65 protein-coding genes (1 of these 65 only partly in view) are annotated in these 53,970 nt (G+C 58.3%); 13 read left to right on the top strand and 52 right to left on the bottom strand.

Going from position 1 to position 53,970, the window contains the following annotated elements:
- The 3 genes from ACSQ25_RS24440 to ACSQ25_RS24430 all read left to right on the top strand — a co-directional run.
- A protein-coding gene (locus ACSQ25_RS24440; protein WP_436106041.1) for a hypothetical protein crosses the window boundary here: on the top strand, positions 1 to 992 show its 3' portion. It extends 982 nt beyond the left edge of the window; 992 of the gene's 1,974 nt are visible here — the last part of the coding sequence; its start codon lies off the left edge, out of view; it ends in the stop codon at positions 990 to 992.
- Between the two features lie 2 nt (positions 993 to 994).
- Positions 995 to 1,996 carry an ATP-binding protein gene (locus tag ACSQ25_RS24435; RefSeq protein WP_436106040.1) on the top strand — a complete coding sequence of 334 codons (1,002 nt, stop codon included), beginning with the start codon at positions 995 to 997 and terminating at the stop codon, positions 1,994 to 1,996.
- Between the two features lie 106 nt (positions 1,997 to 2,102).
- Positions 2,103 to 3,470 (top strand): hypothetical protein, encoded by a 1,368-nt coding sequence (locus tag ACSQ25_RS24430; RefSeq protein WP_436106039.1) that lies wholly within the window; start codon positions 2,103 to 2,105, stop codon positions 3,468 to 3,470.
- 20 nt (positions 3,471 to 3,490) lie between these two features.
- On the opposite strand, the gene ACSQ25_RS24425 is transcribed toward ACSQ25_RS24430, so the two are convergent.
- Entirely contained in the window at positions 3,491 to 4,411 is a 921-nt protein-coding gene (locus ACSQ25_RS24425) for a site-specific integrase (protein WP_436106038.1), read from the bottom strand.
- 9 nt (positions 4,412 to 4,420) lie between these two features.
- Positions 4,421 to 5,383, bottom strand: a complete 963-nt coding sequence (locus tag ACSQ25_RS24420; RefSeq protein ID WP_436106037.1) for a DUF4238 domain-containing protein — start codon at positions 5,381 to 5,383, stop codon at positions 4,421 to 4,423.
- A 208-nt stretch (positions 5,384 to 5,591) separates the two neighbouring features.
- Here ACSQ25_RS24420 and ACSQ25_RS24415 point away from each other — a divergent pair, with 208 nt between their 5' ends.
- The gene (locus ACSQ25_RS24415; RefSeq protein WP_436106036.1) at positions 5,592 to 6,611 is read left to right on the top strand and encodes a DNA-binding protein; all 1,020 of its coding nucleotides are present in this window, start codon (positions 5,592 to 5,594) and stop codon (positions 6,609 to 6,611) included.
- A 78-nt stretch (positions 6,612 to 6,689) separates the two neighbouring features.
- On the opposite strand, the gene cadR is transcribed toward ACSQ25_RS24415, so the two are convergent.
- Positions 6,690 to 7,115, bottom strand: coding sequence for a Cd(II)/Pb(II)-responsive transcriptional regulator (gene cadR / locus ACSQ25_RS24410; protein ID WP_436106035.1), 426 nt, complete (start codon positions 7,113 to 7,115; stop codon positions 6,690 to 6,692).
- Positions 7,116 to 7,197: 82 nt separating this feature from the next.
- On the opposite strand from cadR, the gene ACSQ25_RS24405 reads away from it, so the two are divergent.
- Positions 7,198 to 9,678, top strand: coding sequence for a heavy metal translocating P-type ATPase (locus ACSQ25_RS24405; RefSeq protein ID WP_436106034.1), 2,481 nt, complete (start codon positions 7,198 to 7,200; stop codon positions 9,676 to 9,678).
- Here ACSQ25_RS24405 and ACSQ25_RS24400 read toward each other — a convergent pair.
- The 8 genes from ACSQ25_RS24400 to ACSQ25_RS24365 form a co-directional block, all read right to left on the bottom strand.
- Positions 9,657 to 10,262 (bottom strand): SIS domain-containing protein, encoded by a 606-nt coding sequence (locus ACSQ25_RS24400; protein ID WP_436106033.1) that lies wholly within the window; start codon positions 10,260 to 10,262, stop codon positions 9,657 to 9,659. The two genes, ACSQ25_RS24405 and ACSQ25_RS24400, sit on opposite strands and share 22 nt — an antisense overlap.
- Complete coding sequence (locus ACSQ25_RS24395; RefSeq protein ID WP_436106032.1) at positions 10,259 to 11,230, bottom strand: cation diffusion facilitator family transporter; 972 nt, start codon at positions 11,228 to 11,230, stop codon at positions 10,259 to 10,261. Before ACSQ25_RS24395 ends, ACSQ25_RS24400 begins: the two co-directional genes overlap by 4 nt.
- A 68-nt stretch (positions 11,231 to 11,298) precedes the next feature.
- Positions 11,299 to 11,481: a hypothetical protein gene (locus ACSQ25_RS24390; protein WP_436106031.1), complete on the bottom strand. Its 183-nt coding sequence runs from the start codon at positions 11,479 to 11,481 to the stop codon at positions 11,299 to 11,301.
- Positions 11,482 to 11,520: 39 nt separating this feature from the next.
- Positions 11,521 to 12,132, bottom strand: coding sequence for a hypothetical protein (locus ACSQ25_RS24385; protein WP_436106030.1), 612 nt, complete (start codon positions 12,130 to 12,132; stop codon positions 11,521 to 11,523).
- A 9-nt stretch (positions 12,133 to 12,141) separates the two neighbouring features.
- Positions 12,142 to 15,306, bottom strand: a complete 3,165-nt coding sequence (locus ACSQ25_RS24380) for a CusA/CzcA family heavy metal efflux RND transporter (protein WP_436106029.1) — start codon at positions 15,304 to 15,306, stop codon at positions 12,142 to 12,144.
- A gap of 14 nt (positions 15,307 to 15,320) precedes the next feature.
- Entirely contained in the window at positions 15,321 to 16,541 is a 1,221-nt protein-coding gene (locus ACSQ25_RS24375; protein WP_436106028.1) for an efflux RND transporter periplasmic adaptor subunit, read from the bottom strand.
- A complete protein-coding gene (locus ACSQ25_RS24370) occupies positions 16,538 to 17,833 on the bottom strand; it encodes a TolC family protein (protein WP_436106027.1) in 1,296 nt (431 codons plus the stop codon). The genes ACSQ25_RS24375 and ACSQ25_RS24370 overlap by 4 nt, the downstream gene beginning before the upstream one ends.
- 580 nt (positions 17,834 to 18,413) lie before the next feature.
- Positions 18,414 to 19,283 carry a cation diffusion facilitator family transporter gene (locus ACSQ25_RS24365; protein WP_436106026.1) on the bottom strand — a complete coding sequence of 290 codons (870 nt, stop codon included), beginning with the start codon at positions 19,281 to 19,283 and terminating at the stop codon, positions 18,414 to 18,416.
- A gap of 209 nt (positions 19,284 to 19,492) precedes the next feature.
- On the opposite strand from ACSQ25_RS24365, the gene ACSQ25_RS24360 reads away from it, so the two are divergent.
- From ACSQ25_RS24360 to ACSQ25_RS24335, 6 genes are all read left to right on the top strand, one after another.
- Positions 19,493 to 19,993: a hypothetical protein gene (locus tag ACSQ25_RS24360; protein WP_436106025.1), complete on the top strand. Its 501-nt coding sequence runs from the start codon at positions 19,493 to 19,495 to the stop codon at positions 19,991 to 19,993.
- Between the two features lie 415 nt (positions 19,994 to 20,408).
- Positions 20,409 to 21,236 (top strand): hypothetical protein, encoded by an 828-nt coding sequence (locus ACSQ25_RS24355; protein ID WP_436108332.1) that lies wholly within the window; start codon positions 20,409 to 20,411, stop codon positions 21,234 to 21,236.
- Positions 21,233 to 22,477, top strand: coding sequence for a tyrosine-type recombinase/integrase (locus tag ACSQ25_RS24350; protein ID WP_436108331.1), 1,245 nt, complete (start codon positions 21,233 to 21,235; stop codon positions 22,475 to 22,477). Before ACSQ25_RS24355 ends, ACSQ25_RS24350 begins: the two co-directional genes overlap by 4 nt.
- A gap of 1 nt (position 22,478) precedes the next feature.
- Complete coding sequence (locus ACSQ25_RS24345) at positions 22,479 to 22,751, top strand: hypothetical protein (RefSeq protein WP_436108330.1); 273 nt, start codon at positions 22,479 to 22,481, stop codon at positions 22,749 to 22,751.
- 13 nt (positions 22,752 to 22,764) lie between these two features.
- On the top strand, positions 22,765 to 23,658 hold the full coding sequence (locus tag ACSQ25_RS24340; protein ID WP_436108329.1) for a hypothetical protein: 894 nt from the start codon (positions 22,765 to 22,767) through the stop codon (positions 23,656 to 23,658).
- A gap of 30 nt (positions 23,659 to 23,688) precedes the next feature.
- Entirely contained in the window at positions 23,689 to 23,976 is a 288-nt protein-coding gene (locus ACSQ25_RS24335; RefSeq protein WP_436108328.1) for a hypothetical protein, read from the top strand.
- Between the two features lie 350 nt (positions 23,977 to 24,326).
- Here ACSQ25_RS24335 and ACSQ25_RS24330 read toward each other — a convergent pair whose 3' ends face one another.
- Positions 24,327 to 24,506 (bottom strand): DUF3606 domain-containing protein, encoded by a 180-nt coding sequence (locus tag ACSQ25_RS24330; protein WP_436108327.1) that lies wholly within the window; start codon positions 24,504 to 24,506, stop codon positions 24,327 to 24,329.
- A 180-nt stretch (positions 24,507 to 24,686) separates the two neighbouring features.
- Between ACSQ25_RS24330 and ACSQ25_RS24325 the strand changes: the two genes are divergently transcribed.
- Together ACSQ25_RS24325 and ACSQ25_RS24320 are read left to right on the top strand one after the other, a co-directional pair.
- Complete coding sequence (locus ACSQ25_RS24325; RefSeq protein WP_436108326.1) at positions 24,687 to 25,178, top strand: Hcp family type VI secretion system effector; 492 nt, start codon at positions 24,687 to 24,689, stop codon at positions 25,176 to 25,178.
- Between the two features lie 12 nt (positions 25,179 to 25,190).
- Entirely contained in the window at positions 25,191 to 25,709 is a 519-nt protein-coding gene (locus ACSQ25_RS24320; protein ID WP_436108325.1) for a BPSL0067 family protein, read from the top strand.
- A gap of 587 nt (positions 25,710 to 26,296) precedes the next feature.
- Here the strand turns inward: ACSQ25_RS24320 and ACSQ25_RS24315 are convergent.
- From ACSQ25_RS24315 to ACSQ25_RS24120, 40 genes are all read right to left on the bottom strand, one after another.
- Positions 26,297 to 26,797 carry a hypothetical protein gene (locus tag ACSQ25_RS24315; RefSeq protein ID WP_436108324.1) on the bottom strand — a complete coding sequence of 167 codons (501 nt, stop codon included), beginning with the start codon at positions 26,795 to 26,797 and terminating at the stop codon, positions 26,297 to 26,299.
- Positions 26,798 to 26,839: 42 nt separating this feature from the next.
- Complete coding sequence (locus ACSQ25_RS24310) at positions 26,840 to 27,406, bottom strand: hypothetical protein (protein ID WP_436108323.1); 567 nt, start codon at positions 27,404 to 27,406, stop codon at positions 26,840 to 26,842.
- A 40-nt stretch (positions 27,407 to 27,446) separates the two neighbouring features.
- Positions 27,447 to 29,654 (bottom strand): DUF4214 domain-containing protein, encoded by a 2,208-nt coding sequence (locus tag ACSQ25_RS24305; RefSeq protein WP_436108322.1) that lies wholly within the window; start codon positions 29,652 to 29,654, stop codon positions 27,447 to 27,449.
- Between the two features lie 745 nt (positions 29,655 to 30,399).
- Positions 30,400 to 30,561, bottom strand: a complete 162-nt coding sequence (locus tag ACSQ25_RS24300; RefSeq protein WP_436108321.1) for a hypothetical protein — start codon at positions 30,559 to 30,561, stop codon at positions 30,400 to 30,402.
- A gap of 55 nt (positions 30,562 to 30,616) precedes the next feature.
- On the bottom strand, positions 30,617 to 32,578 hold the full coding sequence (locus ACSQ25_RS24295) for a hypothetical protein (RefSeq protein WP_436108320.1): 1,962 nt from the start codon (positions 32,576 to 32,578) through the stop codon (positions 30,617 to 30,619).
- A gap of 250 nt (positions 32,579 to 32,828) precedes the next feature.
- Complete coding sequence (locus tag ACSQ25_RS24290; protein WP_436108319.1) at positions 32,829 to 33,389, bottom strand: hypothetical protein; 561 nt, start codon at positions 33,387 to 33,389, stop codon at positions 32,829 to 32,831.
- Positions 33,390 to 33,503: 114 nt separating this feature from the next.
- Complete coding sequence (locus ACSQ25_RS24285) at positions 33,504 to 33,989, bottom strand: glycine zipper 2TM domain-containing protein (protein ID WP_436108318.1); 486 nt, start codon at positions 33,987 to 33,989, stop codon at positions 33,504 to 33,506.
- A 70-nt stretch (positions 33,990 to 34,059) separates the two neighbouring features.
- The gene (locus ACSQ25_RS24280) at positions 34,060 to 34,701 is read right to left on the bottom strand and encodes a hypothetical protein (RefSeq protein ID WP_436108317.1); all 642 of its coding nucleotides are present in this window, start codon (positions 34,699 to 34,701) and stop codon (positions 34,060 to 34,062) included.
- A gap of 100 nt (positions 34,702 to 34,801) precedes the next feature.
- A complete protein-coding gene (locus ACSQ25_RS24275) occupies positions 34,802 to 35,170 on the bottom strand; it encodes a hypothetical protein (RefSeq protein WP_436108316.1) in 369 nt (122 codons plus the stop codon).
- A 307-nt stretch (positions 35,171 to 35,477) separates the two neighbouring features.
- Entirely contained in the window at positions 35,478 to 36,047 is a 570-nt protein-coding gene (locus tag ACSQ25_RS24270) for a hypothetical protein (RefSeq protein ID WP_436108315.1), read from the bottom strand.
- Positions 36,044 to 36,751, bottom strand: coding sequence for a hypothetical protein (locus ACSQ25_RS24265; RefSeq protein WP_436108314.1), 708 nt, complete (start codon positions 36,749 to 36,751; stop codon positions 36,044 to 36,046). Before ACSQ25_RS24265 ends, ACSQ25_RS24270 begins: the two co-directional genes overlap by 4 nt.
- A gap of 3 nt (positions 36,752 to 36,754) precedes the next feature.
- On the bottom strand, positions 36,755 to 37,066 hold the full coding sequence (locus tag ACSQ25_RS24260) for a hypothetical protein (RefSeq protein ID WP_436108313.1): 312 nt from the start codon (positions 37,064 to 37,066) through the stop codon (positions 36,755 to 36,757).
- A 10-nt stretch (positions 37,067 to 37,076) separates the two neighbouring features.
- Positions 37,077 to 37,679: a hypothetical protein gene (locus ACSQ25_RS24255; protein ID WP_436108312.1), complete on the bottom strand. Its 603-nt coding sequence runs from the start codon at positions 37,677 to 37,679 to the stop codon at positions 37,077 to 37,079.
- A gap of 104 nt (positions 37,680 to 37,783) precedes the next feature.
- A complete protein-coding gene (locus ACSQ25_RS24250) occupies positions 37,784 to 38,221 on the bottom strand; it encodes a hypothetical protein (RefSeq protein ID WP_436108311.1) in 438 nt (145 codons plus the stop codon).
- A 289-nt stretch (positions 38,222 to 38,510) separates the two neighbouring features.
- Positions 38,511 to 38,804 (bottom strand): H-NS histone family protein, encoded by a 294-nt coding sequence (locus ACSQ25_RS24245; RefSeq protein WP_436108462.1) that lies wholly within the window; start codon positions 38,802 to 38,804, stop codon positions 38,511 to 38,513.
- A gap of 94 nt (positions 38,805 to 38,898) precedes the next feature.
- The gene (locus ACSQ25_RS24240; protein ID WP_436108310.1) at positions 38,899 to 39,309 is read right to left on the bottom strand and encodes a hypothetical protein; all 411 of its coding nucleotides are present in this window, start codon (positions 39,307 to 39,309) and stop codon (positions 38,899 to 38,901) included.
- Between the two features lie 203 nt (positions 39,310 to 39,512).
- Positions 39,513 to 40,160 carry a hypothetical protein gene (locus ACSQ25_RS24235; RefSeq protein WP_436108309.1) on the bottom strand — a complete coding sequence of 216 codons (648 nt, stop codon included), beginning with the start codon at positions 40,158 to 40,160 and terminating at the stop codon, positions 39,513 to 39,515.
- Between the two features lie 12 nt (positions 40,161 to 40,172).
- Positions 40,173 to 40,643 carry a hypothetical protein gene (locus tag ACSQ25_RS24230; protein WP_436108308.1) on the bottom strand — a complete coding sequence of 157 codons (471 nt, stop codon included), beginning with the start codon at positions 40,641 to 40,643 and terminating at the stop codon, positions 40,173 to 40,175.
- A gap of 182 nt (positions 40,644 to 40,825) precedes the next feature.
- Positions 40,826 to 42,232: an Eco57I restriction-modification methylase domain-containing protein gene (locus ACSQ25_RS24225; RefSeq protein WP_436108307.1), complete on the bottom strand. Its 1,407-nt coding sequence runs from the start codon at positions 42,230 to 42,232 to the stop codon at positions 40,826 to 40,828.
- A gap of 175 nt (positions 42,233 to 42,407) precedes the next feature.
- Positions 42,408 to 43,175, bottom strand: coding sequence for a hypothetical protein (locus tag ACSQ25_RS24220; protein WP_436108306.1), 768 nt, complete (start codon positions 43,173 to 43,175; stop codon positions 42,408 to 42,410).
- Between the two features lie 591 nt (positions 43,176 to 43,766).
- On the bottom strand, positions 43,767 to 44,120 hold the full coding sequence (locus tag ACSQ25_RS24215; protein ID WP_436108305.1) for a hypothetical protein: 354 nt from the start codon (positions 44,118 to 44,120) through the stop codon (positions 43,767 to 43,769).
- A 20-nt stretch (positions 44,121 to 44,140) separates the two neighbouring features.
- Positions 44,141 to 44,416 carry a hypothetical protein gene (locus ACSQ25_RS24210; protein ID WP_436108304.1) on the bottom strand — a complete coding sequence of 92 codons (276 nt, stop codon included), beginning with the start codon at positions 44,414 to 44,416 and terminating at the stop codon, positions 44,141 to 44,143.
- A 403-nt stretch (positions 44,417 to 44,819) separates the two neighbouring features.
- On the bottom strand, positions 44,820 to 46,301 hold the full coding sequence (locus ACSQ25_RS24205) for a Y-family DNA polymerase (RefSeq protein ID WP_436108303.1): 1,482 nt from the start codon (positions 46,299 to 46,301) through the stop codon (positions 44,820 to 44,822).
- Complete coding sequence (imuA, locus tag ACSQ25_RS24200; RefSeq protein ID WP_436108302.1) at positions 46,231 to 46,932, bottom strand: translesion DNA synthesis-associated protein ImuA; 702 nt, start codon at positions 46,930 to 46,932, stop codon at positions 46,231 to 46,233. Before imuA ends, ACSQ25_RS24205 begins: the two co-directional genes overlap by 71 nt.
- A 257-nt stretch (positions 46,933 to 47,189) precedes the next feature.
- Entirely contained in the window at positions 47,190 to 47,642 is a 453-nt protein-coding gene (locus ACSQ25_RS24195; RefSeq protein WP_436108301.1) for a hypothetical protein, read from the bottom strand.
- A 32-nt stretch (positions 47,643 to 47,674) separates the two neighbouring features.
- Entirely contained in the window at positions 47,675 to 48,169 is a 495-nt protein-coding gene (locus ACSQ25_RS24190) for a hypothetical protein (RefSeq protein ID WP_436108300.1), read from the bottom strand.
- Between the two features lie 65 nt (positions 48,170 to 48,234).
- A complete protein-coding gene (locus ACSQ25_RS24185; protein WP_436108299.1) occupies positions 48,235 to 48,663 on the bottom strand; it encodes a hypothetical protein in 429 nt (142 codons plus the stop codon).
- A 249-nt stretch (positions 48,664 to 48,912) separates the two neighbouring features.
- Positions 48,913 to 49,410, bottom strand: coding sequence for a hypothetical protein (locus tag ACSQ25_RS24180; protein ID WP_436108298.1), 498 nt, complete (start codon positions 49,408 to 49,410; stop codon positions 48,913 to 48,915).
- A gap of 7 nt (positions 49,411 to 49,417) precedes the next feature.
- Positions 49,418 to 50,122, bottom strand: a complete 705-nt coding sequence (locus tag ACSQ25_RS24175) for a phospholipase D family protein (RefSeq protein WP_436108297.1) — start codon at positions 50,120 to 50,122, stop codon at positions 49,418 to 49,420.
- Positions 50,123 to 50,216: 94 nt separating this feature from the next.
- Positions 50,217 to 50,588 carry a hypothetical protein gene (locus tag ACSQ25_RS24170; protein ID WP_436108296.1) on the bottom strand — a complete coding sequence of 124 codons (372 nt, stop codon included), beginning with the start codon at positions 50,586 to 50,588 and terminating at the stop codon, positions 50,217 to 50,219.
- A gap of 16 nt (positions 50,589 to 50,604) precedes the next feature.
- Positions 50,605 to 50,883 carry a hypothetical protein gene (locus tag ACSQ25_RS24165; protein ID WP_436108295.1) on the bottom strand — a complete coding sequence of 93 codons (279 nt, stop codon included), beginning with the start codon at positions 50,881 to 50,883 and terminating at the stop codon, positions 50,605 to 50,607.
- A gap of 135 nt (positions 50,884 to 51,018) precedes the next feature.
- Positions 51,019 to 51,174 carry a hypothetical protein gene (locus ACSQ25_RS24160; protein WP_436108294.1) on the bottom strand — a complete coding sequence of 52 codons (156 nt, stop codon included), beginning with the start codon at positions 51,172 to 51,174 and terminating at the stop codon, positions 51,019 to 51,021.
- A 15-nt stretch (positions 51,175 to 51,189) separates the two neighbouring features.
- Positions 51,190 to 51,369 (bottom strand): hypothetical protein, encoded by a 180-nt coding sequence (locus ACSQ25_RS24155; protein ID WP_436108293.1) that lies wholly within the window; start codon positions 51,367 to 51,369, stop codon positions 51,190 to 51,192.
- A 4-nt stretch (positions 51,370 to 51,373) separates the two neighbouring features.
- Positions 51,374 to 51,757: a DUF3876 domain-containing protein gene (locus ACSQ25_RS24150; protein WP_436108292.1), complete on the bottom strand. Its 384-nt coding sequence runs from the start codon at positions 51,755 to 51,757 to the stop codon at positions 51,374 to 51,376.
- A 62-nt stretch (positions 51,758 to 51,819) separates the two neighbouring features.
- A complete protein-coding gene (locus tag ACSQ25_RS24145; protein WP_436108291.1) occupies positions 51,820 to 52,119 on the bottom strand; it encodes a DUF6388 family protein in 300 nt (99 codons plus the stop codon).
- Positions 52,120 to 52,128: 9 nt separating this feature from the next.
- Positions 52,129 to 52,323, bottom strand: a complete 195-nt coding sequence (locus tag ACSQ25_RS24140; RefSeq protein WP_436108290.1) for a hypothetical protein — start codon at positions 52,321 to 52,323, stop codon at positions 52,129 to 52,131.
- A gap of 35 nt (positions 52,324 to 52,358) precedes the next feature.
- A complete protein-coding gene (locus ACSQ25_RS24135) occupies positions 52,359 to 52,634 on the bottom strand; it encodes a hypothetical protein (protein ID WP_436108289.1) in 276 nt (91 codons plus the stop codon).
- 78 nt (positions 52,635 to 52,712) lie between these two features.
- Positions 52,713 to 52,952: a hypothetical protein gene (locus ACSQ25_RS24130; RefSeq protein ID WP_436108288.1), complete on the bottom strand. Its 240-nt coding sequence runs from the start codon at positions 52,950 to 52,952 to the stop codon at positions 52,713 to 52,715.
- Positions 52,953 to 53,505: 553 nt separating this feature from the next.
- The gene (locus ACSQ25_RS24125) at positions 53,506 to 53,685 is read right to left on the bottom strand and encodes a hypothetical protein (protein WP_436108287.1); all 180 of its coding nucleotides are present in this window, start codon (positions 53,683 to 53,685) and stop codon (positions 53,506 to 53,508) included.
- 11 nt (positions 53,686 to 53,696) lie between these two features.
- On the bottom strand, positions 53,697 to 53,970 hold a 274-nt coding region (locus ACSQ25_RS24120; RefSeq protein WP_436108286.1), incomplete at its 5' end, for a hypothetical protein.

Here is a 53,970-nt window from a genome sequence, read left to right as displayed (position 1 = left end):
AGGCACTATGGAACGCGACAATGTTCGATGGTGCGCTGGCGCATTTGGCGTCGACCGTCCACGCCCGAGCCCGTGCGGCACTAGGCTTCGCTATCAACTGGGGGCCGGTCGCGCATTTCGAGCGCAGGCCAAATGTCGAGAGAACATTCAACCAGATTGGCAGGACCTTGTTCAAGCGACTTCCATCGACGACCGGTTCGCATCCACGCAGCGGTCGTGCAGACGAGGCGGAGCGTAAAGCAGTAGACCTTCACATCAGAGCGGCAGAAGTGGAGCAACTTCTGGACGTTACGTTCGCGCAGCATAATGTCACCCCTTCAGAAGGGATATCGAACCTGACTCCACTACAGGTAATCAGCTACTTTCTTGAGCGTCCGGAACGTTACGAGTCTCGCCGACGCCCTGCTGGCATGGCGGCGGAAGCGGGATTCGGCCAATACGAATCAGCAGTTGTTCGAGGCGATCGCAGCACGGGCAGGCGTCCCTATATCCAGGTCGACCGCGTGCATTACACCAACGAGGTCCTGGCCAGCTCCGGCCACCTGATCGGAGCGCGATTACTGTTGGACGTGGACGAGGATGATATGCGGCAGGTCAAAGCTTACCTGCCCAATGGCGGCGAGTTGGGCGTGTTGAAGGCCCACGGGAAGTGGGGAGTGACCAAGCACAGCAGACGTACTCGAAAGGCAATCAACAGTCTCATAACGAAGAGGCTGATCACCATCACCACGTTCGACGATCCCCTGCAGGTGTACATGCGTCACTTGGCCAGCAAAAAAGGCGGTCGCGCGACTCAAGGCCCAAAGCCGAAACAGGCAACCGAGCTTGTCCGGATTAGTAAAGACGCAGGCTTGGATGCAAGCGTCATACGGGCTCCTTCGCCGGCACCTGTCGCTCCCGGCAGCTCCCGTCGTGTCCGCGACGAGACCCGCGGGCGCCTGCTGGATGAGCCGACATTCGATTTCTTCTCCAAGGTCAAGAATCGGAGGTAGTCATGCCGAGCCACGAAAACCAGCCTGACGTTAAGCGGGCCAGCACGTCCACGTTTGATGCCGACATGCGGGAGCGTCTGCTGCCCAGCCATCCGATCAGGGGAGGGGACTATACGCTGCCTACACCAATGATGCAGCGGACTTATGCGCTTGTTCGCGAACTGGTCTGGGCCCGCCGGACCGGGACAGTGTTTTATTCGTCGCCACGCATGGGAAAGACGCGCTGCGCGCTCGCTATTCGGGACTTGCTGCGAGCAGAGTTCCCCAACATTTATGTAACTTTGCTCAGTACACGCCCGAGTGGGCGCCCAACGACTTCGCACATGCTGCGGCTCATATTGGAGGCTGAGTCGCACGTCCTTTCGAAACGGCCCGATCCGAACCTATTATTCGGAAATGCAGTGGCCGATATTCGTGTGAAGGCTGGGCGCATCGGGGCGAAACAGTATGTCTTACTGATTGACGAGATGCAGCTGTTGAACGACGCCGACCTCCAGCAGCTGGTGTGCTTTCATAACCAGCTGGAACTTCAGAACCTGAAGATGACGGCGATATCCTTTGCGCAGCCGGAAATTTTGCATCGGCGAACCAGCCTGCTGGCAAATAACGCTAGGCAGATTATTGGGCGATTCTTGAGCGATACGCTGCAGTTCGACGGGTGCTGCAGCGAGGGCGATTTCGGTGCTCTCCTACGGTGTTACGATATGGCATCGGAATATCCGGAAGGATCAGGGATCACTTACACGCAGTTCTTTTTCCCGGTAGCTTTTCGCGCCGGATTTCGTCTCGAGACATACCGCACTGCTCTGTGGGACGTGCTGCACCGCGCAGCTGGCAGTATTGCCGATCAAGGCGTTCCGATGGAACACATCTGTCTGACAATTGAAGATCTATTGCTTTCACTTAGGCGGCAGGATCACACCGGCTTCCGCATCGATGGCGACGACATTGATGCCGCCGTATCAGCATCGAAGCTGCGTTCCTTTAGCGACGTACTGAACTGAAGCACCGGAGCGACTTATGCGCACGCGTGCTAATGCGTTAAGGCTAACTTGGGATCCGGCGTTGCACTTCCCCTTTGAATCTGGTTGGTCGTTGTTTCGAAAGGTCATGATTCTTAATAACTTGAACGAGCTTGAGCTTGGCGATCTGATTTCGCGCCCGAAGATGCCAAGAACAAAGTCGCGCATACGGAACTGCGCCGACAGCAGCTGGATCGACTTCACCCGCTTCAGTGAGTTGCTTGAAGTGCCGGCGAGGGACCTTAAAAACGGGTTTTGGGACCAGCTCGGCATCAAGGTGATAGGCGGCGAAAGGAGCTCTTCGAGATTCTGCGGTTACTGCTGGCATTCGCACCAGTTCCACTGCCTGTTCTCCGACCTGGGTTGGTTAAGACGCTGCCCCTGGCACAATTCCGATATCACTCGTCCAAACACGCTGGGAAAGCCAGCTCAGTTCAATGAAGTGTTGAGAAGTGACCTAGACCAGATGTCGCTAGACAAGCTGCTGTCGATTTCACCCATGAAACGTGACGACCGGCATCGCATCATTGGCTATATCGTCGAGTACCTCGAGTGGTGGCGTGCGGTGCAGGGAAAAGTTCCGGCCGCTGACGTTCTACTGCATGATCTTATCAGCACTATCGAACCGACCGAGCAAAGTAAGTTGGAGGTGGCGTGGCAAGCTGGCTTTGCCAAGGAGCAGGCACCTCTGCAATATGAATCGTGGATACTCGAGGGGACACCGTCAATCGCATGCAGGTACGTCCGGGTGACCGATGCGGGAAGAGCGCCCGATCTTTCAGAGGATCGCACGACGGTTCGCGACGACACCGGCAGGTGTTACCGCGCCATGCGACGCCACATCTTCCGAAATTTTGTGCGGCGTCACCGGAGATGCCTGTCCAAACTTTCGAAATTGGATCAAGACGATCGATTGTCTCTAACGGGAAGCGGAGTCTGCGCGACTTGCTTGGCTTACGTGGTCTGGCGGATGTCGACAGAAAGTCTAATGATCATGAAGGGACTGAGTATTCCCAGGAAGAGCAACTACGAGCTAAGGCTTTCGGAACCATGGACTCATAACCCGTCAGATGACCCAACCCGCCTCAGCTTCACATACATGCAGTTCTTTGGGCTTTGGGCAGCAATAGTCGATCGCCTGGGCAGGGGAGGCTTGAAAGTCTCCTTGCAAGATACGGTATCGACACCTCAGGTCGTGTTTGCTCGGGATGAGTCCCGTCCTTTTGATTCCCCGCTCCGAACACTACATTGTCTCTATCCTGATCCTGCAGCTCTGGTCTCGCGTGCGGGCCGTCCGTGCAAAGTGCCATGGACACTGCTTTCAAGCGAGCAGCAGTGCGTCTTGCGGACCTGGGAGTGGCTGAATACGTTGAGGCCAACAGAGAAGTCCTTGTTCGAAATCTATCTGGAGACGAGCCCGGACGCCGTGACGACGTTGCATCAATTGTGGGTGTAGAAATCTGGGCTGATCGTAGTTCATCTCCGCAGATCGCCGAAGTGCTCTCCCGCTTCGAGGTATCGGATTGCAGACTGGACGTCACGCCACCCGACATATTCCATCAGAGTTTTCAGGTCCCAACCGTTCGATGTCGCCCAGGAAGCGAACCCACGGCGTAAAGAATGCCCACTGTACTCATCGGCGGATGCGATACCCGCAGCGAGGAACAATGATCGAAGCAAGGGAACCAGACTATTGATGTGCAGTCCTTCGCAGCTAATATTGCCCCAGCGATCGATGCCCCGAAACACTGGCCCTTCCGTAATGCCTGAAAGCGCAGTCCAGGCTGTGTAGGCGTCGACCGGGCAAAGTTTTTGCAATGCAGGCGTCTTGAATGTCAATCCTTGAGCATCTCTATCGCCTTTAGAGATGGGCAAGAAGCAGCTAATTCCCTTCCCGGGGACTGCCTTCGTATGCTCGACTCGAAGACGGGTAAGTTCGTCGCCACGGAATCCGCGCCAAAATCCTAATAACAGGAGTGCGCGGTCGCGGGTATGACGCAGCGCATCGGAGCGGCGACCATGCTCAGTCGCCAGTGCGATCATTTGGTCGAGCCAGGCCACGATCTGGTTCACTTCCTCAAGCTGAACCGGCTTGGCTTGCTTTTGCTGAGAAGGGTGCAACGATCGAATACCCTTGAGCACTTTGCGTACGATTGGGGCCTTGGTCGGGTCTGCGAAGCCATGTTCAAGATGCCATGAAGCTAAGGCAGCCAAACGCTGGTTCAGGGTACTTATAGACAGCGCGCTCGCATGTTCTGCGAGATATCGCGCTATCGTATCTCCGCTTGCAGGCAGAAGACCTCCCCATTGCACTTCAAAGTGCTCAACCGCTGAGCGATAACTTCGATGAGTGTTTTCCCGCGATGCGGCGTTGAGGTAAGTGTCGATGGTGTTCATGAGGTGCTCCTAGCGTTGCCACGTACCCAGATGTCGAAGCACGTCCGCACCACGACGGATCTCGCCATCTCGCATCCGATAGCGGAATCGGTCGTCGCGAGCGTAGATCTGCCGCTGCCAGTGGCCCAGAATGACGCCGTTCATCAAGGCTACCTGTGCCTCGTCGGCATCGACAACTTCGTCCGGACCCTCGAATGTTCCAATCATTGCCAGATCGTGGGAAATGGTGAACAGAACTTCGGTCCCACGAAGTGCAAAGCCAGGCCCTCCTAGGCCATCGGTCATCGGGCGATCCGCCCACTGCAGAATAACTGGATGATCCGAGGTGATGAATCCACCAGTGCCAGGCAGAGCGCGAGCAAGAAGCCACCGCCGTTGCCCAAGCAGCGGCAGCACCGAATCGACAAGCTTCAACTCCTGGCCAACATGGTGGGTGGTTGACACGGAGATTGCGTACTCGTCTCTGTCGACGAAGTCCCGCATCCGCTCATACGGCAGGATGTCCTCGGATTGCAAGGCGCCGACACGCGCAGCCTGCGCAAAACTCGATTCGTATCGCTCTTTTGTTGCAAGTGTCAAGTCCATTACCCGCTTCATGACTTGCTCGAGGCTGCGCCGAACGTTCTCGCGCATACCAGGATTGCGAACGGCGAGCAGTGCAATCAGGTTCAGTACCAAGTTCCGGTCCTCCGGATCCTTGATCTCCCGTTCGCGGCAAATACGCTCAAGCGCCTTGTCGAGCTTGCCTTCGAACACGGCAATTCCTGACTCAACGTAGTCGGGCGGGATGCCGTCAATGTCAACGCGGTTGAAGTCACGGCCTGCAGCCACATTGCGGGGGACCGTCGGAAATTGACGTCCGGTCTCGAAATCGGTGACGTGCAGCGTCGACTTCTTGCTACGGCCTTTCGTAAATCCCTTCAAGTAGCATTGCGGGACCCAGTGGTGATTTCGCGAGATGTTAGCAGTCATGGTATATCCAAGGTGCTCGCAGAGGGCTGGTGTAATGGTGACAGCACATTTTAGCGCGTCAGCACTCGTCACGCGGGATAATTCTTGATTATCCCATGCGTAAAACCCAACAAACGTAGCGGGTGATTCGATCAAATTAGTATGTATTATGATAGTATGTACATCAGTACGAAATTTCCGATTGGGGTGAATTATGGCGCGTGCAGGAGTGTATTTTTCCGATGTAAAGCGTGCACGGGACGCCTTGATTGCCAAGGGGCGCCGCCCCTCGATCGACGCAGTACGCGCTGAGATGGGCGACACCGGTTCGAAGACGACCATTCACAAGTACCTTCGGGAGCTTGAAGCGCAAGAGGAAGTCCGCAGCTATTCAGTCAGTGAGGCAATCCAGGAACTAGTCGCCAGGCTTGCTGAACAGCTAAAGAGCGAGGCTGGTGTCGAGATCGCTGACCTGCGCGAACAACTCGCGACCGAACGGGAAAAACATGCTTTGGATCTAAAGGCTGCCGAAACAAACTTGGCAGCAGCAAACGCCAGCATCGACGAGATCAGCGCGACGTTGTCATCGACTCAGGATCAGCTCAGTATTCTTCAGAGCCAGTTCCATGAAGAGCAAGTTGCCAGGCACACGGCTGAGCAACGCAGCCGTGACATCGTTGAGCGATTGGCCGATTCGGAAAGACATCAGAAGTCTCTGGAACAAAAGCATGCGCAGGCGCGCGAAGCATTGGAGCACTTTCGGACGGCAGTGAAAGATCAGCGGGAGCAAGAAGGGCGACGTCATGAACAGCAGGTTCAATCTGTACAAGCCGAATTGCGTCAGGCTAACCAGAGCACGGCGCTCAAGCTAGAGCAGCTGACACAACTGAACAAGGAAGCCGCAGCCCTGGCTGCAGAGCTGGCAGCCGGAAAACAGGCGCTTTATCAGGAAAAGGAATCCATTCGGGCCCTCAGGCGCAGGATCGAGCAGCTGGAGTCGGTTGAATCACGGGCCGCTGCACTGGAGGCCCAGCACAACGACGTTCGGGCTCGCAAGCAAGAAATCGAAGCTGAACTCGCGAAGGCGAACGAGGCGTGTAGCGAGCTTCGTCGACAGAACGCGGCTCTCGAAAGCGAGCTTGCCAGCACTCGTCTGACGAATACGCTTGAACAGAAAATTGCACAGTTGCAGAAGGCCGTGTTCGGACCTGATCAGCCTGCGGCAACAACGGAACCAGCAGGAGAGTAACGCGCTTTCGCGGCCCGGCAACTGTTGTGGCGAGCGCTTGACGCTGGCATGGTTTCGCCCGATGCGACTCGTCGGAAACTAGTTGCCCGTTCGCGGTCCATCTGGCGCGGCTGGATCGGCGCCGAGTGCACGCAGAATGGCGCACGATTCGGTCGTATCGTTACTGACGCAGCGGCCACGAAGTGTTCGCAATTGTGCTTCGAGCGCCGCCAGGGCCTGAATACGCTTTTCCACCAGCGAAATGTGCCTGTCCAGCAGTTCGTTCACCCCTGCGCACTCCTGTTCAGGATGATCGCGCAAATTCGACAGCACCCTTATTTCGTCGATTGTCATGTCGAGCGCACGGCAGTGGCGTATGAAGGACAGCCGTTCGCTGTGCCTCTCATCGTAATTACGGTAGTTGTTCGCAGCCCGCTCGGGCGCTTTGAGCAGTCCGATGCGTTCGTAGTATCGAATCGTTTCGACCAAGCATCCCGACCGGTCCGCCAGCTCACCAATTTTCATCCTGCACTCCACGATAACCCTTGACCCTGTACCCGCTATATGGTTTTAAATGGAGACTATACACAGTTTCCCGGAGGTTGGAATGTCGGAATGTCAGAGCAAATCGTGTTGCGCCCCGTCGGTCGCACCAGGACCAGCGTCCGAGCCGGTACAAAGCGCCGGCGCGGTCCTGGAACTTCGCATCGCACAGATGGATTGCCCGACAGAAGAAGGCTTGTTGCGCCAGTCGCTGTCCCGTGTACCCGGCATTGGAGCCTTGGAATTCAATCTGGTGCAACGCAAGCTGCGCGTGTCGCACAGCCTGGCCGATACCGCCCCCATCCTGGCGGCCGTTCGCGCGGTCGGCATGGAGCCCGTTGTCGGGGGCGTAGCACGGGCCGCCGACAAAACGCATCCGACAGTCTTCACGGTCGAGGATATGTGTTGCCCAACGGAAGAGGCGCTCATCCGCGGCAAGCTCGAAACCATGCCGAACATCGAACGACTCGAGTTCAATCTCATGCAGCGGACACTGAGTGTTTGGCACGGCGGCCCGGCTACTACGATCGAAGAAGCCCTGCATTCGCTTGGCATGCGGGCCGTCGTCGTCGGTGAAGAACGCGGGCAGGATTCGGCGCACACGCAGGAACGTGCTCCGAACAGGCAGGCGGTGAGCCTTGCCCTGGGTCTGGCTGCGGCAGTCGGCGCGGAAATCCTTGCGTGGAGCACCGGCCAGGAAAATTCCCTGCCTGTCATCCTGCTGTCGCTCGCCGCCATCGCCATCTCGGGCCTGGGCGTCTATAAAAAAGGCTGGATTGCCCTGCGCAACCGCAACCTGAACATCAACGCCTTGATGTCGATTGCCGTGACAGGAGCCGTCCTGATCGGCCAGTGGCCGGAGGCCGCGATGGTCATGGTCTTGTTCGCGATCGCCGAGCTGATCGAAGCGCGCTCCCTTGACCGTGCGCGCAACGCCATCCAGGGACTGATGGCACTGGCGCCCGACACCGTCAGCGTTCGCCTTGACGACGGCAGCTGGGCGGAGCGCGATGCCGCAAGCGTCGCAGTCGGCAGTGTTGCAAGAGTGAGGCCAGGTGGACGGATTGCCCTCGATGGCGATGTGACCGAAGGACAATCCACAGTCAACCAGGCGGCTATCACAGGCGAAAGCATGCCGGTTGCCAAAGGACCCGGCGACAAAGTTTTCGCCGGAACGGTCAACGAGAACGGCTCCTTCGAGTACCGGGTCAGCGCCGCCCATAGCAATTCGACACTGTCGCGCATCATCCGGGCGGTGGAAGAAGCTCAGGCGAGCCGGGCCCCGACGCAGCGTTTCGTTGACCGGTTCTCGCGCATCTATACGCCTGCGGTGTTTGCGATTGCCGTGCTGGTCGCCGTCGTCCCGCCTCTGGCCTTTGGCGGCGACTGGATGCCGTGGATTTACAAAGCTCTCGTGATGCTCGTAATCGCCTGTCCGTGCGCGCTGGTCATCTCCACGCCAGTCACCATCGTCAGCGGCCTGGCCGCGGCGGCCCGCGCCGGCATCCTGGTCAAAGGTGGCATCTACCTGGAGCAGGGTGGACATCTGCGTTCGATCGCACTGGACAAGACTGGCACCATTACTCAAGGCAAGCCCGTAGTGACCGATGTACAGGTGTTGCTTGGTGACGGCGAACGCAATCGTTGGCTGGCGGCCTCGCTTGCCGGCCGGTCCGACCATCCGGTATCGAGCGCGGTCAGCCGCCATTGGGACGGCCAGGCACAGTCAGTTCCGCTGGCCGAGGTTGGGGACTTCGAAGCAATCGCCGGGCGTGGCACCAAAGGGCGTATCGGCGGCGCGTGGTACTACCTCGGGAACCACCGTCTGGTGGAGGAACTGGGCATCTGCAACGCCGAGACGGAGGCCACCTTGGGCCGTCTCGAACAGGAAGGAAAGACAGCCGTCGTGCTGTGTGATGATTCCGCGCCGCTCCTGGTGATCGGCGTCGCCGACACGATCCGCGCAACCAGTCGCGCGGCGATCGCCGAGCTCCACCAACTGGGCGTGCGGACGGTCATGCTCACCGGCGATAATGCCGTGACGGCGTCGGCGATCGCGCGCCAGGTCGGCATCGACGACGCGCGCGGCAACTTGCTGCCGGAGAATAAGCTAGCGGCTATCGAAGACGAGCGCGCGAAGTACGGCACAGTAGGCATGGTCGGGGACGGCATCAACGATGCGCCGGCACTGGCGAAGGCCGATATCGGCTTCGCGATGGGAGCCGCCGGCACAGATACCGCCATCGAAACGGCGGACGTCGCCCTGATGGACGACGACTTGGGCAAGCTCGCGCAGTTCGTACGCCTGAGCCGCAAGACCGCCGCCATTCTCCGCCAGAACATCGTGCTCGCCCTGGCGATCAAGGCGGTCTTCATGGTCCTTGCTTTCACGGGAACGGCAACCCTGTGGATGGCTGTGTTCGCCGACATGGGAGCGAGCCTGCTCGTCGTGTTTAACGGGTTGCGCCTGCTCGATCGCTCGCGGACGCAGGCGTCGCCAACAGCCGGCAAGATCAACCTGGTTCAGGACGACATGCCCGCCTGAACGTAATTTTGCGGCCGCAAGGAGCGCTCCGTAAGTTCGATCAGAATGTGGATGACCTTGATGTGCAGTTCCTGGACCCGGTCGGCGTAGCGGCCCGCGCTGGTACAGATGCACACGTCGGCATGTTGGGCCAACGGCGATCCAGGACGTCCTGTCAGGCCGACCACCTTCATACCGCGGGTTCGCGCCGCCTCGGCTGCGAGCACGACCGACGGGCTGCTGCCGCTCGTGCTGATGGCAAACAGCAAGTCACCGGCGGCGCCGTTCCCCTGGACGAAACGGGCGAATACGTGCTCGTAGCCATAATCGTTGGCGACACAGCTAAGGTAGCTTGGGTCGCTGATAGCGACGGCCGCCATCGCCGGCCGGTCGTCGCGGAATCGCCCGGACAATTCTTCCGCCAGATGCATGGCGTCGCACATCGAGCCGCCATTGCCGCACGATATCACCCGTCGACCGGCTTCCATGGTTCCGACCAAAAGCTGGGCGGCGGCCTCGATGTTCCTGAGCTGAGCTTCGTCGCCAAGCAGGCGGTCGAGCCCTTCGCGCGCTTCGACAAGGCTGTTCCTGATGTGTTCGATCATCGTGTTGCTCCTTCGTGTTCGTGTGCATGCCCCGCATGCTCGCCGTTGTCAGCGTCCATGGCCGGCCCGAACGAGTGCTCATCGGCTTCCTGCTCGCATGGCGTCGCTTCGATCTGCACCGTGCTGTGATGGATGTCGAACTCGGTCGCGACTATGCTGCGCACCGCCACCAGCAGCGCCTGGGGATCCGTGATGTCCGCCTGATGGACCACATGGACGGTCAGGCTCGACTTGCCGCTCGTGATTGCCCAGACATGCAGGTCGTGCACGCTAACCACGCCAGGCACGCGAAGGATCGCGTCCCTGACCTGGTCGATACCCAAGCCCTCCGGAACACCTTCGAGCAGTACATTCATGCTCTCCTTGAGCAGCGTCCATGTGCGTGGCAGCACCCAAAGGCCAATCCCGACAGCAATCAGGGAATCGACCCAGCCCCAGCCTGTGTAGCGGATGACCAGCGCGCCGATGATGACACCAATGGACCCAAGCATGTCACTCCAGACCTCGAGGTAGGCCCCCTTCACGTTCAGGCTACTGTCCTTTCCGCTGGAGAGTAATCGCATGCTAATAAGGTTGACCATCAGCCCAAAAGCTGCGACGACCAGCATCGTGCCCGACTCGATGTCTGGTGGCGTGCCAAGACGTTCGTAGGCTTCATATAGGATATAAATCGCTACAAGAAACAGCAGGATCGCATTGAAGGCCGCGGCGAGGATTTCGAACCGGTAGTAGCCGAAGGTGCGTGCGCTGTCGGCCGGACGCTTTCCGATACGGATCGCCGCCAGCGAGATGGCGAGCGCGGCCGTATCGGTGAACATATGCGCTGCGTCCGAAATAAGTGCGAGACTGTTGGTGAGGATGCCGCCAATAATCTCGGCAATGAGGAAAGCAGTCGTGAGGATCAGTGCGATCCAGAGTGGCCGCTCATTCTGGCCCGGTTGTGGTGCGTGAGAATGCCCTGCGCCCATTCAATTCCTCCTGTTTAAAGTCCCGTTAATAAATTTTTTTGCAACGATCAGCGGCGGCACGTCTTCACCTACATTTCCTCGTTGTCACCAGCTGACCCTCGGGCGGCTTTTTCTGCTTCGCCGGCCTTTTTGTACTTCCGCCAGCCGAGATACAACCACACGAGCCCTGCCAGGACCAGTCCAGCCACGATGACGATGGCGACAAAGTGATCCTGCAGGGATACGGGTGCCTGTTGTTGAAGCACATTCATTTCTTCCTCCAAGCCAAACCATTACATTCAGACCGAACTTCACTCGAGCAGTTTTTTGAAACGAAGCAATGAACGCACGAACAGCACGAGCACGAGCCCCAGGCCGGCGGCGGCGTCGAGCTTTCCACTATCAGTTAGGCCCGTCACCAGATACGCAATGAGCGCAAGTACAGCAGGTGCCGCCGAGAGCAGTGTATCGGCAGCAATGCCGGTGCGTCGCCACCTACTCGACTGGCGAACCCATGCCACTTTGCCGGTCGCAAGTGCGGCGAAGACGCCTGGTAACGCCCAGGCCACGACAGCAGCGATGTCGATCGGCTCAGCGTGCGCAAGGCCGTGAATGCCTTGCGCAGCAACGCGCATGACGAGAAGCAGGCAGGCCGCCGACATCGCTATGAACAAGAACAGGTAGTCGAACACGTCCACGTTTTTCCTTGTGGATTGCGCGCTCCCACTTGCCAGCAGCGCAGACCCGACGCTGGCAAGATGGTGCGCAGCGCCGGCAAGCAGCAGCACGCTCTCCAGGGCGACGCCGCCGATCGCACAAGCCACGAAAGATGCGCCGTGCAGGGCGACCTCGAGCCGTACAGCGTTCGAGGCCGATGTCCGGACGGGCCGGCCCTTCTTCTCCGGATAGTGGGGCAAGCGCATCCGGCAGCCTCACTGCACGACTACCTTCCCGGCCGGTGCGGGCATCTCAACCTCATCCTTGCGATGCGCGAAGCGGTAGAGAAGCGGGAGTACCAGCAAGGTGAGGGCGGTCGAGGACAAAATGCCGCCGATCACGACCGTGGCCAGCGGCCGCTGTACTTCGGCGCCGGTGCCGGTCGCAATTGCCATCGGGACAAAACCAAGCGATGCCACCAGCGCGGTCATGAGAACCGGTCGCAAGCGGGTCAACGCGCCGTGGCGGAGAGCCTGGTCAAGTCCCATTCCTTCCTCGCGCAAGGTCCGGATGTACGAAATCATCACCAGCCCGTTGAGCACTGCCACCCCCGACAGGGCAATGAACCCAATTGCGGCCGAGATCGACAGGGGGATACCCCGCAGCGCGAGCGCGGCCACGCCTCCGGTCAACGCGAATGGAATGCCTGTAAAGACCAGTAGACCGTCCTTGACGTTGTTGAACATCATAAACAGCAGGGTAAACACGATGAACAGGGCTAAGGGTACGACCAGCCGCAGCCGCGTGGTGGCCGACTGCAACTGCTCGAAGGTGCCGCCCCAATCGGTCCAGTAGCCGGCCGGCACTTTCACTTCCTTGGCAATCGCCGCCGCGGCATCAGGCACGAAGCTGCCAATGTCGCGTCCGCGTACATTGGCGCTCACGACAATCCGACGCTTGCCGTTCTCGCGGCTGATCTGGTTCGGTCCCGGTGAGAATTCGAGACCGGCGACCTCGCCCAGCGGGATATAGCTGGTAGCGCGACCGTCGCTGGCAGGAAGCGGGATGGGGAGCTGGCGGAGCGCGTCGAGGTCGGTGCGCAGGTTTTCCGGCAGGCGCACCACGATGTCGAAGCGGCGGTCGCCCTCGAACATGGTTCCGGCGTCGCGCCCACCGGTGGCGATGGCCAGCGCTTCCTGGACGTCGCCGATGTTCAGGCCGAAGCGGGCGGTCTTCTCGCGGTCGATGTTCACGGTCAGCATCGGCAGGCCACCGGTTTGCTCGACCTTGACCTCCTCGGCGCCGGGGATGCGGCCGAGCACCCGGGCAATCGCCTGGCCGGTCGTCTCCAGGACTTCCATGTCGTCGCCGTACACCTTTACCGCGACGTCGCTGCGCACACCTGAAATGAGCTCGTTGAAGCGGAGCTGGATCGGCTGCGAAAACTCGTAGGCATTGCCGGCGTATTTGCTGGCTTCAACCTCGATCGCTTCGATCAGCTCGGCACGGGTTTTCTTCGGTGCGGGCCAGCTGGACTCCGGCTTGAGCATGATGTAACCATCCGAGATGTTCGGTGGCATCGGATCGGACGCGATTTCCGCCGTGCCGGTGCGCGCGAACACACGGTCGATCTCGGGGAACTTCGCCTTCAGGCCGGCCTCGAGCTTCTTTTGCATCTCGACCGACTGGCTCAGGCTGGTTCCAGGGATGCGCAGCGACTGCAGTGCCAAGTCGCCCTCGTTCAGGCTCGGGATGAACTCGCTGCCGAGCCGGGTTGCCAGCAGGCCAGCCAGCACGACCAGGACTACCGCCCCGGTGATGACAGGGGCGGAATTGCGCAGCACCTTCTCGAGCAGCGGTGCGTAGGCGCGGCGGGCGAAGCCCATGATCCGGTTTTCCTTTTCGGCCACGCGATTCCCGATGAACAGGGCGACGGCGGCCGGAATGAACGTGATCGACAGGATCATCGCGCCCAGCAGCGCGGCCACGACGGCAAATGCCATCGGATGAAACATCTTTCCTTCGACACCGGACAGGGCGAAGATCGGCAGGTACACCACCATGATGATCAGCTGGCCGAACAGCAGGGGACGTCGCGCTTCCTTCGCAGCGGCAAACACTTCGTGGAAGCGCTCGGCCAGCGTGAGTTCGCGCCGGTGATGTTCCTGGGCGTGCGCCAGGCGCCGCACGCAGTTCTCGACGATGACGACGGCCCCGTCAATGATGATGCCGAAGTCGAGGGCGCCCAGGCTCATCAGGTTGGCACTGACCTTGTAAGTCACCATTCCGGTGAAGGTGAACAGCATCGCCAGTGGGATGACCATGGCGGTGATGATCGCCGCACGAATGTTACCCAAGAACAGGAAGAGGATGACGATCACCAGGACCGCGCCTTCGAGCAGGTTCTTCTTGACGGTATTGATCGCCTTGTCGACCAGGACGGTGCGGTCATATACCGGGATCGCCTTGACGCCGGCGGGCAGGGATCGGTTGACCTCCACCATCTTCTCCGACACCGCATGCGAAACTGCTCGGCTGTTCTCGCCGATCAGCATGAACACCGTGCCGAGCACGACTTCGCGTCCGTTCTCGGTGGCGGCCCCGGTGCGCAGCTCACGGCCGATGTCGACGGTGGCGACGTCGCGCACGCGGATCGGTATGCCGTCGATGTTGCTGAGGATCGTATTGCGCACATCGTCGAGGCTGCGCACCTGGCCCGGCGCCCTGATCAGGAATTGTTCGCCGCGCCGCTCGATATAGCCGGCGCCGACGTTCGCGTTGTTGCGCTCGATCGCGGTCACGACGTCGGCCAGCGACAGGCCGTACGAGCTGAGTTTGGCGGGATCGGGGGCGATCTGGTATTCCTTGGCAAAGCCCCCGATCGAGTTGATTTCGGTGACCCCGGGCACCTGGCGCAATTGCGGCTTGATGATCCAGTCCTGGACTTCGCGCAGGTCGGTCGGCGTATAGGGCGTTCCATCTGGCTTTTTCGCGCCCGGGTCGGCCTCGACCGTCCACAGGTAGATCTCGCCCAGGCCGGTCGAGATCGGCCCCATCATTGGCACGACACCTCCGGGCAGGCTTTCCCGTGCCTCCTGGATGCGTTGGTTGACAAGTTGGCGGGCGAAATAGATGTCGGTGCCGTCCTTGAAGATGACGGTTACCTGAGACAGGCCGTAGCGCGAAAGCGAGCGGGTCTGTTCCAGCCCGGGCAGCCCGGCCATCACATTCTCGATCGGGAAGGTGACGCGCTGCTCGACTTCGAGCGGTGAGAACCCGGCCGCCGATGTGTTGATCTGTACCTGGACGTTGGTAATGTCCGGAACTGCGTCGATCGGCAGTTTCTGGTAGTTGTAGATGCCGACCGCGGCCATGGCGGTCACGGCAAGCATGACGAGCCATCGATGCTCGATGGCAAAACGAATTATTCTTTCAAACATGGCGGTATCCTCGATCAGTGCTCATGCTCGGCGCTGCCTTTGGCTTGCTCGGCTTTCACCACGAAGCTGCCACTTGCAACATATTGGGCGCCGGCGGCCAAGCCTTCGGCAATGGCGACGTGCTTGCCGTCGCTTGCACCGATTTTCACGGGCTGCGCCTTGAAGCCGTTGGGCGCCTTGACGAACACCACCTGCTTGCCTTCCAGTTCCTGCACCGCCTCAGCCAATACCGTCACTGGTGCCTCGGTCTTGCCGCGCACCAGTTCCACGTTGACGAACAAGCCCGGACGCCATGCGCGGCCCGGATTGTCGATGACTACGCGCGCGGTCGCACTGCGGGTCTGCTCGCCGAGCAGACTTCCGACGTAGCTCACCTTGCCGGCGACACTGGCGTTGCCGGCGGCTGGCCGGATGCTGACTGGCTGCCCCACGCGAATATGTCCCAAGTCCTTGGCGGTGACCGCCATTTCCACCCAGACAGAGGAAAGGTCGGAAACGAGGAAGGCGTTTGCGTCTTCCTTGACTGCCTCGCCCTGGGACAGGTGCTTCTCGACCACGACCCCGGTGAATGGAGCTCGCAGAACGTAGCGGTTGACGGCGCCAGATGCCGGCTCGGCACCCAGTGCGGCCAGCTTGGAGCGCGCCGATTGCAGTTCGATCTGTGCTTCGCTGTAGGCTTGGCGGGCCTGCAAGTAGTCCTGTTCGGCGGAGATGCGGTCCACCCACAGCTTTTTCTCGCGTTCATAGGTAAGGCGAGCCAGTTCCAGGCGCTTGCCTGCGGCGTTCGCCTGACTGCGCAGCTCGGCCAGCTCTGGGCTGGCGATGACGGCCAGTTGCTGGCCTTTCTTCACGTCCTGGCCCAGAGTCGCCGAGACGGCTTCGACGACGCCGGCGACACGCGGGACGATATGGGCCGTGCGGTCTTCGTTGAAGCGCACTTCGCCCGGCAGCGTCACGGTAGCGTCGATGCTGGCCGCGCCTGACGTCGCAATGGCGATGCCGGCCAGCTGCGCCTGCTGGGGCGTCATCTCTATCAAGCCTGGTTCGTCATCTGCGTGGCCAACTTCCGCCCCTGCGGGTTTTTCGCCGGATTCCTCGGCATGGGCGCGTTCGCCTTCGCTCTCCGCTGCGGGCGCGTCCTTCTTCCAGAACACGATAGCCAGTGCAAGGACGATGCCGACGGCAAGCACGATCAGGATGGAAAAAAGATTCTTTCGGTCAATATGAAGTTTCATGGAGTGGTCCTGTTTTCTGGAGCAGCGCCGGTGCCGGCAAGACGGCCAAGGTCGGCGACGGCCCGATAGCGCTCGTATAGCGCCTGGATGTATTGGGTGCGGATCTGCAGGAGCGTGCGCTGCGCGTCGAGCACGTCGAGGAAGCCGAACTTGCCTGCCTCGAAACCAGTCACGGCCGCGTCGAATACGCGCTGGGCCGCCGGCAGGATTTCCTCCCGCATGCTGCGCACCTGCTCACGGGACAGCTGGGCACGCTGGTGGGCGTCAGCCAGTGCTTGGTGCAAGCGCAGTCGTTCGGCGTCGAATTCCGCTTGCGCCTTGTCGGCCCGGGCGAGCGAGGCCTGCAGGGCGCCTTGATTGCGGTTGAAGAGCGGAAGCGGCACCGACAGGCCGACGACGGTTTGCGAGCGGCCGATCTCGTCATCCTTCTTGCTCCCGACGATAAGCGTGACGTCAGGAATGCGCTGTACCCGGTCGAGACCGACCTGCGCCTGTTCGCGTTCAATCTGCAGGCGCGCCCGCCGCACCCGGGGGGCCTGGGCAAGCCCTCGTTCCAGCTCGGCCAAAGGCGGAGGAGGGGTCAGGTCCAGGTCGGGCATAAACAGTGAATGCTGAGGAGGACTGGTATCTCCCCAATACGCGGCCAGCTTGTAGAGTGCGACCGTCGCTTTGGCCTCGGCCTCGACGAACTCGAGGCGGGAGGACGCCTGCGCGACGCCGGCCCGGTCCTGCTCCACTGGCGACACCCGGCCAGCCGCGACGCGCTTGGCGGCCGCCATCGTCGCCTTGGTGGCCACATCGAGCGAGGCCTGCGCAAGGCGAACTCGTTCCTGTGCGGCGAGGGCGTCGAAGTAGGCGATGGTAACGTCGCCGCGCAGGTCGATCCTCGCAGCGTCGAGGCTGCCCGCCGCGAGTCGTTGCTCGCTGTCGGCCAGCCGGATGCGTGCCGAACGCTTGCCGCCAAGCTCAAGGACCTGGCTGAGCTGGACGGTTTGCGTGCGGGTGCCGCGTTGGGTCCCCTCGCGCACGAAGGAGAGCTCCGGGTTGGGAAAGAGTGCGGACTGTCGGCGCATGCCGCCTGCAATAGCCACATCGAGGGCGGCGGCGCGCAAGCCTGGATTTGCCGCCAGCGCTTTCTCGACAGCCTGGTCGAGGGTGAGCGGTGTATTAGCTGCCGGCACCGCCTCGTGAACCGAATGCTCGGACGTAGATTGAGCTGCCGTCTGGGCAGCACTCGGGGACGCCTGTGCAAACAGCACGGACGCCCCAAGGACGAAATACTTGAAATGCATGAATAACTCCGGTCGTTGAAAACGAAGACTATTCAGCGGCGATATGCGCCAAGCGTGCCTGTACGGCTGCTCGACTAAATTAGGAAATTAAGCACCTCGCCGCCGAATCAGACGGCGGAGATCCACTGAGGCCGCTCAGGACGGGCGGGAAAGGAAGAAGAGTAGGGGGACGACACGCTGGGCGGGGCCCCGCGATTCGCAAGCGCGACTGCGACTACGGTCGGAAGGCCGTCCAACGCAAGCGTGGCATGCGAACAGGACGAGCAATGCGAGTGCAAAGCAGCTTTTTTCACGGCACCGGTCGGACTATCGTTCGTATCGGTGGAGGCTCGATGCGTGTCCGCGTCCGAAGAATGGTGTCCAAAATGCTGTGCGGCACGTCCCGACTCGTGCTCGCAATAGGCGGCGACCGCGGTCCAGCTCAGCTGGAGCGCGAAAATCGTCAGTACGAGCATGATGAATCGACGGGCGGCCATGGCAAAAGTATAGCACGGCGCTCCCCGTGAGCCTGAACATGCGCCAAGACCGGCGCGGACCCGGGTGGGAGCCGCACCAGGCAAGGCAATCGGCACGTCGATCTTTATCTGGTCAGTCCGTATTCGATTTCAATCGTAACGTCTCCGAAAGCGTCGTTGCCGATGCATGCGGCGACTTGCTCCCGGATTGACTGCACGCGATCGGCGGGTGCGTCGGTCTTGACAACTAAATGGGTAGTAAGAACATGTGACTCGCCGTCGATTGACCAGCTTCGGGTATCGTGGATGTCGACGACTCCGGGAATAGCCTTCGCCGCGCTTTCGAAGGCACCGACATCGAAGTCGGTCGGTGTGCGCTGCATGAATACCTTGAGAATCTTGCGAAGGTTCCGGAAAACGTTCCAAAGGACAAACAAGGAAATAGCAATCGATAGTGCCGGATCGATCCATGGGAGATCCCATACAGCCATGACTGCCGCACCGATCAGCACAGCAATCCAGCCGAGCGTATCCTCGAGCAGGTGCCAACTGACGACTTTCTCGGTGAGCGAGGACCCCTTGCGCACGCGAAGCACGGCCGCGCCGTTGAAGATCACCCCGATTACGGCAATGACGATCATGCCGGTGGTGTCCACGTCTTCAGGCTCGATCAAGCGCTGTGTTGCCTGCCAGAGAATAAAGCCAATACCAGCGACAAGAACGACAGCAGTGATCAGGCCACCGAGTAAAGAATAGCGGGCGTAGCCGTAGGTGTTCCCTGGCGTGCTGCCCCGTTTTGACAGGCGGTCGAAGTACCAGGCAAGGCCGAGCGAAATTGAATCTCCCAGGTCATGCACGGCATCGCTGAGGATCGATACGCTGTTCGTCCATAGTCCGCCGATTAATTCGATGATGGTGAAGGTGAAGTTCAACAGGAAGGCGACCTTCAGGTTGCCGCTCCCGTGCCGGGTGCCATGCGTGTGTCGATCTCCCATCAGCAGATGCCCTTTTATCAACTGGCGTGAAGCCGTGGTTTCTTTGCAAGTTGACAAGGATGTTACAGGTTTATTGCTTGATGAGCCGCGCGGATATAGAGTGGGCCGGAAACTGCGTTTGGATACAGAGTGGAACCCGGCATCGTCGACTTACTGCCGTGTAGCCATTGCTATCAGTGCAGGAATATTCGACGTCAAGGAGAGACATAATGAAACTGGACCGCGCGCTTCAGCGGGAAATTCTTGAGTTCCTCGCCGATCACTACGCGGGTGATCGTCAGGACGTCTTCCCGCAGAGAGAACTGACTGCTGAGGAAGACGACAAATACACAACCAATCTGCTTTACCTCGAAGCCCACGGCTTAGTCGATTCCGGGCTCGAGAAGGGGGTGGACGGTCATTGGTCCAGCGCCGGAGCACGGATCACCGCACGAGGACTGGATTTTCTTGCGGACGACGGTGGCTTGACGGCAATCTTGGGCACGGTCACGGTGAGGTTTCACGACGATACCATCCGCGAACTCATCGCGATGCGTATCGAGCAGTCTGGGTTGCCAGCCGATGAGAAAACTGGGTTGTTGAATCAGTTGAAGGCGCTCCGCGGGGAGTCGATAAAGCACTTGACCATGAAGCTCCTGGATACCGGACTTGAGCATGCTCCCAAAGCGCTGCCGGTCATTCAAAATTTCCTGGAGACCCTCGCGCGCTAGCCGGCGCAGGTCGCACCAAGCTTCGAACTGGCGAACGTAGGTCGACGTTCGGGCAAGTGGAGTTGAAAGCTGAGCTGGGATGGGATAGCTTGAGCGATACCCGTCGCAGCTCAATTGGAAGTAAATTTGTCAGATCCGTGCACGAGGGTGCATCTTACAGATTTACTTCCAAAGATCTTACAAGATTACTTCCGAGAGCTAAAATTCAGTTCAAACTGATTCGGAGACACTAGTTTACTTAATTACAGCTAAGTTAACTAGACCGTGGCTACAGGTATATATATACTTGTTTATGTACCGTTGATTTTTAGCATCATGTATCATTTGTCGGACCTCATGAATTACTGTACTCGTCTGTTTTAAGGCATGGCGCAGCGTTGCCAGCCGACGATGCCGGCTTATAAGAAAGTTCCTTTTGACCCGAACACAGTTCAGCTTGACCGATGAGCAGGCCGGCAAACTGCTATTGCTCGTGCCGCCACTCCGCGAGAAGCATCCACCCGGCGGGCCGTCGAACCGCGCGTTCGTGCACGACTTCATCAAGGCAGTCCACACGGCCACCGGCCGCACGTTCAGTCCAGCGATTTATCGACGGCTTCTCAACACCTATGCGCCCGACCGCAAGCCCTCGACAAACACGCTCGCACTGGAAAAGGAAGCCGTTGAGCGCGAAATGTCCGGAAGCGCCATACCGCCACTCAGAATGGCCGCGCAAGCCCCCGAGAGCCCTTACCGGCCGCAAGAAGACATGGGCGACCTGGTGCGCCGTGCGGTTGAGGACGCGCTGGCCCTGCAGCTTCGCCGAATCGCAGATGCGTTGAGCACCGACCTGAAGATGGCGCAGGACCATATTGCCGACTTGGGAGCCAGGTTGGCCGCCTCGGACCGTGCGCTCGCCGAGGCGCGCGTTCACGCCGCGAGACTCGCGTCCGAGCTCCACGCGTCTACCGAACGTGAGGCCATCGTCCGTAAGCGACTAGAGGACGCTGAGGTCGCAGCATTGGCCCAGATGCAGTCCCAGGCAACCGCCCTTCAGTCCGTAAGCGACGAGTTGTCCGAGATCCGAAAATTTGCGATGCGTTCGATCGATGACGTGAGAGGCGAAACCCGCGTTGAGCGCGATCGCCGGGTGCAGATCGAAGAGCTGTTGAAGAGAAACGAGAGATTGATGGAAGTGTTCCGCCAGGCCGCGTACGCGCGTGGCGGGACGATTCCAGCTGAACTTCGTATGGAACCACGATGAAGAACGATCTGATAATGCAGCCGGTCCCTCTGCCCGCACCCATGGTCCACACTGCGCCGCACATTCTGGGCGCCGTTGTCGATGACTGGCATGCGATCGAGGTATGGCTATGCACGGTGGCGGCAAATAGCAGGAACGGCAAGACCTCAACCGTCGATACGTATCGCTATCATCTAGCGAAGCTGCGCTGGTACTGCGAGAACGTTCTTGGGCGGACGCCGTCTCAATGGACTATGCAAGACGTCCTCGATTTCCAACGGTTCCTCACCGCTGTGCCAGCGCACCTGCTGCCGAATAAAGGGGTACCCAACCACACGCCGTTTAAGGTGCAGCCCTCCCCGAGCGCGCAGAGCGACATCATGCGGTTCGCGAAGTCGATGTTTGGTGGGCTCCTGGCGAGCGGTTACATCGCCCTCAACCCCATGGCCCTTACGAAAGCGCCGGCAGCACGCCGCGTTGATTATTCGCGGGCAATCCAGCTCGACGTCTACGAGACGGTACTGCGGGTGATGGACGAACAGGAAAGTGCGTGCTCGACCGATCGGCGCCAATATTTACGAGATCGATTCGTCCTGGTATGCCTGCGCGAGACCGGTTTGCGCGCGACCGAGCTGGTCGGCTCGACGATGGGTGCGTTCACACAGGTTCCGGATCCAGCGACGCGAAGAACTTACTGGGTCCTTGAAGTCTCTGCGGATAACGCGAAGGGCGGGAAACCTCGAACAGTGCCAGTGTCAAACTTGCTGATGGACGCTCTGATAGCGTATCGTCTCGCATTCGCGCTTCCCGCCCATCCTGCCCATGGTGACAGTACTCCCCTGCTGCTTTCACCCCGGACCAGAAAGATCGTGATGAAAGGCGGGACTATCCAGCGTGCCAGCGATAAGCGATTCTTCGGGGCCTGGGGAAGTGTCGGGACGCGCCAAGGGCTGAACAAAATCATCAAGGCACGTCTCGGTGATGCGGCAACCTATATCGAAGACCGCGGCGACAAAGAACTCGCTGGGCGCTTGCGCGAGGCCTCGGCGCATTGGCTGCGACACACGTTCGCTACGGCTTCGGTCCTAAAGGGGCAAGACATTCGTGTCGTAGCGAGCATGCTTGGCCATAGCAGCGTTGACACCACGATGGGTTACACGAAGCAGGAAGCACTGGACCTGATCAGGGCTACAGAAAAGGTCGATCCTGGAGCAGTTGCTCAAATGGGGAATGCAGTACAGGAAAAAGCTACTTTAGGATGATATGGAAGATCACCAGCAATTCACTTTCGCCGAAGACTTCAAGAGCTTCATTGCCGTCGCGTGCCGGTTCTTCGCAGGGATAATGCTGCTTGCTTCAATCTTACTTTTCATTGGTTGGATCTGGTCTGCCGTCCAGGTCCCGCCAGTGGCCGCGATCGACAGGGCACCCAATGTTCCCTGGTACGGCCCGCCTACCTACTTCATCTATTCCGTGGTTCTGTATTTCTTCCCCACGGTCCTGCGATGGCTCGACCAGCGGAAAGCTGCCAAGTAGTCTGGAGAGCTAGATGGACGCCGATTTTTTGAACGACGCGAACTTAATTCTTTCCGAGGCAGCTTCTAAGTTGCGTGCCTTGGGGTACAACTGTGCGATTGGCTCGCTCTCGCTGCCGCAAGGGCGATCGCTGAACCTACATGTCGGGGAGAGTGTTATCGCTGCCGCCGCAGCGTACGTAGCCATTGGACACGGTGGTGAGATCGCCTGTGCCGAGCAAACGAATGTGATGTTCGCCCGCGAAGTCTCGGCTGTGATCGCAACCGATGCTATCGAAAAGGCTGCCCGAGCGGCAGAACCACCTGCGCCTAAATATGTCGAAGTCTACTGCCTGTTCTGCGACGATAACGACCCTTGGTTGCTGCCTGTCGAGCTGAAAGACGAGTTTGTGGCCGGCCGCAAGTTTCACGTAAAGGGTAGAACCATTCATCTGGGATGGTCTGGTAAACCAGAGCAGGATTTCGGCGTCGATTCGCTCCTTCGTGTAGACGATGGCGTAGCGATACGTGCGAATGTCAGTTCCGAAGCGGAGCGCATTCGGTACGAAGCTGACCGCGTGCAGCGAGCCAATGAATCGCGCCGTCGGAATGCATTCGTTGCCGAAGTCACGGCCGAAATCGCACGCACTTCCTACCGCCCCTTTGACGCAGCTGCCGAGGTCCTCTCGCAATGGGAGGGGAAACTGTCGCCGGCAGGCTTCGCTTCCTTGAAGGCCTATATACAGCGGCTCCCCGGCCGCTTGGTCCACCAGGCTGCCGACCGCATGATGGTTGGCGAAAGCCTGCAGGAGTCGATTGCCAACGCCGCCGCTGAGCTAGTCGCCCGCGGACTGGCCAAGCCAGAACAACTGCTCAAGGCGAAGAAGAATCGGCCTGATGGCTACAGGCCAGACCATTTCCACAACTAGCCAACAGTCTTACCATCGAGGACGTTTAAAATGTCGATCATTCGCGCCGCCGTTGGCGATCACCTCATGGACTTTGCAGAAAACTCCAGCATCGAGCCCGTATGGAAGTTCGTGAAAGAGCAGATCGAGCGAACGGACGCCGAGCGCCCTATTGTCTTCATGGACGATGGCGGCGGCACTCACGGCGAAATATGGGATTATTCACTGTTTAGCGCGCACTGGGACACGCCTGATCGAATGCTCACCTACCTGAAGTATGTCGGCTTTGATCAGGATTCTGACCACCAGTCCAGCGACGCTGTTTCGACCATTTCATGATGCCGTCCAATGTGCGCCATATCGCAAACCTGCTTCCTATGCGGACAAGCCGCCCAACTTTCATCGATAGATCGGGGTAACGGATACTACGTTGCTTGCTCGAGCGAGGGATGTGGCGACTACGAGATGTCGGTAAGGGCCGCGCGTGACCTGGTCGCGCACCCGCATCGCAAGACACCGCTTCAACAGCATGTCCTGCGTGCGAACGCGGCGGCACAGGTGCTCAGGATTGTTGTCGGCTCCGATGGACTGCTCCAGGCAGTCAGCAGAGACCGGTCCGGGCTCGACTCGTAAGCACTGCGCCGGCAGTTATGCCCCATCGTCACGCCGGCGCCAAGGTGGCCAGCAGCTTACTTCTTCTTCAGGAACTCGCGTACCGCTTCCGCGCTATTCCCCACCGCATCCACTGCTCGTTGTAACTCATCTCGCGAGACTCCAAGGGTCTCGGTCCAGTATGTTACCTCGTGGGGCTCGCCCATTGCGATGCGGGCACGGTCTTGTGCGCCGCGGTTGGTCAGGTCATCAGACATTTCGCTCTCCATTGATGTGATCACGGCTGAGCATGCGCCAGGCGATCGAAATGTTCCGTTAGGTTCCGCACATGCGCCCACATGCGGCGTCTCAACTCGGTCCAGAGTCTGAAATGCTGTAACGCAAGGATCGAAAGCTACCGTTGCGCACACTTCTTCCATATCCCAAAGGAGGTGAGCATGGCAAACGACGTCTACCTGCAGATCGACGGCATCAAGGGTGAATCGGCCGATGGTGGCCACGTGGGCTGGATTGAGGTTTCACACGTTAGCTGGAGTGTGCATCAGCCCAGGGCGGGAAGCGTGTCGACCGCCGGCGGCCACACTGCCGGGCGGGCCGAGCTGTCCGAAATGTCCTTCGTGAAGGTGGCCGATTTGTCCTCGCCTAATCTGCTTAAGCACTGTGCGATGGGTAAGACTATACCGAAGGCCAAGTTCGAGTTCATGCGCGCTGACGGCGAGGGCAAACCCATCTGCTACTACGCGGTAGAACTGGAGAACGTGATGATCGGTGGCGTCAATCCGGCCACTGGCGAGACCGGCCTGATCAAGGAGCATGTTTTTCTGGCTTACTCAAAAATGACCTGGAAGTATACCAAGCAGGGTATTCGCGGCGGCACGGAAGGCAACAGCTCGGCGGGCTGGGACTGTGCTAAGAATGTGTGCGTCTGACCTGGGGGCTTCATGGAGTCGACTGAAAAGTGGAAAGACGATCTCCCAAAACGCAATGCCATTTATCAGGACAAATACGAGGGTCTGCACTTCGAGGAGATGGCCGAAAGGTTCCACCAGCTGTACGTCGATCGCAAGGGTCAGTATCTGGGCCGGGACCAAGAATGCGTCGCGCTGCCGCAGTTCCTGACCGACGTCGGGTACACCGGCCGCTGGCGCCCTGGCCCGCGCGTGATGGAACTCGATTTTCTTCTGCCCGGGACGGTGATTGCCAACTTCAAGTTGGTTGGCGGCGTCCCGATATTCCCAAACCAAAGCGGGTGGCATGTAGGGTTGTTCGGCAAGTTTTGGCACGGCGCCACGATGGTCAATGGCCTGCCTTGCGCGTTCTCGATGTTCGACCAGTACAAGGGGAAACCCGCTGCGATGCGGGGTGTTGCGGTTCTTACCGATGAATGGAAACTGCGGAACCGGTCCAAGGCCAAGCCTGCCAACGATGCTGCTGAATACCACGTTGTGGTGGTTCCATGAGAGCCCTCGCCTTCGTCGCAATAGCCATCATGTCCGGGTGCGCGGCCGGGCAGACGCGGCATTGCCCTGAGCTCGCCTTTGGATCCACCCTTGCCAGCGCCAAGATGCACCTGGGGGCCCGGAACGCCGGAATTGCGCTACACGGCGACGTAGACCTGCGGTCAGATGGGGTGCGAATCCGCTATTCCTTCCCTGAAGCTGTTCCGCGATGGCTGGTCTGCCAGTATGGCGGGAAGCCAGTCGAAGCAACACCGGTTTCAGGTCCGGATGCAGCCGGCGCACGTGAGCTGTGGATCGAGCTCGATGTAGCGATCGATTTCTGCGACCTCGTGGTGAAACGTACCGCCGGCCGGAAGACTGCACAAGTTGCTTGCCAGCGTAGACAGCCCCCACCGCCTGATATGCTTGGAGGCAAGCCGTAGTTTGCCTAAACGAAAGGCATGCCGATGAAACCCGCATGCCTTCTACATTTCGTCGTCGTGAACGCGCATTTGCTAACAGGAACTGTGGATATCTGCGCTATTTCCCAAAGCTACAGGCTCGCTACCCTAATCCAGTCCTCAGAGCTCACGAGCAACTGATGCACGTCATGCACGTGTTGTTCCCTGCGCCCTCGCGGCCATCCACGCTAACCATCCCATACGATGTGCCCGAGCGTCATGCAAGGCATGGTGCCATGGTCGACCGCCCAGCTCATGATATCGGCAAACAGCTTGATGATACGTTGAATTATTGATAAGGCTGCGTAAGTCGTATCGCCCAGCCAGGTTCCCCGGTCTTTCGCCATCCAGCGCGTCGAGTAATAATTCCCAATCGGTATAGCTGTCACATGCGACCGTGACACTACGCGGAAGCGTGGCGAACCATGCTGCTAGTCGAATGCGTAGCTCAGTCCGATCCGCTCGTAGGTCTGGAAACTGCCCTGTGTGGGCAAGGACCGCCGTTTGCACGAATCCATTGCACAGGTCCATGTCAAAGTCAGTTCGCTCGCAATAGAACTCGTGCTTGCCATCCTCGCTGACAAGGCCCAAGCTGATCAATTCGATATTCAGCGGGTCGGTATATTCGGTATCCAGAAAGAACAGCATTTGATGCTCCAGAAGTCGCGGAACCCGTGTATCGGCCCAGCGTTACCGATCAGGTCGCGCAGGCGAAGTCTGAATTCTCGATTGCTCAGCACGCCTTGCTGCAAGACATGCCTGCGCTCTAAGTCGCTCACCCTCCTTTTGATGACGTGCTAACGCTGCGGCATAGATCCCGCAAGCTCCAAGGGGAGCATCTGCTCGTTGCCTTTGGCGTAGGGCAGCTTCGCGTTCAGCAGCTTCGTTACGGGAATCCTGCACGAAGGTTGCAGCAATTACCCCGAGAAACCCGATAACCAGAACGGAGGTGGCGAAGCCTATGGACCGGTAGGCAAGAACGACGAGAAACAGGCAAACCGGGGCCAGGATGAAGATACTAGCATTCGGAACGATTGGTTCTACCCAAGGCTCGTAGAGCGCAAAGAAAAACATCGCGCATAGGAGGATGGCCACCACTGCGCGTGCGACGAAAGCATTGGCGGCATCGGAACCGTGAAAGTATACGATAGGGTACTTTTTCTCGTATTCGGCACGTTTGTCCATACGAACGCTGTAAGCATCCGTGGGAAGCACGTTGGCAGCGTGATCGATAGGATCCAGATGATTGCGGTTCATGAAATGCGAATGAGGTGTAGGTGTTTAAATGGCCGAATGATTAGCCCCAAGGCTCGTACTCGAAGCCGTTGCCGATCACCTTGGCCACTTGCTCTTTGTTCTCGGCGCTCTCACTGAAGGCGACCAAGACTTCCTCCACCAGGCTTGGATTGCTCTTGATGATCGGAAGCCAATAGTCGTATCCGCCCTGGTCAGGTGCTCGGTGCAAGACATTCGCGTAGAGCTTGGTAACGATTTCGTCCGGGCTTGGCGCCACGCCATAAAGGGTCTTGAATTCGTTCGATGCGGCAAACTGGTCTGCAATCTGCGCGATCGACTGGCCGTTGTCGGCCGCGTCGATCCAGAAGCCTAAGCCTGCGCTGTCCGGCGTGCGTCCGAACACGGCTTGATAGAGGCGGTAGACCTGCCCACCAACACCGTTTACGTCGAGGGCCACCATCTTGTCAGCGAACTGCACGCGCTCGATGCCACTCAGACTGTGCGCGGTGCCATCCGCCGCATTGCTAAGCACATACTCGCCGCCTACCCATGCGCCGCTCAGCGAGCCGCGGTTCTGGCTGATGAAGAACGTGTCCAGGCCAGCCGTCCCGTCGACCTGGTCGAACCCGGCCTTGCCGCTTCCGGCGACGAAGGTGTGCCCATCGTCGGAGACCAGCACGGGTTTCGTGGTCCAGCCGATATCCTTGAGGATAGCCAGGTCGAGAGCAGAGAACGGTGCATATGGATTGGCCGCGCTGAACGCATGGCTATCGTGAAGGCCACCATTTGAACCCATGAGATCGTCGTTGCCATCAAGGTGCGATCGGCTGCTGTCCAGGCGAACCGGGCCTCCGTTGATGGCCATCGCATTCGGCCCCACGAAGAAGATGCCGTCCGCCTGCTGGCGCACGTGAGCGCTGAATGCCGCCGTGCCAGCATTGATGCCAAGGACGTGGAGCATCTCGTGTGCGTACAGGAAGGCTGGAGCCGCCTCCGACTTGGCGTAGTTGGCCGGCTGGTTGCTGTTCAGATTGAACACCGCGCTTGGCATAAGTGGCATGCCGGATGCGTCGGTACCCATGTAGGCGGCGCCAGCGCTCGCGGATGCGTTACCCAAATCTCGGACGTTGACTGCAACCGCGATCGTCTGGTTCGCATCCAACACCTCGCTGAATCTTGCGGCCGTGTCGTCGAGCATGTTTTGAATGAACGTCCTGTCTGCGTTACTGACGGAGCTCGTAAGCGACGAGACGACGAACTTCAAGCCAGTGGTTGGCTGCACCGCCACAATTGCCTGCACGGCCTGGGTCGCCGGCGACGTGCGGCCTCCATCGGTAGACTGCGATGCCGTAAAGGTGTGGCTTCCCTCAGTGAGGTTGTCGGTCAGGATCGACCAGGTCCCGTTGTCGTTAACGCGGCCGGTACCAGCCACCTTACCGTCGGCGAAGAGGGTCACAAGTGCCTTCGGAACGCCGGTCCCGCTGATCACCGGATTGTCAACGCGCAGAAGATTCGGTGCGTGGACTGGAAGGGACAAGGTAGGCGCTGCAAGCCCATCTTTCCAAATGTCGAACGAAAATTGTGTGCTCAGCGCCGATGCGTTTCCAGCTGCGTCGACGGCCCATGCCGAGGTCTTGTTGTACACGCCATCGCTCAGTGCGGTGCTTTGAAGAGTCCATTTACCATCAACGCCGGCGGTCGTCTTGCCGAGATCGATCCACTTCCCGTTGCTGTACGTGGAGACGTATACCGTCGTACCTGCTGCACTGGCACCCGCGAACGTGCGCACCGAGCTGGATGCGTCAGCGCCCGAGCTTACTAGGCTCGCGGTTGGTGCTGCCGGCGCGGCTGCGTTGACGAGCGAGATTGTAGTGTTGAAGCCCATCGCAGCCAAATCGGCAGTGGTGTACCACTTGAAGTTGCCAGCCAGGTCGCTGATCGAAATTCGCGTGATTGTGACGGTCCCGGTCGGCGTCCCCGCGCCAACGTTAAAGTCGTTTGCTGCAGTTGTTGGAGTCGAGTCAGCGAAGTTGTCGGTACTTACGATCTGACCGTCGGCGGAAGTACGATCTGGGCTCCAGATAACGTGCTTGCGCAGTACTCCACCGCTAATGAACCGATCGATTTCGATCTGCACGGTGCCGATGCCGCTGCCATCAGGTCCATCCGTCGCTTCCAGGCCGAAAGTGATTTTCGCACCTGGCAGCGACAGGTCGATGACGTTGGGGAGCTTAAAATTGATCAGGGTCGGCTGTGTCTTGTCGGTCATGGGTCTCAGTTTCAGGCGATATGTTTCAAGTTGCGCACCTCTATTTTACTTTCTTAAGGGCAACTATTGTGTGGCGGTGGTGCGAAATACAACGGGATTTGCACGGTTATGCAGGCTGGGTCGGGCGCTACTTCGGCTCTTTCGTGGCGGTCTCGGTTTCAGATTCCTCGATAGCACGAATTGCCTTCTCAACGGCTTCAGTCCCTACTCTGCGCGCTTTCGCCTCAACATCTGGGAACACGCGCATCGATAGCCGGCCACTTCGTTTCTGCTGCTCGGGTAGGCGCGGGCGTCCAGCTTTGTTAACTTTCAGAGGTGTGTCCATAGGAATTAATGTACCCCATCAATTGCGTAAACGCAAGGCAATAAATGTACGCCAAAAATTACGTCTCTAATGTCGGATGTGAGAAGCATCGTGCACCGCGCACCGCGTGCGTCAGTTATGGCTTCTAGTGATTGCCGGTATCACAAGTCTTCATTGGAGAAATGGCTTCGGATAGCTCATCATTGATCTGTCTCCACTATTCTCCTCCAAGAAAATAGTCTTCAGGCCCGCTAGTAGCGGGCTTTTTTTTGGCCGAAAAAAAGGCTCCATTCAAGGAGCCAAATGCCAATCGATCGTACTCGCGGGGGCGAGCGCATCTAATGTACCGTTAACTCATCATTGGCAAACGCATCGGGCGAAAAAAAACCCCGCCGAAGCGGGGTCTTCAAACTAACTTTTTCGTAAAGTGTCTTTCGAGCTTCAAGCGAGCAGCCAGGCCTTGAAGCCGTCAACGCATGGCTGCGCCTCGGCTTCATCGATGTAGGCATAGATGTCGTCAGGCTCGACGTCGACGCCTGAAACTGGGTTCAGCAATTTCAGCGCGAGGATCTCGTCGATCAATTTTTGATGTGTGTCTTCCATGTTTATCCAGGGAGGTTGTTGAGGAACCGCCTGCCGAGGCAGACGGGTGTTTACGTCAAGCCGCAAGCAGCAGTCCGAACAGATCGTGTTGGAAGCCAGCTGCCTTCGCCGCAGCGTCGGCAAGTAGCCTTTCATGGTCGGCATTCGTGATCGAGTGCTTCACAAGGTAGCTGTTCAACTCGTTCGGCGACAGGTTCAACTTAGCGGCCAGATTGACGAAGTACTGGTTCCGCTTCGCCATGTTCTGATACCGGGCTGCCTGCCCTTTCGGTAGCTTGATGATTCCTTCGTTGAGCCAAAGTCGCGCACCGTCGATTGCAGAATAACTGCGTGCGTCCATGAACATCGAGGGATAGGTGCAGGTTATGAATGCACATGCCTCTTCCGCATCGATGGCCAGGTTCTCGTCTTCCTCGAACCAGACTACTCGTTCACCATCCACTTCCCGATGCGTGAAGATCCGCTCAGGATGCCGATGCTTGTTCCACAGCTCGTCCTGATAGGATCGAAGGCCTTCCGAAGGGATCTGGTCATGATCGAAGCTCCCGACTTTGAACCAGCGCGTCGTAGGGACAGAAATCTTAGGCGCCTTCAAGCGCTTCGGCACCTTGCGCCGACGGCCAAAAACGTTGACTTCATACCAGATCGCCAAAGCCGGAAAAGCGTGCTCTGCCTCTCGGTGCATAGACCACTGAAAGTCGACGAGTGCTAACTGCCGGAGGCTGACGTTCTCGAACATAGGGCTGGCAAGCATGCGGTTGTCAGGGGTGTCCTCCACCCGCCCCAAGGCGATGTCATCCTCCATGCGTTCAGCTCGCTCGCGCTCGTCCGCATCGATGCTCAGGAGGTACCACAGCAGCTCCTTTCGGAACTGGTAGCTGAACACGTCGGGCCTGATGCCGATGAACCCGGCCTTGCTAACCTTGCGTCCAACCAGCTCGCGCTTCTCGAAGTCGTTATGAGACGCCACGAGATAATTGCGTAGGTCATTTAGCGGGCGCATATAGGCGTACTTGTCGGCTTTAAGCATGCTATCCATGCTCTTGTCCTTGTCGCCTACGATCTGACATGACCAACATCCGTGCCTCGCACCACAAGCAGCCCGGTTGCCACCGTCGCCCAGGATCACGCCACAGGTTCCCTCGTTCGCATCCCGGTAAAGGGTGAACAAGCGTTCGATGCTTTGCGACGAAAGCGGCACCGGGTAGGCGCTCTTTTCGGGGCTCGCGATCGAGTACACAAGATCCCACACGTCGTTAAGTGTCCAGTGCTTCACTAAGCTGAGAACCAGATGACCGTCGTCGTTGCGTACTGGTGTTGTTGCCGACTCGCCGCGGGCATCCATACGCTCCTTTCGGCTCGCAGATTCCTCGAGGCGTGTGCCGATAATCGTCACTGTCGAGCGGCCGTTTTCTTGCTGGACTTGCTCACTTAGCTCCGCTGCAAGTCGCTGTTGTGGGAGCACCTTCCACGAGCTCGAACATGCACGAGCCTTTCCATTCTCTGGTGTTCTCGGCAGAGTTCCCCTGCCGACCGTTGAGACGACAAACGACGACGCCAGTGATGGATAGACCGTGTAAACCTCGATCGGAAGGCCGTGCTCTTCGCAGAACGCCCGGATCTCGTCTTGGCAACGGAGCGCGTGACTTTCCAGCGCCGGATTTTCCACGCCGGTAGAGCTCGTGGTAACGAAATGGCGAATGAAGATGCCTTCCGCCACAGCGCGGCGAACCGCTTCGACCATCAAAACGACGCAGCAGCTGGAGTCCTTGCCAAAGCTTGCGGCGGCCACGAGAGAATGGCCCTTACGGATAAGCCCAAGGAGGGTTGTGATCGCCGCCTCCTGCATTTCGCCGGCGTAGCGAGTGACCGGAGTCTGTAGTTTCTTGACCGACGTGTGGTCGACCTCGCTGTAGCGCGGCGCCCGGTAGTGGCCAGTTGTTTCGGGGAAGATGGAATCGAAGTCGTCGGCGTCGAGGCCCATCAGGGATTGTTGAAATACTGCTTGACGTTGCATTCGTAGCTCCAGGGGAGAAGCCAACGGACAGCCCTACAGGGCTTGCCCTGTCGGCGAAATTGTCGTGCAGCGAAGGCTGCAATTAAGTGCCGAAGGTCCGGCGAATGAAAACGTCGAGCGAGGCTCATCGCTGCCATGCAGAGAAAAGCGGGTGAATTGAGGTGGAGTGCCGATCGGCGCCGGCGGCGTTGTCTGGCGTCGAGTACAGGCCGAAGGGGCATGTACTCGATCCAGGATCAGTTGTCGAAGGTCAGGCCGCCATCGTTTCAGCAATCACAAAGATATGTGCTTGCCAGAAATCGGCAGATGGCAGCTGGCGTACAAGCTCGCAAATGCGAGAGTCGGTAGGCGTCAGAACCTCGATGTAGCCTTTCTTGTGGATTGCACTGTGCAGGTAGAGCACGTCAGCGAGCGTCAGATCGTTGTACTGCTCGACGATGCCTGCGACGCAATCGTGAGCGTCCAGCACTTCCTGCATGAAGCGGGCGGCCGGACCATGAACGGCTTCACGCAATGCCTCGCCGCGCAGCGCTGTCATGATCTTCTCGCGCAGATCTGGCTCGAGGGAGCCAAGCTCCGCGGTGCCGAGCGGGAGCTCGACCTGGGCGTCGTTTGCAGGAAGCTTGCCGACCAGCTGCTCGAGCAGATTGGCCAGCAAGGAAACCTTGTCGGACAGCGTGGTGATAGCTTCCAGCGCCATCGTTGACTGTGCGTCCAGGTCTTCGGGATCGACGCTCGCCCCGCTTATGAGATTGAGTGCGACCAGGCGGTTCCAGATGTGGCTGTGGAAGTCGCTGCAGGATGTTGTCATGGTGTGCTCCGGTGATTTTTACGCGGAGCCACCCTCGCGGGTGGCCCGCAAGGGTGTGTAACTGCGTGATTGTTTAAGGTGCTATACGGCGCCTGCAGGGGCCATGAGCGCTGCTTAGCGCATGCTCAGGGTCATCTGCGCGGTGACGGTCGAGACCGAGCCGCCGCGGCTTGGGTCATACGGCAAGAAGGCTTCGTATTGGTCGCCTTGATACGCGTAGGTGACGCGGTAGCTGCTCACTTGTTGTTCGACGCGCTGGACCCAGCGGCAGGCCTGCTGGGGCTGGCTGTAACGCTGCGTCAGGCGGTCGCCGCTCATGGCTCCGGTAACGGCACCAATTGCGGTTGCAGCCAGGCGGCCATTACCGTCGCCGACACGGCTGCCGAGCAGTGCACCGGCGATGCCGCCGATGACGGTGCCGGCGTTCATTGGGGAGACCTGTTGCGGCTGGATGCTCTGGGCGACGTCGCAGATTTGCACCTGCTGGACGCGGTCCGCGTAGACCGGGGTGACGCTGACGATCGTGGCGGTCACTTCCTTTGCGCTTACGTTAACTGCAGCGACCAGTGCGAGGGCGATGATTGCGATTGCTTTTTTCATGGTGATTCCTTTTCGATGGGATGTATGGCCTGCGGAGTGCAAGCGGTTGCGGTTTTGATGCTGAAGATGGTCAGACTTCTGGAAGGTCCATCCATTCGGTTGGCTCTTCGTCGTCGAGGCCAGGCGATGCGATAAACGCCTGTTCACGCACGTTCCAGATCATCACGAACGGGCGCTTCATGCCCGGGTCGCGACCCAGGATGTAGCGATCCTTGGGCGCCGTGGAGATGGGCCTCCAGCGAAGTGCTTCCACCAGTTCGGTGTACGTGGGCAGAAGGACGTTGTTGAGGAAGGCGTCAGCCATGGCGATTGCTTCCCGCTTCGCGTCACACGCAACAGGAACGTCGGCCAGCAGGGAGCCGTACTTGCGGGCCGCTGCACGGACCTTCAGAGAGGCCAGATCGCCCTTCAACGACGAGTGGGCATGCGCTGGGAATCCAAATACTACGTGCACACCAACCACGTCATGGTCGGTCACATGGGTCTGGATCCACTCCATCACTTTCGGAGACTCGAACGTCAAGTCACCGAGCCAGTAAATGAAGACACTTCCGTCCTGCGTACCAGGGTATTCAGTAACGAGGATGTCGCCTGTTCGATCGGTTGGCCAGTTGCCTGACCAATCCGCTGGCGCGGACAGCCGGATCGCGTGAACCTTTCCATCGTTTGCCGTGACCGTGTGCTGACTTTTCGGGGTGACAGGGTGTGTCATTGGTATATCCGTAATGAGAAATGCCCCACTGTGTGCGGGGCATTGATTGTTGGCGTTGGCCAGCGGGGTGGGCTGGCGGTTTGATAGGCTGGGTAGTCGCTTAAGCTGCAAGCAGCTCGACACGAACTTGCTTACGCTCGAACGGGGAGCCGCCGAGCTTGCGAACGACAGTCACCTGGTGCGCGGTTTTCGCTTCAACGACGACGTTTCGCGGAGCGTTCACGTCATAGTCGAACAGCTTCGACATATCGTTGCTCCAGCGTTCGTAGACGCGACGGCTCTTAGCAGCTTCAGCTGCCTCGAGGTAGATCCCGTCGACTTGCTGGCGCAGTTCAGCGTTGAGACGCTGACGCATCTGGCGGCTGCTCTGCTGCTTGATCGAGCCGGCATTCAAGCCATTCTCACGGCGAAATGCCAGTGCGATAGCCAGGGCACCGTTCGAACGGACTGCTGCGTTGATGGTTTTCATGTGCGAATCTCCGAGAAATGGAGGGATCCGCACCCCAATCGGGAGCGAATCCCGATGGGCTTTTTGATAGGGCTGCGAGGACGCAGCCTAAGGTGTATGCCGAAAGTCCGGCGTAGAAAAGCTTTGAGCAGCGCTCATCTGTCTAGGACAGAGAAGCGTTAAGGGTGGTGACATTTCCGCAGAGCGTTCCTCAATAATACATGAGTTTCCTGCAAGAAAATAGCGGTCGGTATACCGATTGCGACACGACCAATCCAGAAGGATAGCCGTGCCGCGTCGGGGTTGTTAAGTCTCCTAGCTGTTGAGGTCAGAACACTACTTCGCTCGGTGCGTCACCGCATTTTGGCGGCGCAGTTTCTTCGTCGTGGTAGACCAACACACCGCGAGCAAAAGCGCGGTGGCCGTAGACCGTGACCAACTCAGCCCAGCGAACAGGCCTGTTTTCCGTGTCCACGAACAGGTGCCAACGTCGTGGATCGAACCGAATCTCTACCCCGTCGAGGGATGGCTCTGGATCGTCAACGAGGTGGCCATCGCACGACGCCATTGGGAACTTGGATACCTCCCCGCTGGCGATTTTCGAGCGGCCTGGCTGCGAGACATTGAAGTAACAGCCGGCCAGTACAACGGCCGATTGATACCAGATCGACTCACCGTTGTATAAGCCTGCACCTTCCTTGTAACGACCAGACCGGTTCCCCTTGTGGATGGTCTGGACCGCGATCTTCTGCGACTTGAACAGGTTCAGGTTTAGCCGAACCCCGACGAGATCCCCGTGGGCGGGCCGCCGGCCCTTGGCGAGAACGCGGGCACAGGTCTTGTCGGCTGCGAGTGCTCGAGCGACGGTCTCGTCGTCGATCATCACGCGGGCGTTCATCGCAGTTCCAATGACGGTTGCGCCGCGCTTACCATTGCCCCTTCGGCGCCGGTGGAGGCGGCCTTGTGTTTCTGCCTCGCCTCAACGACGTAATCGGGCATCTCGTCGCCATCATCGTAAGCCTCGTTTGCCCAGATAGTCAGGCACGCGTCGCAGACCTCCTTGCGAAACTCTGGCGCGTGCAGTGGCGCATAGATGCCGTGAACGCTGCGATTACCATCGTCGCGTGCGGCGCCGCAGAAGCGGCGGCCCGCATGCAGGCCCGTTTCCGAGAGGTGTACAACCTGGCGCGGTGCAGTGGGTGCAACGATGGTGAAGTGGTCGCGGAAGAAGTATCCGCCGACCATGTGCGAACGGCCGTGGTCGTTCTTCAACACCATCATTGTTTCGGTAGCCGAGTCCACGGTGTACGTGCGTCCGGCCGTAAAAGTAACTTCGCTGGTTTCGTACATCACGACCGATTTAATGCAGTTGAGGGTAGCGCCTGGCGTGCAGGCTGCGAGTTCTTCGCGGGTGAATCCGTTTGTCAGCATGGGGTCTTCCTTGTCGAAATAGCGCCAGCTCGGCGCGTGAATTTTTTTTGTTAATGCATCAGAAGGTTGCCGATGTCGGCAGATGAATTCGTGAGCTGGCGTCGATCGTTCGACGTAAGCCGTAGGCTTGAGAAAGCCCCCTCCTCCGCCTGGCGGCGGAGGGGTGAGCATCGGTTATGCTGCGAGAGCAGCGCCGTTGTTTGAAGAGCGTGCAGGCCGGAACGTCACGACGGCGGAGCGAACCGAATGATGCGCGTCGTGGCGAAGCGCGTGCTGCGCTTCCGCGTCGCACTTATCGAAGCTTTCGTTGGCGATATGGAAGCGGCCCAAACGGTCCAGGGCCTGTATATCGGCCAGCGTAATGACGGGCTTGCTTTGCAGGGCCTTTACGTCGAGTGCGCGGAGGCGGTATAGCTCCGCGGCTTCGTCGGGATTAGGATAGCGGCCGTCAAGCGACCCGGAGAAGGTTTTTGCTAGTCCAGTCATGGCGCCGCTCTTACAGCCCGTCGATCAGATCGGCGAGGAAGCAGTCCACCTTGTGATGGGCTTGTACGGAAGCGCGGTTTGCCGGGGTATCGAGACCCTTCCAGGTATGCCAAGTCTCCTTGGCGTCGTCGCCTTCCAGCATGGCGGACAGCTTCGACTTCACGTCGCGCTTGGCTACCTTGAGGACATCGTTGGTAGCGCACATTGCCATGATCGCGGCGATCACCGTCTCGTCGTTCAGCTGAACCGGATTGGCCAGGATCTCTGCCTTCTTTGCGTTGAACTGGGCCTGCGTGATCGACCCGAACTGGAGCGAATAGCCTTCCCCGACGATGAGCGCGTCCTTCAGCATATCCTGAGCTTCAGGGATGGCGAAGAACAGCTCCAGTTGCTTGCGGATCTGCTGCAAGTCCGCTTTCGGGCTTTGCAGGTAGCGGATCTCGTCATCGCCGCCGAAGCCTCCGTTGCTGGCGTGGGCGAGCTTCTGGGTGCCGTACGCCAGCGTAGCTTCCCAGCATGCGCCGTCGTCCGTGCCAATGCTTCTGCTGCCAACGATTTTGAAGCCGGCAGCTTTGATGGCGCGGGCGATGTTAAATGCTTTTTTGAGGGACATGGATTTTCCTTGGGTAAAGGGGACCACGCCCCACCGGGCGAAGTCACCCTGGGGTAAAAAAGGTTTGCAGGTAAAGAAAGTTTGCTGGTCGGCTCAGGCTTGCGTTATGCGTTCGCGCCGACAATCGTTGGGGTCTGTGCCGCCGCTTGGCGTGCGAAGAATTCGCGTACACGAGTGCGGTGCAGCCAACACAGACTGATCGCGCGTTGTGGGCCGCCGATGTGCGCGATCGCTTCCGAGCCCATGAACTGGCGGCCGTAGGTGATCATGCAGAAGACAGCATTCTCAGCCTCGCGGGAGGTCAGGTTACAGACGGTGACGAGTGCGCGGAGCAGCTTCGGGAAGCGGGTCCTGATTTCTGCTGCGTCCGGATACAGCTCGCAGCTTGCGAACAGCTCCAGGCGTAGTTTTCCCTTCTTGTCGAGACCGGGTTTGCTGAGCAGGACGTGTTCGGTGTCGACGCCATCAATGCGCCATGCTTCGTGGCGGAAGATGACGGTGCGGCCGATGTAATCGCGGGGATCGCGGTTTCTGAGTTTCATGGTGTGTTCTCCGGTTGATGCGGACACACCACCCGAGCGGATGATGAATCCGCAAGGCGAAATTTTGAAAGCAAGCTGGCGCCTGCTGGGAACGTACGGCCGCGATGCGGCTTGGAAAATCGGGGAGTTTGATGAACTCGCCGCTGCTTGGGCAGCACGGGCAAGTTACTTGGGACTGGCAATGCCGCGGAGCGACAAATGTAATTCTACATGGCAATTCGACCAGGTACAACGTGTGGTTGGATTGCCGCTCGCTGCCGGCGCCGAAGCGCCGGAATACGGGCGTGAGTTAGAGGACGCGGATTTCGTCGAGCGGCTTCCCGCCTTCAGTCCATTCCTTTACCCACTTCGGCTGCCGGCCACGCCCGGACCACTTCAGGGATTCGTCTTGCGGATGTTTGAAGCGAACTGGCGCGGTACCGCTCGCTCCCTTCTTGATCCCCTTCCCTGCGCCTCCAAGCAGCTGGTCCAGGGGAACGCCAACGCTTTGAGCAATAGCGAGGATCTGGTCCCGGGCCTTGTTGATCTCGTCCGCTTCACGCAGCTTGATTTCTATTTCAACCTGCTTGAGTAGGTTGCGCATATCTGCGATAGATAGATTGGAAAGGTCAGTCATTAGTTTCTTTTCCTTTGCAGTCAAAGTACCTGCTTTAATCGTGTTGTGGGTCGATGCGCGCTTACTTTACGCGGATGAACTGGAAGTTCCCGGCGAAGGTAGAGACGAAAAGCTCATCCTTATCCTCTATGTGTGTCACTGTGCCGGTCACTGGTCCGTTTGGGTAGTTGAGCACGCCATCCTTGATGGTCGCAGGAACAGAGCCGGTATTCGTTTGCCCATTGGGCTTTGTCGTGGTCATATCCATAACGAAGCCATCACCATTTCGCTTGATTTCCATCATCGTATCTGGCCGATCCTTGCCCTGCCATTTACCGATGAACTTCTCGCCCGGCTTACCAGAACAGCCAGAAAGAACCACTGCTACAGCGATAGCCGCCGCAACTACTCCCCGCATTACCTGTCGTCTATTCATGCTCATAAAGTTTGTTTTTAAGATGCTCAGATTAATCAGCTTGATTGCGAATTCCACATCGGAGTACTGAGTTGCCTTGCTTCAGCATCGCATTCTCGCGCACACTGCCGCGTTGCGCAACGATAGTTCGGGTGATGGCGTGCCAACTGGTGAAGTTCGCCGACCAGGGTGCTGAGTGCAACCTACCTAACAGTTCTAATAGTTACGGGCGAAAAAAAAGCCCACCGATTAAGGTGGGCTGATTCGTACACTGAGAGATGTCAGGATTTGTCGAAATGGTTCAGCTCCGTTTGCCGGCCGGCTGCGAAAGGATGGCGGTAGCGGCAAGAACTGCGCTTGTTGACTGGGCCAACATGGACTTCATGGATGCCCTGTGCTTCCGAATTGTCGATTTGTTTTTGCTCCATTATTTCTGCAACTCGATCGCCCTCCCAAGAAATTATGGTTTGGTCGAATGCCTTTTCTGGGTTGAGGTCCGCTCGTCCGGTTTTGCGGACGTTCCCGTTGCTACCGCCACTTGTGCGAATCAGCGCAACAGAGTGCTCACCATGCCGGCGAGCGAGCTTCACTCGATAGACAGCCTCGATTTCGGGCACGCTGGCCAGCGCCAGGCCGAGGAGTGCAAATTCCCCCTGCTTTGTCCCGATCGCGCGGAAAGGACAGCCATAGAAGACCTGGAAGCCTTCCTTTGCCTGGCCGTCCAAAACGTCGTCCACGATCCAGAAGCCCTCGAACGCTGTCTCAGGCGCCGGACGACCGTTGGAGCTATCGCTCCAGCCCTTCGACCACAGTGCGCGCTTGAATGGGTCCGCGGCGTACGGATTGGCTGCAAAGGCGATGCCCTCACCTTGCGCTTGAAAGCCTTCCCAGTTGACGGCCACGATGTGGGGTTTTTCATTGAAATGCATTTGCGCCTCCAGTTACTTGTTGCTCATGTAGAGGACGATGGCACCGGCTTCCTTGCGGAGATAGAGGCCGTGGCCATTAATCGCGTCATGGTGGGATGCGAGGATTGCCCATCCCTGTGCTACGAAGTCACGCTGGCGCGAGCGAATGAGCGTTTCGCGCATGCCGCCCGGCTGGTTTAGACGATCGGGTTTGTAGTAGCGATCCATGGCGGCGCTGATGGTGTCGACTTGCTCGAGGCGGCTCAGGTAGTCGACCTGCAGCCAGCGTGGCCAATCAGCGGTCACCTGGTCGCCCAGGCTTCGCTGGATTGCCTTGTCGTGGACGATTACTGCGCGGCGGCCGGCTTCTTCTTCGCTTTCGCCAGGACGGGTGCCGGTGACGTAGACCGCCTCGTGCTGCGTGTCCTGCTTGCCCGACTGGATGAGTGCGGATGCGATGGCGCTGGTTTGTTCCGACAGCTTGCTGTTCGTCATAGTAGTCATGCTTTTCCTTGTTGCGGCCGATGGTGCTGGCCTATTGCGGTTGATCCCTTGAGGGGAATGAATGCCGAAGTCCGGCTGAGAAAAAGCGACGTTCTTGCGAACTTGCCGGCGCTGCCGCGCGGGAAAGTTACTTGGAGAGGAAATGCCCGGCTTCTGTCGAAGACCGGGCGGTTGTAGAAGAATCAGTCCAGCTGAATGGGCATCCGGCGCAGCAGATTCGTTTCCAGAGAGTGGAAGCCGCCCTCGATCCGGGGAGCGTGATCGTGCAGCCACTTAGCGGCCAGGTCGCCGCGCAATGCGCGTTCGATCTTGGCTAAGAGTTCCAGGTCGCCTGAAACGATAGACAGGTTATGGTTGATTGGAAGAGTGTTCGGCTGGACCCAGATGGCTCTCGGCGTCTTTGCGATCCGCGGGACCATGAGCGTGACCTGAGAAAGGTCGCGAGCATGAAACCGCTCTGGCGGGCACCAGTAGACACCCTTCTTGCCGGCTTCGGCCATGAGGTGCATCGTTGCGTCCAGATGCGCCATCACCGCGTCACAGGGCCGGTGGTCAGGATGCGTGCGGATCGCGTAGCGTTTCAGCGGGCCGAGCTTATCGCCGTCCACGATGTCGTCGATATCAACCGCATGCACCAGTGCTTCAAGAGGAATGCCCCGGGCAGCAGCCTGCTCTGGCGTAACCGTAAAAACTCCCTCGGTACCTAGCCAGGAACCCAGGCGCACTTGCGCTAATTCCTGAAGTGTAGGCAGGCCTGCGTACTCGGTCTCGTCGACACCAGGATAGATCGGCTCCTTTGTGAGTGGAACGGCGCCAGTTGGACTCATGACGAGCAATAGGGGATGGACCCGCGCGGGTGTTCCCTTGCGCCTCTGTTTGGGCCTGAAGAATGCCGTTGTTGCATCGAGTCTTTCCACGTGTTCGATACCCAGGCGGGTGCCAAGGGCCTCACGCAGCGCACCGGCCGTCGAGTTAATCAAGATTCTATCGGCCACAACTACGCCAATTTTTCCGCCATCGAACAGGGTACGGGCGGCGCGGTCCAAGAAGCCATGGGCGAGGTCCGCCGAAGCGTATTTCGGCACATGCCCTGCATACTCATCCCTCAGAATTTGGGGGATATTCGCAGCTCTTATGTAGGGTGGATTTCCGCAGTGGTAGTGCCATCGGGCTTCGGTCGGCGCTTCGGTCAGGAAGTCCTTGTTGTGGATGATCTGCTCTGCGATTTTGGCTGCTACACCCGCTGTTCGGCCAAAAGAGATCAAGACCGATGCAACGCGCGCTCTTGCCTGCGCACAGGCGAATGGGTGCAGTTCCCAGCCCTCGAGGTGGTGCGGCAGCTCGCTGTCGGTGAAGACGCGGGCAGCCAATGCCCTGGTCAGCGCGATGGCGATGAAGGCACCCGCACCGCAAGAGGCGTCGATCATGCGGCCCCTGTCGTGAGGCCAGTCCAGATGGTCGAGCAGCTGCTCGACCACAGCATCTGCCGTGTAGTAGTTCGTTGCGTTGTGCAGTTGGTCGATGGCTTCGATACGTGCCGCGTCGTGGTCGTTCTCGGCGAACAAAAGAAGGTTGTTGTTGTCGTCCATGGGAGTTGTCAGGTGGCGCCGGCGCGAGGATCGCAGCGGCAGAGGTTCGAGACAATGCCGGTGTCGGCATAAGGAACGTTTGAGCTGATGCTCACGCCTGGTGCACAGGCGTGAGGAAGCAGATTGCAGATCAGAGACGCACTGCCAGCCCAAGTGGGCCGGCAGTGGATCAACATCACGATTGATTGTCAGGGTTCTTCATCACGACGACGTCGGGGATGGTGACAACGACAGTAGTCAGCGCATAGTGCTCGAGGAAGGCCTGCCCGGTTTGGTTCAGTCGATTCCGCAACGGATCGCCTGCAGCGATTCCGAGCGAATCAGCTACCGCATCGACTGCCTTCGCATACTGCTTTGCGAATGAGACGTTTTCAAGGCGGAGGCTGAAGCCCTTGCCGCGCCAAAGCCGAACGTGAATCAGGGCCGGGTCAGCACCGCGTGCTGGCCGGAACGTGACGCCACGGACAAGACCATTAGGAAGTAGCGCTTTGGGCGCAGCGAGCTTCGACTTGCCGTTGGACGGCTTCGACTTTTCCGCATTGCCGTCATCGATCGGGAACGCAGCATCCTCAATCGCCTTCAGCTCGCCCTGCTTTTGAAACTGGAACGGGAGCGTGCGTAGCCCATAGTGTTCCAGGAACGCTGGGCCGGTCTTCTCCATCTCGTTGCGGATTGGATCGTCTTGAGCGATTGCGTGGAAGTCGGCGATCATGTCGATCGCCCTGCGGTACTGTCGGGAGAAGCTGGCGTTCTTCAGCGTGAGCGCAGTGCCATGCGCGGATCCCACAGAGACGCGCAAAGTGTTTGGACGCTGCCCAGCTGCCTTGGCGAATGCAAGGTGGCGTACAAGCTTCTTATCGCCTCGCATGACGAACACCTTCGACTCGATCTCAAAGTCTGCGCGATTTGTGTGGTCGGTTGTTTCGGCCGGTTCGCCCGTCATGTCGCATTCCCTCCAAAAACGGCGGAAGGAATGAAGATGCTACCGAACGCCGGCGGGGCGTCGGGGAACAGGCTGTTTGCCGCACTTAATGGGATTGCTGGGGAGGGAAGGACGAGATTTGGCAGTGTTGGACCTGCGCCCACCTGGTCGACCTCTTCTTGCGAAAGCTCGCGCATGATTGTTGTGCTCCTTGCGATTTTTGCCGTAGGACGGCGTTGAAAAATCGTCGAGCAGGTGCTCGCAGCTGCCGTAAGCAGGTGCGAAAACTAACTTTTGCGGGCGCATGAAAATTCAGCCGGATGGTCGGCTGAGAACAGATAGTCGAGAGGGTAAGGCAGGCGCCAAAGAATCCATGTGGGCGGATTCAGGCATTCAAGAGCGTCGTATGGATGATGCTGGACGCGGTCGGGACATTGCCGCAGTGCGGTGGCGAAATTGTACCTGAGCTTTGCTCAAAAAGCACTACGGCATATCTGGCCGGGGATCGGCGTCAGTGATAAAGCCTACTCGCCTCAGTAGCGCCTGACATCTGCGTCGAGTAGCTCACTCTCCTGGTATCGAAGCGGTGTGAATCGACGCTTGATCATGGCCCTACCCTCCGATAATGAACATCTTAGAGCTCAGGTCGAAGGCCGCGGCCACCAGTGCGGGATGCTTGCTAGCCTCGGCATGCGGCGCCGCCGCGTCCCAATCGTTGAACAGGACGGCTTGCTCGACACGCGGGCCGTATCCACGTTTGATCAGTGCGGGTGTTTCTTCCAGCTGGACGAGGAACTCATCACGCTCGCGCAGCCAAACTACAAAGCCGACGAAGTTCGCTTCGGGAGGTACAGCATGTTCCTTGCGCAGATCGTCAATGTCGATCGGGGTTCTGCCCTCGCGGCGCTTTAACTTCGCCTGCTCTTCTCGTTCTGTCTTCGTGCCGCGGTCTTTTGCCTGTCCCATTCAAATCTCCTGGTGATGATCTAATGCGTTCCGATCTCGCCTTCCAGCGCCAAGCGGCAGCCTGCACGCTTTAGTACCGGCCCCCAATCCGCGACGGCGTAGACAGCACCGGTCTTCTCGATTGCGACGCCGGTTTGCTCCTGGGCGCGGGAGATCAAGCTGGTGACCGATTTCTTGTCCAAGCCGGTGAGCTCACTTATTCGTACAAGCGTGGCAGGCTTGAGTAGGTCGATGGCCCCCAACACCATCAGCATGCGGCGCACGTCGCGTATCGGATATTGTGGGGCTTGGGTCATGGAACCAGCTCGGTTTCGGTAACCCGAGCATTATACGAGCCTTGTGGCACTCAGCTTCCCTGCCCGGCGCTCATTGCCGGTCTGTGCTCACGCAACCTGCAAACCGAACGTTCCAGCATTGTGCTGTTCGCTTTCGCGTTATTTCGTCGACTTCGAGGCCACTCACGCGGGCCTCGCCATTTTTGCACCACAGTAGCTTGGCTTCATACAGGGGAGGCAGAACATCATTCCCATCCGGCGCCTGCAGCCTGGCAGTGGCGACAGTGCGACGAAACTCACTACTCGGGCATTCATCGAACGAGAAAGATCCTTCATAGACGGTTTGCGGGAATGCGAGTCGATGCCTTGCGAGAGGTCTGCCGCCCGCTTCAAACAGAAGTGAAACCGAATCAGCCATACGTATCTACCCGAACAGGCCGTGCAAGAACCAGCGCGGTTCATTCTCGCCGGCGGCACTCATGATCCGCTCGCGATACACATAAAACAGTTCGTGCCCCTGCCCTTCGGCGATGAAGTAGTCACGCGCAGCGGTAGCATCCCACCATGCCGCCTCTACCCGTTCGGGCCCCTGCACCATCCGCAGTGGACTGCCGTAGAAAGGCCGGTTATGGCGCACTAGCAGTGGAATCGGCGTCGCAAGTAGCCACGTAGGTCGGAGCAGGCTTTTGATATCCGGCGGCAGCTGCTTGGCTATGTCGACGTCGCGGATCTTCTCTTGGACTGACACCCATGCATTCGCGACCTCAGGGCGATGGTCGGCCACGGGTTTTGACCGACGCACCTTATCCGCGCCTATGCGCGAGACCAGAAGTTCCAGCATGCGCACTTGGTCCTCTTCGCTACCCCCGGGTTCGGGAAAAAGCGATTCGCTCGGTGGTTCCATGGCCTGCAGTTGATCGACCTGGAGCGCCAATCCAATGACCGGAGCTTCGAGGTCGAGTTTACCGAGTCGCTCTTTCATCAACCGAATGATGTGATCGCCGTCCCATACTGGCTCGGCGAGAGTGATTTCAACCGCCGTTGGCGGTCGGGCTGTCCTCCCTCTTTCGTGGTCCAGTTTTAGCGTTACCCGCTCGGCTGCCATATGCTTTGCTACCAGCCAGCCCGTCAGCTGCAGCACCAGGCGCTGCGCCCCCGCGAGCAGCAGCTCGGCATTCTCGATCCGCCCGAACAGTTCCAGCTTGGCCTCGAACGTCTCGGCCGGCACCACCCATTCAAAGAACTCAGGGGCGGTACCGAACGCATGGTCGAGGATGTCGAGTAGAGGACGCCCACACCGGCGCTGCAGCCCTGGACGCGGAAGGCGGCGCAGGTCTGCGATCGTCTCGCAGCCGATCCCCTCGAACCATGCCGAGAAAGGGCGGACCGGAGGCACGACCAAAGCCGGCAGGACGTTGAGACGGCGCGTCATTGTCGCCGTTTTGACGGTTCGGCCACCACCGCATCTGGCCAGGATCCAGGCGCCACGTGCTGTGGGGGCGCAGCTGAGGTGGACCGAGAAGCCGAGCCTGCGCATATCGGCCTGCACGCGCCTGCAAAGCGCGCGTATGCCACGGAAAAGCCGGAGTGAGGCCCCGATATCGACCACCAGGGAAGATTCCTCTGCTAGGGCGACAAGTGGGCTGTATTGAAGCAGCGCCAGGGCGACCGCCTGCAGCGCTTCATCCTCGCTCGCGGACGATCGTTCATAGATCTTGGCATCCGGGGCGAGCATGAGGACGCCACCGCGACGCATTCCGGGTTTGACGCCGGCGGCACGCGCGGCGCGAGACATAACGAGTACGCGCTCCTGCTCGAGGACGACACTGACGCCGTCACTCGACCAGTTCGGCTCGAAGACTTCCAGCGACAACAGGCGAAGGTGCAGGCCGATCCAAAGACGCATGACGATGAACGAAAGAAGGGGATAATGGAAGAAAGAGACTTGCGTCGAGCTGTGCTCCCTTCCGTTTTAGGATCGTGACGTCGAGCCCGCCAACGGCAGGCCGGAGCGCCAATCGTAGTGGCGCCGGTGACGAATCTTGGGCGGCCGCCAGTGGCCTCAGCAAAAAACAAAGACCTTGGTTCTCTTGGCACGCCAAGTTGAGGCGCCTGATGGACTCGCTTCGGGCATGCGCTTGCCAAAGCATCACTGCTGAGCAAGCTCCCGTTTTGAGCGCTTGCTCAGTAGCCCAAAGTGCGTCAGCTGTACGGTCTGGTTGGACCCATATAATCTGCGACGGGTTTAGGCCCATGGCCGCCAGTGCGAGAGCGTTAGGAGTGTGCGGCGGCTGGATGAGCATTATCGGCCGCGTGCCGGCATGAGCGAAGACTTTTTCCATCAGACGCATCTCGCCCAAGCCAGCACTTTGCACATGAAGTTCGGTGAGTGAACTCGTTGGCCAGCCGCCACCTGGCAACTGCGCATTCAGAATGGGGTGGCCAGTGTCAACGCATCTTGTGCTACCGCGGGCCAGCTGCGAGGCTCGCCAGAGCGATGGATGAATTGCTTCCGGCGAGTTGTTGTCGTGAGGCATCTAGCAGAATTCATAATACTGTATGGGCATACAGTAAAACGTCTGTGAGCTTTTGACAAGTCCGATGCGTCAAATCGGATCGCTGAGCGCTGATTGAGCCTTGAGAAAACCAATGTGTTGTAGCTATGAAGCAACAATCAGGATGAGAACGCGGCGACAGTGCTCCGCGAGATGAGCCGACCCGGAGTCGCGAGCAAGGATTGATCAGCAATCTGCTGAGCATGACCTGCATGCGGGCCACAAGTACTGAAGGGTCTTTACTCGATTGGAGCGCGTTCGACCTGGTAGAGGTTGTATCGCTCGATTTCGTCGGACAGCTCAAGCTCCGCCCCATTACCGTACAAGTAGTAGAACTCTGAAATCGCCAGGTCGAGCATGGCTCGTGCTTGAGTGCGCGCGTCAAACTCAACGACATCATCTCCCACGGCGTTCATGTGCTTGGAGCGGTTCTTGGCGTGGTTGACGATGTCTCTGATGTCCTTATCGGTCGAAGGTTCGCCCCCTTCGTTCAGGAACTTGGAAATTCGTACTGCCCCTTTGACGAGAGAAGTGTGCGCTGAGTCGGCGCCGGTCCGTTCCACGAATTTTCCCAGCAGTTCCTGGGCGGCGCCAGCCAAGTGTAGCGCTGAGAAATACGAATCGCCTCGAAAGTATAATTCGATCGCTCTCCCCAGGTACTCCGCAGCGACTGTTAGCTTGCTGATGGTCATGTGTGGTCTCGTATACTCTGGCAGGCAGAGGATTACTGGCCTGTGCCTTCGGCCTTGCGCCGTCGCGCTTCGTCCACACGCATGAGCTCGATTGCGTCAAGCGCGTCGCGCAGCCGCCGGGCTACCCGCGGCGTTACGAACATATCGACTACGTCGGCTTGTGCGTAATGCGTGCGGCTTGGGCCGATTGCCTCGATTCCACTCCCCCCGCCGCCGGTCTCGAACAACATCACGTCGTTCGGGCCGCCATTGTCGTTCAGCGAATAGCCATGAAGCTCGCTCGCTGAGTTGACGTTGTAAATATGTCCATCCTCGCACCAGTCCTTAGTATCGATGCACCAGACCTTTTCTAGCAGGCTTTCAAGGTAGCGGCCTGCGCTCTCGCCCGATTTCACCTCGAAGAATACAATGCGCTCTTCGAGCGCCTCGCCTGCCATTTGTCTCGGCAGGCTAACGATTGCTCGATAAAGCCGACCATTGCCGGCTAAGGTGACGGGCTGTCGCAGATAGTTCACAGGCTGGTTCATAACTCTGTTCCTGGTCGCGGTAGGTATGCCGGCGGCTGGCCGGAAAAGGGCTTACTCATTTTCGCCTATTTATTCGCCTGAGTGAGCACGTCATCAAGCATGACAGGCAAAGGGACATATTGTCCGTTCGCCGCTCCATACGCGATATGCTCACGCTGTACGTCGCGCAGGTGTTCAAAGGCGTTGGAGACGGCATTAGACCAGTGCGATCCTCGCTGTAAGAGATCGGCTGGAATTGTCATAAGACGTTGTTCTAAGATGGTTAAGGCGCTCATGAAGTCGTGTCCCGTTACCAGCGGCAACCACTCTGTACCGCTGATGTATTCGACCGCCGAAATCATGTCGCTGTCTCCAGCACTCGTTGAGTCTCTGACGTCATCGAGCTGATGCTCTGCAGGCGCCAAGCCGGCCCACACGCCTTTACCGTAGCGATCATCCCAAGATTGGAAGACGAAGCTGCGGTTCGTCACTAGGTCGTTGATTCGTTCAAACATATACTTTCTCTTTACAACTCAACTATGTTCGCTTGGTCGGCACCGGCTGATCGAATTGCGACCGCGGCCCAAACAAGGATCACGAGTGCTGCCATCGTGGAGCCCTTCCACCAATTTGAAGCTACGAATTCTACCCAACCGAACATCACGACCCACCCTGCGTCCAGAATCATTGAAAGTACTATCCACCGAATAAACCATTGTCCAGATTTCTTCAATGTGTATCCTCCCCGTTCATTCTTCTCTGAGTCATCGTGGCCAAGGAACTGGAGTGGTGAGTGTGATGTCGTGTTGCCGACTGGTCTCGACAACGGCGACTAGGCGTGCCTTCAGCGCACTGACCGCTGCAACCCGTTCCTCTTTCTCCAGTTGCCCGGCATGCGAAAGCAATTTGCGAACGGCTCCGAGCCAGTGCTGCTCATGTACAACGGCTATTGTAAAACGATGCGTGCTGCTGGCCAGGAATGCCAGGAACGTTGCCCCGTCACGAATTTCATCCCATAGTACAACCGCGTTAATTTTGTTTTCGGCGAACAGGTGGTTCGGCACATACATGGCGTCGGAAAGTGCTATGGATGGCATGCTGCTTCTCTTGGCCAACTGCTCCGTCAACGCTCTCGCTACCGTGGACTTACCTGACGCGATCGCGCCAGTCACCAGCACTAGACCGCCTGCCAGCGGTGCTGCCAGGAGGGCATCAACGGCGAGGTCAAGCGCGGTCGGCAGTCGGGTTTCGTTGTCCGTCATCGTTTTCCTAGCTCAGTTGAACGTCGAGGGGCCAGAGGAAGTAAGGGCCAAACCGAGACTTCGCGATGTATTCGATGCCGGCCTGTTCGCCCTTCGCCGTAGGGCCGTACTTGTTGTCGCCCAAGGCCTCGACGTACCCGGCGGTGGCCGCTCGTTCGAGCACCTGAGCTGTCTTCAGGCCGAGTTTCTGCCCAAGCTTGGATGTCGTGAGCTTCCCGGCATCTGCGCCATCCTCATCGGCGGCTGCTCCTTCCAGCTCACTTGGCACGCGCTCCAGTGAAATGCGTACTTCGTCGCTGATGCGAATGATGCGCTGCGCTTCTTCGTAAGCATCCTTGTAAAGCTGGGCGTCTTCCGACCGTCGAATCAGAATCCCCATTTCATTATTGTTAACCTGGCTGAATTCGTACAGGTTTAAGCTGGTGATAATGCACAGCTCTTCGCTTAAATAGCATTTGGCGTGGAGGTTCTTGCAGAAGCTCGTCCGCACATATGGGAGACTGCGCAGCCACTCGATTTCGGCGGGCTGCAACTCGCTTTTGCCGTACACAATCCGCACATCGATCTTGAGCCGGTCCTTGTCGACTAATAGCTCCTTGATTCTGTCGTTAAGCTTCAGGAACGGGCTTATCAAAATCACCCGATCTTTTGCGTCCTTGATCAGCTCTTCAAGAAAATAGTTAGTGCCACTCGTATTCAGGAATTTCGCCATAATCCGCGCTTATCGTTCAACTTGGGCAGCACTATGCCGACCTCTCAATGCCATAGCCGCGTCGAGCGCGGCGTGGGTACTGCTGGGCCTTATCCTATGGTTGTGCCTTAAGGTGTAACCCATTTCGCCGAGCGTACTGTTCAAGCTCTTCCGGCTTCATTGAAAGTCCAACTGCAGTTGGTGACCATCCGGCCAGCTGAGTGAGCTTCGCCACTTCTTCGTTTGTAACAGGCTTTTCGCTTTGGTAACGGGCCATTAGCTCGCTCACCTTTGTCGAGAGATATATCTGCGACCCTACCGTGTAGCAGAGCCATGTAGATAGGATGCCAACGCCGATCGGAAGCCACATCTTATTCAAACCGCGCATAGGAAGACGCTGTATGCGCGACCGGATGAATTCGCTTAACCAGAATACGGTCGGCGTGGCCAAGGCCAGAACAATTAACACGATGTAATAAGGTTTCATTGAATTTTTTCTTTCTTTATGTTCGGGCCGCAGCCTCTTCCAGTACTTCTAGTGCTTCTTCGCCGGCCAGAGTTGGCACCAGGTCAAACTCCGGCGACCAGATAGTGCTGTGGTCACGAACGAAGAGAAAACCTGCTGCCTCGAGCTCACGTGCTGCAGCGGAGAGTGCCTTACGCTTCACCCCCGTGTGCTCAACGCAGTCCGCCAGCAACCTGCGCGCGGCGCCGCCAAGTGTCCTGAGTATATCCGCGGACCCTTGGGCGGCTTCGAGAGACTCATGTGCGATCAGAAGCATGCTGCAGTTCCTACAACGGGTTTGGTTTGCTCGTTAATATCGGCTCTATTGTCGAGCCGGCACCACGCAGACTCTCTCAATGCCGCTGCCCCGTTATGCGGGGCAATGGGTACTGCTGGGCCATTTTCTTGACTTCTAGCTGAGCAAGTTTCCTGAGATCCACCAAGCCATCGGGAAGGTGATTGCAGCGGTAATGGCCCACTTCGGCCGTTTCAGGTTCATCCAGAGGTGAACAATGATCCCCGCCAGGGTCATGGCCGTAACTCCCGTGATGATGGTTCCCAGTGTCATGTTTTTCCTGTCCTGTTAGGTGGACTGCGCACCGGTGGCGAGTCCGCGGATTGTCGCGGCGTGCTTGTCGGCAGCTGTTCCTTCCGGCTCAATGGGCACCCGTTCCAGCGAGATACGCACCTCATCGCTGATGCGGATGATGGGCTCGGCTTGCTGCATAGACGACATCTCATCGACGCCTGTCTCGTCCACCATTTGCTTATTTCACACGACGATATTCGAGCGATCCGCTTATAGTTGGCATTAGCAAAATATCACTATCCTTGCGGTAGCCAATGTCTGCCGTACCCATGCCGGTGGAGAACTGCAGTACTCCGTCTTTGTACGTAGCGGTCCGGAGTTTCGTTTCGGCTCCCTTGCCGAAGAGGGACGGTGCGGTGTTCTTTATGAGGAAGTTATCACCATTACGCTCGATTTCAGCTGTCCGGTTTTCGTACTTCACCGACTGCCATTTGCCGATAAACTCATTGCCCGCCGGCGAGCAAGCAGACAACGTTGCCACTACCGCCAAGCAAGCCAGGCGGTTCAAAATTCTAGACATTTTTACTACTCCAGATAACGCAACGGCTCTTGCCTGATGCATATATAACTCTTCCGATCTAGTTGCCGAGGTACTTAAGCAATGACACACCGCCGAATTAGTTTTTATGACCCTAGCACGCGTTTAACTTCTTCATTATGTGCTTTGCAAAGCAGGTCGAATTCTTCAGCGTCCTGCGACGCCAAACTAAATAGCAACTCCATACTGTCGATGCGTTTCGTATGCGCGAAGGACGCGATCTCATCGAGCGTTCGAGCAGCACGGAGTTTTTCTAAGCTGGTCTCCATGAACTCGGCATCCGACTGCGTAAGTGCTTCGATACGCTTCCGCGCTTCCGCGCCGTCTACCGAAGCGAGAAACATTTCACGTGCCCGGTTCAGTTGTTCTTCTGTGAGCTTTGGCATTTTCTTTTCTTAAAGTTCCAAGGGCTGATTGTCGAGGCGGCTCAGCTGACCCAGCAAGGCGTCCTGTCGGTCCATGATATATAACCAGTCGGTGTTACTAGGATCTGCCAGGTTTGCATGCGCCATTGTTTTCGTCTGCTCAGCAATCGCGGCCAACTCGGCATGAATTGCGCGAAGTGCTGCGTAGTGGTCCTTCAGTTTCATAGTATTCTCGTTGAAGATCTTGACCGTTGTAAACGTCAACCCTTAGGGCAGAACGCTTGGAACATTGCGAGCTGGTTGCCCACGATCTCGTCAATTGGCACTGTGAACATGTGCTTGCCGTCTTTATATTGCGCGACGAATTCCTGGGCGCGCCTTTTGTCTTCGGCCATCAAACGTTGGTCCCCGACCGATGCAGTTACAGCACCTGAACATTCGAATTCGGTAAGAGTTTTTTCAGCACGAATAAGTGCCTCATCGGGAGGTTGGGAGCAACCTGCTAAGAATGTGGCCAGCAGGACAGAAAGCAGCATATTCGATATCATTTTCTTCTTAAGCAAACCCCGGCTACCGGCCGATGCGGGTGCCAGTCGGCACTAGGTTGTTCTCCGCTATGGTTTCGCAACGTCGCCCTTGCGGTCAACGATTGCGATGTCGGTGTCATCGCCCTGAAGGCGAAAAGTAAATCCGGCCCGCCATTCCAGCCTGGTGCCCATTGCGTCGATCCAGTTGCCGGCGTCGCCTTTAGCACGGAAGCCACGGTCGAAATGCGTCGTCGCTCCGCGGCGCACGAACCAGCGGCAGCGAGTTTGCTTGGGTACTTCGCCGAAGCTAAAAGGTTTAATCGTCATTCTGCCTTTTCCGTTCATTTTGTCGAGGATGCTACCTACCCGATCTGTAGGTTCAACTCGGGAAGACTACTATGGAGTTCTACGTGCAACGTTTGTAGATACACCTCGATTAGCGGCACAAGATGTGGTTGGGAAACCGTGATGACTCCCAGGCTGATGTGTCCGTCCTCGATCTCTGCACGCAGAATTGGGCAAGATGTCTTTGATCCGAATTGATTGTTGGGGAAACGACGGCGCCCTGACGGTAGTAGCTTCGGAGTCTGCATATGGTGCCAAACACGGTTGTGCAAGTTACTTTTCCCCGCCTTGCCGATGTATACCACGTTACCAGCGCTTGAACTGAAGAGGTACACCCCGCTCAGGCAGCCAACCCCATCCCCTGAGATCAACATACCGATCCGGGCCGGGTCTGACCAATCTCCAATAGAACACCTGTCGCCGCCAAAGTGAAACGACAACGACACGCTGTCGAACAGATCCGGCAATGCCCTAGAGAGGTCGGTTACAGCCGTGCAGGCTTCGTCAAAACGCATAGCATTTCCGGTATGTCTGATCAGTGTGGAATGGTGCCGAGGTATTGGTACGACAACGCCCCGCAAGCCAATACGGCGCCGGCTGCTGCAACCCGGTAGCATTTGGCCGCACCTTCGTCATTACTGGTTACGCCACCGCGAATGCCGAGGCCTCCAAAAATCGCTGCAACAACTAGGCCAAGCCACATCAAAATTTCCATATTCTTTTCCGTCAGAAGTTTGGGTGCCTGCGGACCTTACACGCCACCTCGTAGAGCTTGGTGCATGCGGTGAAAACCCCGACGCCTCCAATTACTCTCATCATGTAGTAATGGGCCTCAAGCATCTCAGGCGTTATTCCAGATTGGGCAGCTCTCGCAACGTCTGGACCATCAAAAAGACCGCACAGACTTGCAATGCTTATACTGAGGATGGCGAGGCTGACTACCAGGTGGAAAGCGGAGAGGTGAACAGCGTAGAACACCGCGCGAGCGCAGCGTTCCAGA

It is taken from the genome of Massilia sp. LjRoot122, from assembly GCF_964252725.1.
Lineage (GTDB): Bacteria > Pseudomonadota > Gammaproteobacteria > Burkholderiales > Burkholderiaceae_D > Telluria.
This window is presented reverse-complemented; position numbering and strand designations above follow the sequence as displayed.

Excerpts from the sequence above, each read along its gene's own strand:
- ACSQ25_RS24130 (WP_436108288.1), bottom strand. The coding sequence starts at position 52,952 with ATGACGATTAAACCTTTTAGCTTCGGCGAAGTACCCAAGCAAACTCGC.
- ACSQ25_RS24185 (WP_436108299.1), bottom strand. The coding sequence starts at position 48,663 with ATGTTTGAACGAATCAACGACCTAGTGACGAACCGCAGCTTCGTCTTC.
- ACSQ25_RS24145 (WP_436108291.1), bottom strand. The coding sequence starts at position 52,119 with ATGCCAAAGCTCACAGAAGAACAACTGAACCGGGCACGTGAAATGTTT.
- ACSQ25_RS24165 (WP_436108295.1), bottom strand. The coding sequence starts at position 50,883 with ATGCTTCTGATCGCACATGAGTCTCTCGAAGCCGCCCAAGGGTCCGCG.
- ACSQ25_RS24225 (WP_436108307.1), bottom strand. The coding sequence starts at position 42,232 with ATGGACGACAACAACAACCTTCTTTTGTTCGCCGAGAACGACCACGAC.
- ACSQ25_RS24180 (WP_436108298.1), bottom strand. The coding sequence starts at position 49,410 with ATGACGGACAACGAAACCCGACTGCCGACCGCGCTTGACCTCGCCGTT.
- ACSQ25_RS24430 (WP_436106039.1), top strand. The coding sequence starts at position 2,103 with ATGATTCTTAATAACTTGAACGAGCTTGAGCTTGGCGATCTGATTTCG.
- ACSQ25_RS24320 (WP_436108325.1), top strand. The coding sequence starts at position 25,191 with ATGGAGTCGACTGAAAAGTGGAAAGACGATCTCCCAAAACGCAATGCC.
- imuA (WP_436108302.1), bottom strand. The coding sequence starts at position 46,932 with ATGCCTCACGACAACAACTCGCCGGAAGCAATTCATCCATCGCTCTGG.
- ACSQ25_RS24265 (WP_436108314.1), bottom strand. The coding sequence starts at position 36,751 with ATGCTCACCCCTCCGCCGCCAGGCGGAGGAGGGGGCTTTCTCAAGCCT.
- ACSQ25_RS24260 (WP_436108313.1), bottom strand. The coding sequence starts at position 37,066 with ATGACTGGACTAGCAAAAACCTTCTCCGGGTCGCTTGACGGCCGCTAT.
- ACSQ25_RS24325 (WP_436108326.1), top strand. The coding sequence starts at position 24,687 with ATGGCAAACGACGTCTACCTGCAGATCGACGGCATCAAGGGTGAATCG.
- ACSQ25_RS24140 (WP_436108290.1), bottom strand. The coding sequence starts at position 52,323 with ATGAAACTGAAGGACCACTACGCAGCACTTCGCGCAATTCATGCCGAG.
- cadR (WP_436106035.1), bottom strand. The coding sequence starts at position 7,115 with ATGAAAATTGGTGAGCTGGCGGACCGGTCGGGATGCTTGGTCGAAACG.
- ACSQ25_RS24390 (WP_436106031.1), bottom strand. The coding sequence starts at position 11,481 with ATGAATGTGCTTCAACAACAGGCACCCGTATCCCTGCAGGATCACTTT.
- ACSQ25_RS24340 (WP_436108329.1), top strand. The coding sequence starts at position 22,765 with ATGGACGCCGATTTTTTGAACGACGCGAACTTAATTCTTTCCGAGGCA.
- ACSQ25_RS24215 (WP_436108305.1), bottom strand. The coding sequence starts at position 44,120 with ATGGGACAGGCAAAAGACCGCGGCACGAAGACAGAACGAGAAGAGCAG.
- ACSQ25_RS24170 (WP_436108296.1), bottom strand. The coding sequence starts at position 50,588 with ATGAAACCTTATTACATCGTGTTAATTGTTCTGGCCTTGGCCACGCCG.
- ACSQ25_RS24405 (WP_436106034.1), top strand. The coding sequence starts at position 7,198 with ATGTCGGAATGTCAGAGCAAATCGTGTTGCGCCCCGTCGGTCGCACCA.
- ACSQ25_RS24335 (WP_436108328.1), top strand. The coding sequence starts at position 23,689 with ATGTCGATCATTCGCGCCGCCGTTGGCGATCACCTCATGGACTTTGCA.
- ACSQ25_RS24175 (WP_436108297.1), bottom strand. The coding sequence starts at position 50,122 with ATGGCGAAATTCCTGAATACGAGTGGCACTAACTATTTTCTTGAAGAG.
- ACSQ25_RS24385 (WP_436106030.1), bottom strand. The coding sequence starts at position 12,132 with ATGCGCTTGCCCCACTATCCGGAGAAGAAGGGCCGGCCCGTCCGGACA.
- ACSQ25_RS24305 (WP_436108322.1), bottom strand. The coding sequence starts at position 29,654 with ATGACCGACAAGACACAGCCGACCCTGATCAATTTTAAGCTCCCCAAC.
- ACSQ25_RS24420 (WP_436106037.1), bottom strand. The coding sequence starts at position 5,383 with ATGACTGCTAACATCTCGCGAAATCACCACTGGGTCCCGCAATGCTAC.
- ACSQ25_RS24220 (WP_436108306.1), bottom strand. The coding sequence starts at position 43,175 with ATGACGGGCGAACCGGCCGAAACAACCGACCACACAAATCGCGCAGAC.
- ACSQ25_RS24250 (WP_436108311.1), bottom strand. The coding sequence starts at position 38,221 with ATGAAACTCAGAAACCGCGATCCCCGCGATTACATCGGCCGCACCGTC.
- ACSQ25_RS24280 (WP_436108317.1), bottom strand. The coding sequence starts at position 34,701 with ATGACACACCCTGTCACCCCGAAAAGTCAGCACACGGTCACGGCAAAC.
- ACSQ25_RS24155 (WP_436108293.1), bottom strand. The coding sequence starts at position 51,369 with ATGGTGGACGAGACAGGCGTCGATGAGATGTCGTCTATGCAGCAAGCC.
- ACSQ25_RS24345 (WP_436108330.1), top strand. The coding sequence starts at position 22,479 with ATGGAAGATCACCAGCAATTCACTTTCGCCGAAGACTTCAAGAGCTTC.
- ACSQ25_RS24160 (WP_436108294.1), bottom strand. The coding sequence starts at position 51,174 with ATGACACTGGGAACCATCATCACGGGAGTTACGGCCATGACCCTGGCG.
- ACSQ25_RS24375 (WP_436106028.1), bottom strand. The coding sequence starts at position 16,541 with ATGAAACTTCATATTGACCGAAAGAATCTTTTTTCCATCCTGATCGTG.
- ACSQ25_RS24290 (WP_436108319.1), bottom strand. The coding sequence starts at position 33,389 with ATGACAACATCCTGCAGCGACTTCCACAGCCACATCTGGAACCGCCTG.
- ACSQ25_RS24135 (WP_436108289.1), bottom strand. The coding sequence starts at position 52,634 with ATGCTGCTTTCTGTCCTGCTGGCCACATTCTTAGCAGGTTGCTCCCAA.
- ACSQ25_RS24425 (WP_436106038.1), bottom strand. The coding sequence starts at position 4,411 with ATGAACACCATCGACACTTACCTCAACGCCGCATCGCGGGAAAACACT.
- ACSQ25_RS24245 (WP_436108462.1), bottom strand. The coding sequence starts at position 38,804 with ATGCGCAACCTACTCAAGCAGGTTGAAATAGAAATCAAGCTGCGTGAA.
- ACSQ25_RS24190 (WP_436108300.1), bottom strand. The coding sequence starts at position 48,169 with ATGAACCAGCCTGTGAACTATCTGCGACAGCCCGTCACCTTAGCCGGC.
- ACSQ25_RS24300 (WP_436108321.1), bottom strand. The coding sequence starts at position 30,561 with ATGGAAGACACACATCAAAAATTGATCGACGAGATCCTCGCGCTGAAA.
- ACSQ25_RS24330 (WP_436108327.1), bottom strand. The coding sequence starts at position 24,506 with ATGTCTGATGACCTGACCAACCGCGGCGCACAAGACCGTGCCCGCATC.
- ACSQ25_RS24270 (WP_436108315.1), bottom strand. The coding sequence starts at position 36,047 with ATGAACGCCCGCGTGATGATCGACGACGAGACCGTCGCTCGAGCACTC.
- ACSQ25_RS24310 (WP_436108323.1), bottom strand. The coding sequence starts at position 27,406 with ATGAACCGCAATCATCTGGATCCTATCGATCACGCTGCCAACGTGCTT.
- ACSQ25_RS24210 (WP_436108304.1), bottom strand. The coding sequence starts at position 44,416 with ATGACCCAAGCCCCACAATATCCGATACGCGACGTGCGCCGCATGCTG.
- ACSQ25_RS24370 (WP_436106027.1), bottom strand. The coding sequence starts at position 17,833 with ATGCATTTCAAGTATTTCGTCCTTGGGGCGTCCGTGCTGTTTGCACAG.
- ACSQ25_RS24205 (WP_436108303.1), bottom strand. The coding sequence starts at position 46,301 with ATGCGTCTTTGGATCGGCCTGCACCTTCGCCTGTTGTCGCTGGAAGTC.
- ACSQ25_RS24395 (WP_436106032.1), bottom strand. The coding sequence starts at position 11,230 with ATGGGCGCAGGGCATTCTCACGCACCACAACCGGGCCAGAATGAGCGG.
- ACSQ25_RS24230 (WP_436108308.1), bottom strand. The coding sequence starts at position 40,643 with ATGACTACTATGACGAACAGCAAGCTGTCGGAACAAACCAGCGCCATC.
- ACSQ25_RS24435 (WP_436106040.1), top strand. The coding sequence starts at position 995 with ATGCCGAGCCACGAAAACCAGCCTGACGTTAAGCGGGCCAGCACGTCC.
- ACSQ25_RS24365 (WP_436106026.1), bottom strand. The coding sequence starts at position 19,283 with ATGGGAGATCGACACACGCATGGCACCCGGCACGGGAGCGGCAACCTG.
- ACSQ25_RS24275 (WP_436108316.1), bottom strand. The coding sequence starts at position 35,170 with ATGAAAACCATCAACGCAGCAGTCCGTTCGAACGGTGCCCTGGCTATC.
- ACSQ25_RS24125 (WP_436108287.1), bottom strand. The coding sequence starts at position 53,685 with ATGGAAATTTTGATGTGGCTTGGCCTAGTTGTTGCAGCGATTTTTGGA.
- ACSQ25_RS24315 (WP_436108324.1), bottom strand. The coding sequence starts at position 26,797 with ATGCTGTTCTTTCTGGATACCGAATATACCGACCCGCTGAATATCGAA.
- ACSQ25_RS24400 (WP_436106033.1), bottom strand. The coding sequence starts at position 10,262 with ATGATCGAACACATCAGGAACAGCCTTGTCGAAGCGCGCGAAGGGCTC.
- ACSQ25_RS24235 (WP_436108309.1), bottom strand. The coding sequence starts at position 40,160 with ATGCATTTCAATGAAAAACCCCACATCGTGGCCGTCAACTGGGAAGGC.
- ACSQ25_RS24295 (WP_436108320.1), bottom strand. The coding sequence starts at position 32,578 with ATGCAACGTCAAGCAGTATTTCAACAATCCCTGATGGGCCTCGACGCC.
- ACSQ25_RS24285 (WP_436108318.1), bottom strand. The coding sequence starts at position 33,989 with ATGAAAAAAGCAATCGCAATCATCGCCCTCGCACTGGTCGCTGCAGTT.
- ACSQ25_RS24380 (WP_436106029.1), bottom strand. The coding sequence starts at position 15,306 with ATGTTTGAAAGAATAATTCGTTTTGCCATCGAGCATCGATGGCTCGTC.
- ACSQ25_RS24195 (WP_436108301.1), bottom strand. The coding sequence starts at position 47,642 with ATGACCATCAGCAAGCTAACAGTCGCTGCGGAGTACCTGGGGAGAGCG.
- ACSQ25_RS24150 (WP_436108292.1), bottom strand. The coding sequence starts at position 51,757 with ATGCATCAGGCAAGAGCCGTTGCGTTATCTGGAGTAGTAAAAATGTCT.
- ACSQ25_RS24360 (WP_436106025.1), top strand. The coding sequence starts at position 19,493 with ATGAAACTGGACCGCGCGCTTCAGCGGGAAATTCTTGAGTTCCTCGCC.
- ACSQ25_RS24350 (WP_436108331.1), top strand. The coding sequence starts at position 21,233 with ATGAAGAACGATCTGATAATGCAGCCGGTCCCTCTGCCCGCACCCATG.
- ACSQ25_RS24255 (WP_436108312.1), bottom strand. The coding sequence starts at position 37,679 with ATGTCCCTCAAAAAAGCATTTAACATCGCCCGCGCCATCAAAGCTGCC.